We start from the raw sequence: 55,457 nt of genomic DNA on the forward strand, positions 1-55,457 counted from the left end.
GCCGACGCTGCTCGTCTCCTTCGCGCGCTCCGGCAACAGCCCGGAGAGCCTCGCCGCGACCGAGATCGCCGACCAACTGCTCGACCGCTGCGCCCATCTCGTCATCACCTGCAACGCGGACGGCACGCTGGCCACCCGGCACCAGGACCGTGCGAACTCCCACGTCCTGCTGACGCCGCCGGAGTCCGAGGACCAGGGCTTCGCGATGACGTCCAGCCTCACGTGCATGCTCCTCGCCGCACTGCTGTCCCTCGGCGGCGATCAGGTCCGGGGACTGGCCGGCTGCCCCGCCGCGGCCGCGTCCCTGCTGTCGGGCGACGTCACCGACCGCGTGACCGAGTTGACCGGCCGCGGGCCCGACCGGTTCGTCTACCTCGGCAGCGGCGCGCTGCAGGCCCTCGCCGGCGAGTCCGCGCTCAAGCTCCTGGAGCTGACCGGCGGCGCGGTCACGGCCCTCTCCGACTCGTCGCTGGGCTTCCGGCACGGGCCGAAGGCGTTCCTCACCCCGCGGACGGCAGTCGTCGTCTACGTGTCGAACGACCCCTACACGCGCCAGTACGACCTCGACATCTTCCGGGAATTGAGCGCCGCGCTGCCCGAGGGGCACGTGGTGGCGGTCGCCGCCCGGCCCGACGGCCTCCCGGCCGACCGCACCTGGCTCGTGGACGGCATGGCCGACGCGGACGACGCCGCGCTGGCGCTGCCCGCCGTGCTCTGCGCCCAACTCGTCGCGCTGAACGCCTCGTTGGCGTGCGGAGTGCGGCCCGACAATCCGTTCCCCGACGGCGAGGTCAACCGCGTCGTCCAGGGAGTCACGATCCACCCCCTGCAGACGCGCTGAACCGGCCGAAGCAACCGACGGAAAGGGACGCCAGCCCATGTATCTCGGAGTCGACGGCGGCGGCACGAAGACGGCCTTCACGGTCGTGGACGCCTCCGGGGCCGTGCTCGGCGCGGCCGACGGGCCGTCCACCTCGCCCGCGCTCGGGGAGCACGGCATGGACATCGCGCGGACCGTGCTGCGCGACGGCGTCGCCACCGTCTGCCGCCGGGCGGGCACCGACCCGACGCGGCTGACGTCCGCGTACTTCGGACTGCCCGCCCACGGTGAGTCCGCACGTCTCACCGAGGCACTGGACGCCCTGCCCGCGGAGATCCTCGGTCACGGCCGGTACGCCGTCGGCAACGACATGACGTGCGGCTGGGCCGGATCGCTCGGGCTCGCCGACGGCATCAACGTGATCAGTGGCACGGGCTCCATGGCGTACGGCGTCCTGCGCGGTCAGGAGGCACGCACCGGTGGCTGGGGCGAGCTCTTCGGCGACGAGGGGTCCGCGTACTGGATCGCCGTCCAGGGCCTGAATCTGTTCACGCGCATGAGCGACGGCCGCACGCCGCCCGGTCCGCTGCACGCGGTACTGCGACGCCGTCTCGCGCTCGACGCCGACCTGGACCTCGTCGACGTCATGCTCCTGGGCCGACCGGACCGCACGGCCGTCGCCGCGGTGAGCCGGTACGTGTCCGAGGCCGCGGCGGAGGGCGACGTGCAGTGCGCGCGCATCCTCGCCCGGGCCGGTGAGGAACTGGCCGCACTGGCCGGCGCCGCGCGGCACGCACTGGCGGCAGCGCCCGACGAGGTCGTCTCCGTCTCCTGGTCTGGCGGCGTGTTCACCGAGGCTCGGGTCCGCGCGGCGTTCACGGACGCCCTCGCCGCCCGCCCGGAGCCGTACGACACCCGCCCGCCGCGGACCTCGCCCGTGGTCGGCGCCGCGCTGCTCGCTGCCCGGCTCGCCGGTGAACCGCTGACGGGACACCCCGCGCACGTCGGCTGAGCCGCCGCCGCACTTCCTCACTTCACCCGCTCCGCCGCCCCTCCCCCGGGACGGGCCGCCGGACGCATCCGAAAGGACCAGCTCGTGTCAGCCCACACCACCGACCGACGCTCCCTCGTGCTCATCGGCGCCGGCAGCGCCGTCTTCACCCGCGGCCTGCTCGCCGATCTGATCGGCGCGGAGGACCTCGGCTCCTGGGAGATCCGGCTCGTCGACGTCAGCCCCGAGGCCCTCTCGGTCACCGCCCGGCTCGCCGAGCGCATGGTCGAGGCGCGCGGTGCCGAGAAGCGCATCACCGTACGCTCGTCCACCGACCGGCGCAGCGAACTGCCCGGCGCGGACTACGTCGTCACGTGCGTGGGCGTCGGCGGCCGGCCTGCCTGGCAGACGGACCACGAGATCTGCCAGCGGCACGGCGTCTTCCAGCCGGTCGGCGACTCGGTGCTGCCCGGCGGGATCTCCCGCCTGCTGCGCACCACGCCCGTCATGGTCGACATCGCGCGTGACGTCGTCGAACTCGCGCCGGACGCCTACTTCTTCAACTACAGCAATCCGATGACCGCCAACATCCAGGCGATGACCCGTTACGCGGGCGCCGAGGTCATCGGCCTGTGCCACGGCATGCACCACGTGCAGCGGGAGCTCGCCGCCTTCGCCGGGCTGCCGTTCGAGGAGACGTCGACGCTGTACGCGGGGATCAACCACCTCACGTTCATCTACGACTTCCGTCACCGCGGCCAGGACGCCTGGCCCGTCGTGCGGGAGCGGATGGAGCGGGAACTCGCCGAGCCCGCCCACCCGGACGACATCGGCGCGATCTGGGAGAACGGCAAGGCGTGGCACAACCCGTTCTCCTGGGAGTTCTTCCGCACCTACGGCGCGTACCCGGCGGCCAACGACCGGCACGTCGTGGAGTTCTTCCCCGAGCGCTGGGCGAGCGGCGACTACTACGGCAAGAAGCTGGGCGTCGACGCCTTCTCCGTACCGGAGATCCTCGCGTGGGGCGAGGAGCGGTACCAGTCGATGCGCACCCAGGCCGAAGGGGACGCGCCGCTCGACGAGTCCGCGTTCGACCGGTCCACCGGTGAGCAGGAGCAGCTCCTCGCGATCATCCGGTCGATCACCTTCGACCGGCGGGAGATGTTCTCCGTGAACGTGCCCAACCGGGGCAGTGTGCCGGGCCTGCCGGACGGCGCGGCCCTGGAGATTCCGGCCGTCGCCACGGCGAGGGGTCTGCGTCAGCTCCGGGTCCCGGACCTGTCGGCGCCGCTGACCGCGATCCTCGCCCGGCGCCTGGCCCCGGTCGACCTGGCGGTCGAGGCGGCGATGACGGGCGATCGCGACATGGTGGTCGAGGCCGTCATCGCCGACGGCGCGGTCACCGGCCGGGACGCGGCCGCCGCCCTGACCGACGAACTGCTGCGGGCCCAGAGCCGGTTCCTGCCCCGCTTCGCCTGACCCCGCCCGCACACCGACGACCCTGGAGAGACTGTGAAGATTGCCCGAGTGCGGTACGAGGGCCGGGTTCTGGCGGCCCGGGTGGACGGGGACACCGTCTTCCCCGTCGTCGCGGAGGAGCGGCGGCACATGTCCGACGCCGTGCGCGACCTGATCGCGGACGGCACGGCCGAGGAGACGCTGGGCGCCGACGTGCCGGGGGTGCCGCTCGCCGACGTGGAACTGCTCAGCCCGCTCGCCGCCCCCCAGAAGATCGTCTGCATCGGCCTGAACTACGCCGACCACATCCGGGAGACCGGCCTCGAGACGCCGAAGGTCCCGCTGGCGTTCGTCAAGACCGCGCACTGCCTGACCGGCCCCACCGCCACGGTCCGTGTGCCGCGCGGCAGCACCGCGCAGCTGGACTGGGAGGCCGAGCTCGCCGTCGTCATCGGCCGTACGGCGCGCGACGTGAGCGTCGAGGACGCGGCCTCGTACGTCTTCGGCTACACCGTGGCCAACGACGTGTCCGCGCGGGACGCGCAGTTCTCCGACGGGCAGTGGTTCCGCGGCAAGAACTTCGACGACTTCTGCCCGCTCGGCCCGTGGATCGTCACCGCGTCCGAAGTACCTGATCCGCAGGGTCTTTCCATCTCGGCCCGCGTCAACGACGAGACGGTGCAGGACAGTTCGACCAAGGAGATGATCTTCGATGTGGCCGAGACCATCGCCTATCTGTCGCGGTACATGACGCTGCACCCCGGCGACGTCATCGCCACGGGTACGCCGCACGGCGTCGGCATGGGCCGTGACCCGCAGCTGTGGCTGCGGGACGGGGACGTCGTGGAGGTCGAGGTCGAGGGCATCGGCCTGCTGCGCAACCCGATCCGCGTCACCGACTGACGGCGGCAGGATCTGCCGCCGTCCCCGTGCGGCCTCCTCCGCCCCACCCCCGGCCGGAGGAGGCCGCCACTCACCCACCGCCCCTCACTCACCGCACGTCGCACTCCGCATTCCGCACTCCGCGACGAAGGAGCCGCAATGAACATCGCCGACGACCCCGACCGCGCACCGGCCCGCTCGCACCTCTACGCGATGGGCCTGAGCGACGAGGAGATGCGGCGGCCCACCGTCGGCATCGCCTCGACCTGGACCGGGACGATGCCCTGCAACCTGACCCACCGCGACCTGGCCCGTCATGTCGCCACCGGGGTGCGCCGGGCGGGCGGTCAGCCCATGGAGTTCAACACCGTCGCCGTCTCGGACAACCTGACGATGGGCACCCCGGGCATGCGGGCGTCGCTGGTCAGCCGGGAGGTCATCGCCGACTCCATCGAACTCATGGGCCGGGCCCACCAATTCGACGCCATGGTCTGCATCGTGGGCTGCGACAAGACGGTCCCCGCCGCGATGATGGCGATGGCGCGCCTCGACATCCCGTCCGTGCTGCTCTACAGCGGCAGCATGATGCCGGGCCGGTGGCGCGGGCGCGAGGTGACCATCCAGGACATGTGGGAGGCCCTCGGCGAGCGGGCCGTCGGCCGGGTCAGCCAGGAGGACGTGGACGACCTCGCCCGGCACGCCTGCCCCGGCGCCGGGACGTGCGCGGCGCAGTACACGGCGAACACCATGGGCACGGTCGCGGACTTCCTCGGCCTCGCGCCGTTCGGCGTCGGCGACATCCCCGCCACCGCCCAGGAGAAGACGGCCGCGGCCGAACGCGTCGGCGAACTCGCACTGGACGTGCTCTCCCGCGACCTGCGCCCGTCCTCGATCCTCACGGAGGACGCCTTCCACAACGCGATCGTCTCTGTGGCCGCGATGGGCGGTTCCACGAACGCCGTACTGCACCTGCTCGCCATCGCCCGCGAGGCCGGGATCGACCTGCCCATCGACCGGATCGGTGAGGTGTGCCGCCAGGTTCCGATCATCACGGCGCTGAAGCCCGCCGGGCCGTACACGTCCGCGGACCTGTGGCGGGCCGGCGGCACCTCGCTGGTGGCGGCGCGTCTGCTGGAAGCGGGCGTGCTGCGCGACTCGGTGACGCTGGTCGACGGCCGTACACCGGCTGACGTTGCCTCCTCGGCCGGTGAAGAGGCGGGTCAGGAGGTGGTCACCTCGGTGAAGTCGCCGGTGAAGCCGGCGGGTGCCCTGGCCATCCTGCGCGGTTCGCTCGCCCCCGACGGATGCGTGCTGAAGCTGGGCGGGCGCCCCGACTTCGTCCGACAGGGCCCGGCACGGGTCTTCGACTCCGAGGAGGAGTGCTTCGAGGCCATCCAGGACGGCCGGATCGCCGAGGGCGACGTGGTGATCGTCCGCTACGAGGGCCCGGCCGGCGGCCCCGGCATGCGGGAGATGCTGTCGATCACCGGGGCCCTGGTCGGCCAGGGGCTCGGCGACTCCGTCACCCTGGTGACCGACGGTCGGTTCAGCGGCGTGTCACGCGGCCTGGTCATCGGCCATGTCGCTCCGGAGGCGTGGACGGGCGGTCCCATCGCGCTTGTGGAGGACGGCGACACGGTCGTCGTCGACTCCGCCCGCAACACACTCGACCTCGACGTGACCACCGAGGAACTGGCCGAGCGCCGGGCCCGCTGGACCCGCCCCGAACGCCCGCTGGAGCGCGGGGTCCTCAGCAAGTACGCGGCGACCGTCGGTTCGGCGTCGGACGGAGCGGTGACGTCATGACTCCCTGACGGAACCCTGCGACGTTCACGCTTCGGCGATCGGGCATTCCTGATCACCGCGACCCGGAATGCCCGATCGCCTGAGAGGTCGTCTCATGAAAGGGTGATCGATCGGCTGTTCCGATCGCGGCGACCGTCAGGCGACGCCCGCGCTCGACGGCCTGCACCACCCTTCGGCCGCACGACACCGATGAACGATGAAAGGCCCGTACGAGATGAAGCAGCACACACGCGCACTCCGGGATCTGGACGTCTCCTCGCTCGGTCTGGGCTGCATGGGCATGTCCGCCTTCTACGGCAGTGCCGACGAAACCGAGGGCATCAGGACCATCCAGCGCGCTCTCGAACTGGGGGTGAACTTCCTGGACACCGCCCAGATCTACGGACCGCTCACGAACGAGTCGCTGGTGGGCCGCGCGGTCAAGGGCCATCGTGACGAGTACGTGATCGCCACGAAGTTCAATCTCCGCATGGACGACGCGGTCCCCGGCGACCCGAGCACCGTCGGGCGTCAGGACGGTTCCGCCCAGCACGTCCGCAGCTCGATCGAGGGCTCCCTCACCCGGCTCGGCACCGACTACGTGGACCTCTACTACCAGCACCGCATCGACCCGAACGTCCCGATCGAGGAGACCGTCGGAGCCCTGGGCGAGCTGGTCGGCGAGGGCAAGGTCCGCCACATCGGCCTGAGCGAGGCGAGCGCGGAGACCATCCGGCGCGCCCACGCCGCACACCCCATCACGGCGGTGCAGACCGAGTACTCGCTGTGGAGCCGGGACCCGGAGGACGAGATCCTGCCGACCTGCCGTGAGCTGGGGATCGGGTTCGTGCCGTACTCGCCGCTGGGCCGTGGATTCCTCGCCGGCAGGTTCTCCTCCCCCGAAGAACTCGACAAGGACGACTCCCGGCGCCACGGTCCGCGCTTCACCGGCGACAACCTCCAGGCGAACCTGCGGCTCGCCGCGAAGGTGAAGGAGATCGCCGCGGAGAAGCAGGTCACGCCCGCCCAGCTCGCGATCGCGTGGGTACTGGCCCAGGGCGAGGACCTTGTCCCGATCCCCGGGACCAAGCGCCGGACCTATCTCGAGCAGAACGTCGGCGCACTGGACGTCGAGCTGACCGCGGACGATCTCGCCCGCATCGATGCCGAGGTCCCCGAGGCCGCCGGTGAGCGCTACGACGAGAAGGGCATGTCGGCCCTGAACAAGTAGAACCCCCGGGTCGCTCCGACAAGCCCAGCGCTCCGTCACCACGACTGCGGGCGAGCACGCCGGCACCGTACGCCGGCCGACGTGCCCGCCCGCGGGCCCCGCGGAGCCGGTCGGAAAGCGGCTCAGGAGGCCCCGTCGAGGACCTCCCGCAGCCGCCGCGCGAACTCGTCCGGCTTGCCCGGATATCCGAACGCTCCGTCGCAGAAGCCGCCGTGATGGATCGGGAACACGGCCCTGCAGACGGGCTGTTTGACGGCGGCCGTGGACGAGATGCTGCGCCAGATCCTGACCTTTCACAGCCGGATCGTGGAGGCCGAGGCGATGGCGGCCGGAGTGCCGGCCGTCGCCGGGCAGCTGCATGCCGACGATCCCGGGCGGTTCCCGGCACCGACGCGGGAGTGGGCGCAGTGGCTGTACGGGGAGCACTCGCCCGGCCACCGTCAGGGGGTGCTGCGCGAGTTCGCCTCTGACTGCCTGCCCCGCGAGCAGGGCCGTGGGGTGGAGGCGGCTGTGCGGGTATTGGCGTCGGTCAAGATATTGGGTGAAGGTGTCGATACCGCTCGCTGTGATGCGGTTGCTTTTACGGATACTCGTGGCTCGATGGTCGATATCGTGCAGCCGGAAATGCTGACCTCGGCGGCGTACAGCAGCCTGAGCAAGCTGCTGTCTGCCCTGCGGGCCCACGCCCCCGGCAACGTCGAAGCCCTCGCCGATCCCCGCGCCCGCAGCGGCAGTTGGATCTCTGACGACGGTCTCGACGAAGCAGCCTCGGTAACCGGCGGGGCATCGACGCTGCCGGGGGCGTGGAGGAGCGTGCGGTCGGCGTTGCTGGGGGCATGGAGGGGCTGGTGCTGAACCCCGGGGAGGAGAGCAACGGGCTCGAGGGTGAGGGCAATGGTGTCGAGGGCCAGGACGCCGGCCGCGGGGACAGGAGGCGGGTGGTGAGTGGGGCGGCGGTACGGTTGCTGCGGTTCTCCACGCCACGCGGTCCCGCACTACTCGCACAGTTCATCCAGCTCCGGGTCCTGGATCCGGAGAAGACGTACTGGCGGCGCGGCATCGCCGCCTGCCTGCAATACCTTAGGCAGACCGGGACTGCGGAGCTGAAAGCGCCGTACCGGTACGTCACCCCGGGGCGACTGGGTGCCGGCCGGAAGAACAGCGCCGCCATCGCCTTCACCGAAGTCCTTCTCCGGCTGGACCAAGACCTTCACAGGCCCCCGCCTCTGCGCAGCCATCGTCGACCGCCTCGCCTTCGGCGGCAACATCATCGAAAACCGGCACCGACCCCTACCGCCTCGCCACCACCCGCGCCCAAGCAGAACGAGCAGCCGTCTGAGCGCGGTGCGCCTGCTCTATCGAACTGGCCCGCACTCATCGACGATCACGGTCGGCTCCGACAGGAAGACATCCCGGTCGACGGGGCCATAAGCGATGTTGAACGTGTCGAGCCAGTACGACCAACCGCGGATTCCCAGAGCACTGGAGAACCGGTAGTTCAACTGCCAGCGGACCCACTGCCCGGGAAGCAGTCGAACTGCCGGCGGCCTGCGCGACCGAGGCGGCAACCCGAAAAGCGGCTCCACACGAGCGAGCACTCGGAGCCGATCACCTTCGTCCCGCAGGCTGACACCGATCTCGCGAAGGTCCTTCTGGCTCGAACGTAGCTCGAAGCCGTCACGCTCGGACATCTGGACGAAGTGGGCAAACCCAGAGGGCACCTGAGGCAACGAGAAGCCGACCGGCGCCGCGTTCCTACGGGCAGCGGCCTCCCCGCCCCGAGACTGCTTCGTCCAGGACGTCTTGATCCATTGCACCGTGATGTCCACTGCACCTGCCTTTCGCCGAGAGCCTACGGTCAACAGTTTCTTGACGTCACTCAGGTTCCGACGCAACTGCCTGCTGCCAGTTCTCAGCAACATTCCAGAGGGTTAGAGACCCAGACCGCTCTCCCAAACCGCCTACAAGCGCTCTCCGGTCTCACCTACGCAGCCAGCCTGTCGAAGTGTCAGTGCCGAGAGGCTCTCGATGGTGTCCGGGTCGCGACGGCGCCAGGCTTCGGCCAGGCCGCCCGGCGGCGTCGGGATCGTCGTCAGCGGGCGCTGTGGGCCGGTGAGTGCGCGCAGGGCCAGCAGGTCCGCGCCGCCGGGGTGCTGAGCAGGCGGCGGGTGGTGGCGGTGCGCCGCATCCAAAGGAGGCGAGGCACGAGCCACACGACCACGATGAGCGCGGTCGGGAGCAGGATCAGGGCGAGCGTGGTGAGCGTGGCGACATGTCCCACGGTGTCCTGCAGCGACTGTCCGGCGTCGGAGAGGGCGGTGCCGGAGTCGGCGGCGGACTTCAGCGGTGCCTTCAGGGAGTTCCCGACGAGGGGGACCTTCGGGGCGGCGTCCCCCGCGCGGTCCAGGCTGGAGGCGAGGCTGTCGCCTGCGCTCTGCGCTTTCCGCCCAGGTTCGGCCGGCGTCAGTATGGCCTGCCGGACGGTCGGGGCGGCGGTCACCGTGGCGGCGATCAGGTCGGCGACGAGTTGGCGGGTCCGGCGAGCAGGCGTTTGGGCGTAGAGACGCGTGGGCGCTGCTCCCGTTCCGGCGCTGGCGTCGATGGGCAGGCAGACTCCGACTCCTGCACCCGGCGGGGTGACGTCTTGCACCATCGCGCCCGGGGAGTACTCCTGCGGCGGGCACCAGCGGTCGAGTGAGTCGGGAGCCGGCCTATCTGCGGGCCACTGCCAGCGCGGCTGCCACGAACGCCGGGACCAGCGGGCGGTCGTCGCGCGGCGACCAGGCGATCACGATGCGGCTCTCGGGAGCGTCGAGCACCGGCACACAGACCACACCCTGCGGCGCCGGCGCCACCAGGGAGCGCGGCAGCACGGCGGCCGTGCGGCCGATGGCGACCAGCGAATACAGCTGGGCGATGTCGGTCACCTCGGGCCCGGTGCCGCTCTGGTGCGCGTGCCGGGTGCCTTGCGGCACGTCCCTCCAGCGGGGCATCGTCTCGCCCTCGAGATCGGCGAGACGCAGCGCGGACCGGGTGGCCAGTTGATGATCGGCGGGCAGCACCGCCACGCGCTCCTCGATACTGAGTGTTTCGTGATCCAGTCCCTCGAGATCGTCGAACGGCGCGTACAGCAGAGCCACGTCGGCCTGGCCCGCGCGCAGTCGGTCGACCCGGTCGGCCGGTCCGCTGAAGATGATCTCGACGCGCTCGGCGTCCGGCTCCTGGGCGTACCGGGCGAGGATCGCCGAGAGCAGACCGGCGTCACCACCCGGCTTGAGCACCAACCGCAGCCCGCCACCGAGCCCGGCGGCCCGGCGCGTGTGGTCGACCGCGGAGCTGACTGCGTCCAGGGCGTACCGGCCGTGTCGCAGCAGCGCTTCGCCTGCCGGTGTCAGGGCGACCTGCCGGCTGGAGCGCGCGAAGAGCTGCACGCCCAGCCGCCTCTCGATGCGCGCCACCGCCTTGGACAGGGCGGGCTGTGCGATCGCCAGACGCTCGGCGGCGCGGCCGAAGTGCAGCTCCTCGGCTACGGCGACGATGTACTCGATCTCTCGGGTCTCCAGCTCAGCCATGCCTCAAGGATATCGATCGAGAGCGAACAGGACTTGGACAGGCGACGGCCCGGATTGTTTCCATAGCTGCATGATTCAGCACACGATGCTCGTCTCCTTCGAGAACCCGATCCCCGACGCCGACCTTGACCGATTCCTTCAGGACATCGAAAAGGTGATGCTGGACTCCGGGCACGTCCGCACGGCGGCCGCCGCGCGCCACATTCCCGTACCCGGCGAGGAGGAGATCCCCGCCCGGATCGCGACGGCGGTGATCCAGTTCGGGGTCGCCGATCTGCCCACGCTCGGCGCAGCGTTCCAGGCGCCCGGAGTGGAAGAGATCATCGGCCGCTGGCAGACGCAGCACCCGTACCAGGTGGCGTTCGTGAACCACATGCCGCTCGGCTGACCTATCGGCACCGGTCCTGCCCCCGCACCGCACAGGGGCAGGGCCGGTGCGCACCCTGCCCCGTATGCTCCGGGCGCGGGTTGGAGGACGGGACGCTGCGTCGCGCTGGCGTCTCGGGCCACGGTTTCAGCAAGCTGATCAGTTAGCACCGCTTCGGGAGGGACGACGCCGAAGCAAAGCGCCCTGGAGCCTGCCGCTGGAGGACCGCGTCCGGCGAGGCATGATCGAGGTCACCGAGCGCTTTGTCAGCAACGTGCCGAACGTGTCGATCACTCCACCGGCGTCAGGATCGTCCAACGCGCTGGTGAGCCGTTCCTGCACGACCGTGCGTGAGGCCGGCCCGCAGCAGCTGTGGTCGCGGCTGGAGCGGATCCGGGACCGGCTGAACCGGGAGGGAGCGCTGCTGCTGCACGGCACCACGGTGCAGATCACCCCGGACGCAGTGACGGCCCTGTCCCGCGGGAGCTGGAAGCACACCCCGTGAGCTGGCGGTCTGATGCGCAGAGCCTGTGATGCGGAATGCGAAGCGCGGCAGAGGCAGCATCGGCCGCCTCCTGTTCATGCCGAACTGGGCACTGCACTCGACGCCAGCAGTCCGAACCGCCTGCTCCACCGCGAGGATCTCGCCGTGCACACTGAGCGCACCGTCTGGGCCGCCCGCCGTCTCCGATACGCGGCGCTGGAGCCAGCGCCGGTGCTGTGCCGTCACGGGCCACGACCTGCCGTTACGCCGCAGATGTCACAGCAGTCGTGGGCAGCTCAACGACGACCAGCTTCATTCTGTGATCGCAGTACGGCGACTCGCGCGCGCATGGCCAGCGCGTCCCGGTGCATCCGGCACGCGGCTTCCCTCATCCGCACCGCCTCGTCGATCACCGTCCGACACCGCGCTATGGTCGCTCGCACCTGCGCGTAGGGGTCATCAGAAGTCACTCTGAGCGCCGCCTTAACCGTTGGCCGAGAAGTGGCAGAAGGCACGCATTCAGTGCTCGTCGCGGAGGCGGCGTGCACCACGGAGTCGGTGCACCTGCTTTTCCACTGTCCCACCTCCAGTCCTTCGACCACGAACCGATAGGGCCCGCAACCCGCCGACAGCTGACGGGGAAACGCCGCTCGCCTGCCAGGCGAGCGGAACAGCCCGGCTCTGCGCATACGCAGCCTCCTGCCGTGCGGCTGCCGGGCCGCCCACGGCGTGCCATAGGCCGGCCCGGTGCGGGCTACTTGCCGCTGTAGACGGGGAAGGCGGCGTGCTCGCCGTAGTCGCGCTCGTCGAGGGTGCCCAGCGCGGTCATGTCTTCAGTGGAGATTTCGAAGTCGACGTCGGCGTTGGAGCGCATGTGCTCGGGGTTCGCGGTCTTCGGCAGCGGCTGGGTGCCCAGCTGCAAGGCGTAGCGGATGCACAGCTGCGGGACGCTCACCTCGTATTTCTCGGCGATCGCGGTGATCTGGCGGCTGTCGAGGAGTGTGCCGTGCGCGATCGGTGAGTACGCCTGCACGAGGATGTTCCGGTCCTGACAGAAGCCCAGCAGCTCGGCCGGGGTGTTTCCGGCATGGAGGAGCACCTGGTTGACGTGCGGTGCCACGGTGGCGTGGGTGAGGATGTTCTCCAGGTCGGACTGGACGAAGTTCGACACTCCGATCGCGCGGATCTTGCCCGCCGTGTGGGCGCCCTCCAGCGCGCGCCACGCCTGAAGGTTGCCTTCGGCGTAGTCGCTGCCGCGGAAGTCGTCCCACGGCTGCGGGGCGTGGATCAACATCAGGTCGATGTAACCGATGTCCAGCTTCGCCAGCGACTCGTCGATCGCGGCGACCGCTGTGTCGAAGTCCTTGATCTCCGCGGCCAGTTTGGTCGACACGAACAGGTCCTCACGCGCGACACCGCAGGTGCGGATGCCTTCCCCGACACCGCGCTCGTTGCCGTATGCCTGAGCGGTGTCGATGTTGCGGTAGCCGGTCTCGATCGCCGCGCGGACGGCATCGGCTGCCTTGTCGTCGTCGATGAACCACGTGCCCAGGCCGAGCTTCGGGATCTGGACGCCGCCGGCCAGGGTGTAGGTCTCGTTCAAGATGGTCATGCGCTTTCTCCGCTCTTCGGGAGCCGGCCGTACACCTCGTCGGTGACCGGCTCGAGCCATTCGTTGCTGACGCCCTCGCCGGGGGTGATGAAGGCGATGTGGGAGAACCAGGAGTCGGCCTTCGCGCCGTGCCAGTGCTTGGTGCCAGCCGGGACACGGATGACCGTGCCGGGGGTCATGCTGACCGGGTCCTGCCCGTCTGCCTGGTACCAGCCGCTGCCGGCCGCGCACAGCAGGACCTGGTCGCCGCCTCCATCCGTGCCGTGGTGGATGTGCCAGTTGTTGCGGCAGCCCGGCTCGAAAGACACGTTGCTGACCGGGACACTCCCGCCGGTCAAGGGGGCCAGGTAGCTCTGCCCGATGAAGTTCTCGGCGTAGGCATCGTTGGTCTCACCGAGCGCGAAAGGCTGCTCGAAGCCGTGATCGGCCATGTCGGATAACTCCTTGATCAATTACGGGTAGTGGTGTTCCGCAGACGCTGCCGGGACCGGCAGCCTGCGGTTACGGGGCGTCCGCGGGAATCGCCTTGAGCTGGGCGGCAGCGCCCATCGCGTTAGGCCATCCGGCGTAGAAGGCAAGGTGGGTGATGGCCTCGCCCAGCTCGTCCCGGCTCAGCCCGTTGTCCAGGGCGAGCTTGAGATGGAAGCCGAGCTGCTCAGAGCGGTAGAGGGCGATCAGCGCGGTGACCGTGACCAGGCTGCGGTCACGGGGCGACAGACCGCCGCGCTCCCACACGTCACCGAACAGCACCTCGTCGGTCAGATCGGCCAGCTTGGGTGTGACGTCGCCGATGGCTTGCTGTGCCGCGGACTGCTTCTCCGTCATGCTCTTCGCTTCCTTCTCCCTGACGTTCTGTGGTGCCGAATTCCACGCTGCCACGGGCGCCGGCGTCCGTGCAGAGGAGGAAGCTTTCCTGGGAAGAGAACATCCTGGGAAGAATTCCTCCCCCGCACGGGCGGAGTATTCGCTGCGACACTGGAGGCATGAGTCCATCACCGCATCTGAACGAGCTGGGAGAATTCCTCAAGGCACGCCGCTCCGAGCTCACGCCCCGCGCCGTGGGCCTGCCCGACAGCGCCGGAAGGCGCCGGGTGTCGGGCCTGCGCCGCGAAGAGGTAGCGCAGCTGGCGGCGATCTCCACCGACTACTACACCCGCCTCGAACAGGGCCGCCTGCCTGCCTCCGCCCCCGTACTCGAAGCCGTCGCGCAAGCCCTCGACCTGGACGAGGACGAGCGCCGGTACCTCTTCGGCCTCGCGGGCAAGGAGACAGCCAGGCCGCGCCGCCGGGCCCAGCAGAAGGTCCAGCCGCAGCTGCGCCGGGTTCTGGACGACCTCACGGCCACCCCGGCCATCGTCATGGGCCGACGCATGGACATCCTCGCCTGGAACCCGCTCGCCGCGGCCATGGTCACCGATTTCTCAGCCGTGCCGGAAAAGCACCGTAACTACGTCCGCATTCTTTTCACCGACCCTGCCATGCGGAATCTCTATGCCGACTGGAAAAGCGTGGCCCGCATGGCGGTCGCACAACTACGCATGGAAGCAGCCAAATACCCAGACGACCCACGGCTGACCACTCTGGTCGGTGAACTGTGCGTTCAGGACAAGGACTTCCGCACGTGGTGGGCTGCCCACCAAGTCGCCACCCTCAGCGTCGGGACCAAGACCCTTCTGCATCCCGTCGCCGGAGAGCTGTCGCTGGACTGGGACACCCTCACCGCCAGCACCGACCCCGACCAGCAACTTGTCGTGTGGACCGCCGAAGCCGGATCTCCCACCCACGACAGGCTGCGCATCCTTGCCTCGTGGGCCGCCAACCACGGCGCCACTTCCACCTCGTGAGCTGACCCCACCACTCCTGTAGCCCACCGTCCCGTAGTCCGCGCAAGGGCAGGCGCGCGGACGTCGCCCAGCCCGAACCTGAGACCGAGACTGTGACGCAGTTCAAGGGTGCCTTTCCCTTTACGGCCGCAAGCGGTTCTGTGCCCCCATCGGGGTCAGCAACGCGATTTCGCCATCCGGTTCCCCACGGTCAGCGAACGCCTTCCGCGCTCTCGCCGAGGGTGTCACCCGTGCGAGGCGTGCAGACCGGAGGCATCGCGCCCGGCATGCTGGAGTAGGCGTCGAGGGGTGTCTTGGCAGTGACAGCCGCGGGTGAGTCTCAGCTTGTTGCGTCAACAGCGTCCTGCACGGTTACGTGCTGCTCGAAGATCGATGCAGTGCCGGAGACTTGGAGCAGCCGCTGTGTCTGCGGCGTGATGCCGATGAGGAGCACCTGGCGTTGTCGGGACGAGCGCAGAAGCACGTTGAGCATCGAGGAGTCGCAGAATGCCAGCCGGCTCAGGTCGAACGCGATAGCGCCTTCGTGTGAGCGGAGCACTTCGGCGACTGTCAGTTCCAGCAGGTCTGTGCTGGTGAAGTCCACTTCCCCGGCCACCGAGATGACCCACAGGTTCCCGGCCCCCGATGACACGACCCCGCACGCGCCGCGCTGCTCGCGCCGCCGCACATTCATCCCCTTGCCCTCCTCGCGTCGCTCAGCTACTCGCAAACATCGTTGTCCTTAGGCAACTGTTCGAGAAGGGGACGATACGCGTGGAGAAGCGTTCCGTCATACCCGCGGGAATGGATCGAGGCGAAACGTTCACACGCGTCGCGACGTGTGGATTCAGATGCACCGGGCACGGTAGGCGGACGGATCGGCACGAGAGGGACGCATGCTGTTCACGACCGACTCCACCTGCGTGTCGATGACGCGAGCCCGCCAACTCGCGGGCACACACCTGGCGGAGTCTGGGCTGCGCGTGGACGTCGAGGCCATCCTGATCGTGGTGAGTGAACTGCTCACGAATGCCATCGAGCACACCATCGAGCAGTCGTGGAGACTGTCGGTCTTCACGACCGATGGCACCCTCGTCGTCGAGGTTACGGACTCGGGAAACACGCTGCCCGTCGAGCGCGACGGAAGCCGCCTGGACGGTAGCGGTGGCCTTGGGCTCGGCCTGATCCGATCGCTGTGCGATTACACGGAGGCCGCCGTCACCGCCACCGGAAAATGCGTGAGCGCGCGGTGGTGGATTGCCCGGGTTTGATGCACCGCGCTCAGCCGGAATTCAGGGCCGGGCGCGAGTCGCCGGGCCCGCTCCCGTTCCTGCGTCAATCCGACGAGCAGTCGAACGTGACGCTCTGCACGCACTGTCGTTTCAGTGGTCACGACGGTGGGTGCCGTCCACCACCGGCCGGTCCCAGTACTCGAACCCTGGGACCGGCCGAGTGCCTACAGCCTTCGGCGAGTCCCCCCACGCGGCAGAGGGACTCGCCCCGGGGCTCACTGCCGAACCCACAGCCCTGGTTGTACCGGATCAACGATCCGAAACGCTGTCGGTACGTGTCCGGAATCCGCGGCGACGCAGCCAGGGCAGATGATCAGAGGGGCAACTGGGCACCCTTGGCCTTCTTGGCCACAAACTGGCTGCCGTCGCTAACCGTCTCGCGCAACGTCTCCAGCGCGCCCCGAAAGGCCTGCCAGTGGACGGCCAGGCTTCGCCATGTCCAGGTACTCGCTCAGCGTCTCGCGGCAGCGGCGTGCGGAGTTGACGCAGTACTCGGCCTCGACGGGCTCCCGCGGCCCGTAGTCGCGGATCACCTGGCGGCCGCGCAAGAAGTTCATCACCAGCGCCGCAACCTCGCGGTCAGACCGGGTCCACTGCCCTGACACTCCGAAGAACGGCGTCGTCGCGCCTGTCAACTGGTATTTCATCGCGAACCCACTTCCCCAGGGCCTACAACCAGGGTGCGCCTCCCACTCCGAGAACACACGGGGAGTGGCTCCCAGCCACATTGCCCGCATGGCGATCACGATCCGTCTGTGTGCCACTGGTGGCTGCCACCACGCCCGCGACCACCTAGACGGACGCACACGCGCATCGAAGCCTCGGTGCTGCTCTCGGACACTTGGCTCGAACCGTCCTCTCCGGGACAGGCCGTGAACAGCCTGCAGGTCTAGCGACGGGAGATTGCCATCCGCGCCCATCAGCGTCGAGCAGAACTGTGGATCGTGAAACGCTCCTGCGGCGGGTGGGGGCGTGCGTTTACTTTCGTGGGTTGCGTGAGCGAAGCGTGGTCAGCGGAGCGGTTGCTTCCGGGCGCCGATGACTTCTGGGTAGGAGGTCTGTCAGCCTGGATGACATGATCGCTTTGGTTGCCCATGACGGGCGGAAGAAGGACTTAGTGGAGTGGGCCAGGTGTCACCGAGGAGGGTTGGCAAACGAGAACCTGGTCGGAACCCGCAGCACGGCGGAGCTGCTGCGCGAGGAACTCGATTTGCCGGTAAGGGGGTTGGCGTCCGGGCCGAGTGGGGGTGATCAGCAGATTGGCGCCGCGATCGTGGCAGGCGAAGTCTCCGTTCTGGTGTTCTTCTGGGACCCGCTGTGGGCGGCTCCACACGGTGACGATGTTCGCGCGTTGCTGCGGATCGCCACGCTGCACAACGTCACTGTTGCAGTGAATCCGGCGAGTGCGGATGCAATGTTGTCCATTGACTTAGCTGCTCGTGCGGCCTGACAGGGGCTGAAGGGGCTGGACCCTCGCGTTGGCACAGCCTGACGACGGCCGACGACCGACAGGTGTGGGCACTCCTCGACCTCTCGCCCGCTGAGGCGTAGCCGTGCTGCTCAAGGGTCGACGGCCCGGATCCGCGAGTGGCTCTGCCCCGCCGAGTCCGGCCGCTGCACCAGACTGCCGCCATGAACCAGCATGAGGCCCGCGCGGCATTGGCCAATTCCTATAGGTCAGGCCGCCTTGGCGAGCTGGAGTTCAAAGAAGGTACCGTCTCGGAGCATCACGAAGAGGACGTCGGCCCGGCGTCTGGCGAGGCAGAGCAGGGCCTGGGTGTGGTGCTTGCCCCGGGCGATCTTCCTGTCGTAGTGGGCCCTGGATGCCGGGTCGCCCAAGGCCGCGAAAGCGGAGAGGAAGAACGCCCGTTTGAGCTGTTTGTTTCCCCTTCGGGGGGCTGTTCGCCGCGGATTGAGGAGCCCGAGCTCCTGGTTGCCTGTGCGACTCCCGGGGAAGCGGCGAGGTGGCCGACAGTCGGGAAGGTGCTGCTGTCGCCGACCTCGATCAGGACGCGGGCTCCGGTCCTGACGCCGACTCCCGGCATCGACCTCCGGACCTTCGAAAGAGGGAGAGCCTCCTGGAGTTCCTCGATCCGCCCGGCCAGCAGTTTGCGCTGGTCAAGGACCGCGGCCAGGGATCCAGCCAGGCTCGGGACAATGAGCGCTGCCGCATCGGTGCCCGGAACGGCCTCGCCCGACTACGACAAGCACCGTCCCGTGCTTGGCCTGGAGCTTTGCGAACAGCTTGCAGAGCTTGGGTTTGGTGTTGGGCGGACGTTCGTCGAAGGCTTTCTTCCTGGCCCGGTGCCCCCCTCCCGGATCATCAACAACAGCTGAGCAGGCCGGCGATGCTGTCGCAGTACGCGCTCGCACCGAGCGACCACGTCTTGCTCTTGGTCTGGCCGCACCCGACGAGCACGGCCCACGGTCACGGACGATGCCTCCGGCGGGAGGTCGGCCGGCACCGGGTGGGAGGGGGCGCCGTTCCCGGCCGCGGGGCACATCGTGGGGAGCGTGGAGGGCTCCCATCCAGTTGCTCGATCTCGACGTAGGTGACCTCGCCGAGCGGGTACACCGCTGTCACCCGGAAACTGAAGTCGCGTTCGGGCTCGCCCGGGGGACGTTGGGTCCAGACAGAACCGACGTGTGGCTGTGCGGTCATGAGCCGTGATTCCAATCTCTGACGGCCAAGGCCACCGCCAGCACAGACCAGTACCCGATGATGACCACCACCCTGGCCCGAGGCTTCTGGTAAGCGTCGTCCCACCATCGCAGCACAAAGGCGCCTCACGGAACGACGACGACGATCACCGCAACGCCCAGATAGACGCCCATCCAGCCCCCTTGTAATCGAGCGCTGATGATAGGTCCCGCACGTCGAGAGCGGCAGCGCCCGCCGGCGAGCGACACCCTGTCGAGGAGGCCAAGGTCATCTGACACCAGCGGCTGACACCAACAAGGGCGTGCGGAGCCGATCAACGCCCTACCCCAGCGACAGCCGGACCAAGTCTTAGAGGACGTTCATCACCGTCGAGAGACCCCGTCGTGCAGAGGAGCGGGAAGCGGAATGCGCGCCCGCCCCGGTCCGAGACGCCTGGTGGGCGCGGGATCAGAGAGGTCCCTGTGGGGGATCACACGAGATCTTCTGGGTCCGTCGGGCCAGTTCAGGGTGGGCGGGCGGGCAGGGGAACGCCACCCGCTCCGGCTCTGTCCGTGAGGCCAGGTTCTTCGTCATTCTGGGGGCCGTCGCATCGCCGCAGTGGATCCGTGGTCCAAAAAATGTCAGGGATTCGTCGAGATCACGGTGCGTCGTGCACGTCGGCTCCGCCCTCATCGAGACCGAGACGCAGGAGGACTCATGACCACCGCACCGAAACCGCAGCAGAGCCAGCAGATACCACCGCAGCGCAACCCGGCCGCCGTGCTGCCCAACGGGACCGCGGTCAACGTCACTTCCCTGAGCACCCCGCAGCGGATCGCCGAGTCGCGGGTTACCTCCGCCGGGTACGTCGAGTACAGCGTCGAGGGGGTCAAGGACTCCACGGGGGCGCTGCGTTGGTTCCGGGCCTGGAACGTCACCGCCCTCAAGAGCGTGAGCACCGGCGGCGCGGCGGAGGCGGCCCGGCCCAGCGCGGTAAAGGAACACGTCATCACCACCGACGCCGAGGTCTCCGCCACGGAACGCGCGGCGAAGAAGACGCCCGGCGGGCTGCTCCAGGAGTTCGAGGAGCAGCGCGGGCGCGTCTGGAAGGACAACCCGCCGCGGATATCGGATCTCGCCTACGAGGAGCAGGCCGGCTACAAGAAGTTCGCTCAGATCCTCACCGATCCGCCCGCCCTCGACGACGAGGGAATCAAGATCCGCTGCAAGATCGTCTGCAACCAGGAGTACATGGCGAAGCCGCACGATCTCGTGCCCGTGACTCTGGAGGTCCGCGACGACAAGGTGCTCGACCGGATCGCGGTCCTCGAACCGGGCAAGGGCACCAACGGCAATGTGTGCGTCTTCGAAGTCGCCTACACCTACCAGCAGTTGACCAAGCTCCTCGGCCTGCAGCCGCCGACCGGCACCACCGGCGCCGCGTTGCGCTCCTGGGTCGTCGAGAGAGTCCCGCAGCTCGGCGTGAAAGCGGAGTGGCTCACGGCCCAGACTCCGAAGGGGACGAACGCTCCCAACCACTACAGCGGCGGCATCAAGGGCAAGGGCGGCTCCGGCAAGGTCAAGCTGCGCCCGCTCACCGAGCAGGAACTGCTCGCGGCCGAGAGCGCGCGGCTCAGCGACTGGAACGCCGGGGAGCGACTCCGTGATGACCGCGCTGTCTTCCGCACCTTCCACGACGTCCTCCAGCCGGGCGAGGAGATGGCGACGGGCATCGAGGCGGAAGCCGAGTACGACGTCGGCAAGGAGGCCCACGACCGGGCGGTGAAGGCGATGGAGGCGTTGCTCGGGGACGCCTCCACCCGCAGCCAGCTGAACATCCTCGCGTTGAAGGCCCAACCCACGAAGATCACCACCGATACCTACTACGACACCCGGTCCCGGGCCCTGCTCAGCCGCGGCATCGGCCTGCGCCGGCGGCACTGCGAGGGCGATGCCGAGGGGACGTTCCTGTTCTCGGTGAAGGGCCGCTCGGTCGCGTTCGGCGCCGAGCGCTTCCGCCTCTCGGCACAGACCCAGCTGAAGGTTGACCCGGTGCACAGCACGCGGGTCGCGGCGCTGTGCGCCGACACCTCCACCGACAACGCGTTCGGTCGCATCGTGCACGACGCGCTGACTACGTCCTCGGCCTCCACCCGGTGGGGAACCGGTGAGGACTGGCTCCTGGAGGTGGCGCTGACCGTCCAGTCGACGCGCATCAAGTACTCCATCGAGCTGGCCAACGGCACCACCGTCGAGTTCAGCGCGGATACCGCCACCGCCACCGCGGGCAGTGCCTCCCACACGCTGTACTGCGTCGAGATCGGTGTGGGCCACCCCGGTCTGGTCGTGGGCGATTCGGCGTCCGGTACCAGCGGCTCGGGCTCCTCGCTGCCGTACACCCGGCCGTACCACGTCCCTGCCGACCTGGACAACAGTGCCCTGCTGCATAAATCGGACTTCCAGCAGTTCAAGGCATTGCGCGCCACGCTGGTCCCCTACCTGTTCGGCCGCAAGGAGGATGAGCTGACGCTGGGCGGCAACAAGGCCGTACAACTCGCCCGCGCGCTGGGCCTGCTGCACTGACCGACTCGGAGCGGCTCACCGCGGCTGAGCGCGGGACGGGAGGGACCCGCGGGTACCGGCGGCCGGGCGGGATACCACCACGCCGGGCCGCCCCGCCATGCGCCTTCTTGGGATGCCACGGGTGCATCTCGCTAGGGTGCGGTTCTTCTGAAGAGAAGCGGCCAGTAGGTCGGTGCTGATCGGGATGTTGTCGGCGGGGTCCCCCTCCACCGCCCAACCGAGCACACCCCGATCTACTGGCTACTTCCCTTCCGAGGATTCACGCCCCTATGGTCACACCCGTATGAGGCAGCGGAGAGGTGACAGCGTGGGCGCGAAGCGCCCGTCGGGTATTCGACCGTTCGACGAGACGTCCCTCTTCTGGATTCCGGTCGGCGTCATCGTCATGCTGGCCTTGAGCTGGGGAATCGCCGGGCTGATTGAGGGCGGCTGTGAGCGAGGCGCCAGGCGCGGCTGCACAGCGGCGGACGGCTACGAGTGGCATGGGTGGGTGCTGTTTCTCGCAGTGGTGCCTACGTACGTGGTGGTCATCACGGGACTGACCACCGACCGATGGCCACCCGCACTGGGCACTGTCCTGGGCGGCACCACTGGTGGGACGTACCTGATTGCCCAAGGACAGGCGACGCCGAACATGATCGTTGCAGGCGTCATGCTCGCGTTTTCCCTCACGTCCCCCGTACTGACATGGCATCGCCGCCGACATGGGACCCACGCCCGAACCTAGGTGGGTGCGACCGCGTAGCTGTCCACCAGTCCACCAGCTGCCGCTTCTCCTCAGAACCAGCTTCTGAGGCCGACATGCCACGTCGTTCGGGTAGCCCAGCGTCGACTTCGGTACCCCGACTGGGCTGGTTGCCTAAAGGGTGTTGCACAAGGCCGTGTTCGGGCAGGTCGGGGCCTGTGAGGGCGGTTTTCTGGTCATGATGTGCGGGCGAGGTTGTGCATCTGGGCGACGGCCTGGACGGCGTGGTGGAGGCCGTCGCCGTGTTGCCGGCAGTCGAGGAGGATCTTGTAGTTCTTCATCCGGCCGATCACGTGCTCCACCCGAGCGCGGACCCTGCGGTGGGCGGCGTTGTCGGCCTCTTCGCCCGGCAGCAGGGACCGCCGGGGGCGTTTGACCATCCCGCAGTTGAGGTAGGCACCGTCACCAAGCAGGGTCACGCCTTCGCAGTGCTCGGCCAGGCCGGAGGCGCGCCAGGCGTGCGCGTCCGCGGTGGTGCCCGGTACCGGCCGGGCCGCGGCGATCACCAGGCGGGTGTCGGCGTCCACGACGACCTGCACGTTCGCCGAGAACCGGTAATTGCGGCGGGAGGAGCCGACGCGCCGGTCGCGGACCGGGACCAGGGTGCCGTCCACGATCCACAGCCGGTCCGCCGCATCGGCCGGGCGGGCCACCGGCTCCAGCGCCAGCAGCGGCCCCAGCCGCTGGACCACCCGGCACACCGTCGAGGGGGCGATCCCGAACAGCGGTCCGAGCTGTCGCATGGTCAGGTTCGTGCGGTAGTACACGGCCACCACCAGGACCCGCTCGGCCAGCGGCAGGCCCCCCGGCCGGCCCCGCAGAGTCCCGTTGCCGCCCCGGTGTCGGACCGTCTTCAGCAGCCGCCCGAACCGCTCCACCGACAGCCCCGTGAATGTCTCCACCCACACCCGTTCAGCCCTCAACACCCCAGCCATACACCGGAGATGCCCAGGCCGCGGCCTTGTGCAACACCCTTTAGGGCCTGTCCGATCGGTCGTGGCCAGGCGGCGATGGAACGTCTGCGTCGCCCCCTGGGCTGTGCGGCCAGCGGTCACTGTTAGCCTCGGGCTCCCGTTCGCGGCTGCCGCGTGCGGTCACAAGGGAGCATGGGCAGGATGGGTGGATCTCCAGGTCAGTCAGTGGCGAGCGCGGAAGAGAAGCCGTTCCTGATGCCCGTCGAAGACGTCCTTCGCCTGCAACAAGGCAGGGTGCTCATGGTGACGGGTCGGGTCGAACGCGGCCGGGTGCGCAAGGGCGACACAGTGGAGATCATCGGCTTGGGTGGCAGCGCGACCGCCCTCATCGCGGACATCGAGCAGCACCAGTGCATCGGGGAGGCGAGTACGGATATGAACGTGGGGTTGCTGCTGCGTGGCGTTGCCTCGGACGCCGTCGAGCGGGGCCAGGTGCTCGCGACGCCGAGCTCGGTCAGTGCCCATGTCGGCTTCACTGCCGACATCACCCTGCTGTCCGAGGAGCAGGGCAACGTGGACGTTGTCTCCGGCGATCGCCTCCGTTTTCACACCCGCACCGCCGCAGTGTGGGGCACCGTCACGCTGCCCGAGGGCGCCGACACGGTCCGACCGCATCACGGAGCCGAGGTGACCGTGGCACTCGAAGAGCCTGTTGCACTGGAGGCAGGCCAGTCTTTCGCGTTCCGTCACCACGGTCGTGCCGCGGGCTCCGGCACCGTGACTCAACTCCTCCCGCGCGGAGCTTCACTGGCGGAGCCAGAGCCGGATTGCCGCGACAGTGACCGTGCCTTCAAAGACGAAAGCCCTTTTGTCGAAGCGCATCGCGACAGCCCCGAGAGTCTTGAGGTTGCCGATAAACCGCTCGACTTCGTTCCGGTGGGCCTGCCTCCCGTACTCCCGCGGCGGCGTCGGTTGGCCCGCTGGTTCTCCGGCTCCGGAATCGCATGAGCGATCTGGCGTCGGCGCAGGTAGCGGCGGTTGCGGCGCGAGGAATACGCTTTGTCCCCGCCTAGACGATCCGGACCTTCTGGCTCGGGTAGCGCCTCCCTGCGGCAACGGCTCGGCTTCGGGCACCTGGCAGGTATCGCGGAGTTCAAAGAAAATTGCCGGGCGTAATCCTGGCCGGCAAATTCTCCGATGCCGAAGCTAGCACCAAGTCCCGTCTATTCTCTGGACCACGATGTTCCCTCCGGAAACCCAGCCCTTCTTGCCGGAATCTCGATCGATCACGTAATACCACATGGCGCTGGTGGAACTGGCCCTCCACTCACAGCCGATGCTGAAGTCTGTCCATTTCGGAACGGTCTGGCCGGTCGTAGCACAACTACTGGCGGGGCCCTTGTAGAAGTTGTAGCCGTTGTACTTGTCGGTGAAGTACCCGTAACCGCTCTGCAAACCACCGTTACCGGGCGTCCAGTTGCAGTTGACAGCCGCCTGAGCGGGGCTCCCGGAAAGACCGGTGAGTGTTGCTGCTCCCACGAGTACCACGGATGCAGTGAATGCGGTGAGTTTCATCCGGTTCTCTTTCTCTGTCGGTGAGGTCCGTCAGCTGGCGAGAGAATTGCTGACGGGTCGCAGCTGCGAGCATGCCTTGGCTTCCGCTTGCAGGCATTAGCAATCCGTGCCACCCCGTTGGCACCGCGTGCCAGAAAGAGCAGCCCCGGCCGCAGAAAGGCACTGCCGCTGCGACAGTCCCCCGGACCTCACCCCTCACAAGGGCGAGCGCAGAAGGTCAGAGCAACCAGGGCGCCGCCGCGCTCACCACGCGCTCCCGCAGAAGGCACCACCTGCGCGCCGCGTGACGTGCAGATCCCCCTCGGCCGACGCATTCGTCGACACCCTCCCGACCAGCCCGGGGGCTCGCCTGGGAACCAAAAGTGCGCCGGTCACTGAACGACGATCGAGCGCGTTGAGGGTGAGCCGTCACTCCCACCGCTCCTACTAGGCCAAGAAGATCGCCCAGGGAAAGCACCACACCTAAGCCATGCTCTGCCTCACCCGACGCCGAGCCGACGTCATCTTCGCCGTGCTCCGCGACAACACCCTCTACCAGCCCCAGCCGACTTCGGTCACATGCCCCAGCAAGCTATCCGCGCAACGAAACCTAACCGGGCGCGCCCTCTCGCGCCTTGAGTCGGTACTCCCCCGGCGGCATTCCGTACACCGACCGGAAGGCGCGGGAAAAGTCAGACGCTCGCGGGAACCCCCAGCGTGCACCCACCGCATGAACCGGCACCTCGGCCTGCCCCGGATCGACCAGCGCCTGCGCGGCACGCTGCAAACGCAGCAAGCGAATGAGCGCGGCAGCCGTCGTGCCCTCAGCGCGGCAGAGGCGCTGCAGAGTTCGCACAGAAATCTGGTGTGCCGCTGCGATGGCGGCGGGCGAGAGGTCCGCGTGCATCAGATTGCGCCGCACATATGCGTGGATACGCAGCGACAGGAGCCGTTCCCGTGAGTCCGCCCGCAGTGCCGCATCCTGCTCAAGCTGGTGGGAAAGTACTGCGCCCACCAGGTCGAGCGTGATGACACCGAGCCGCCCGCAGTTCTGCACGCTCATGGACTCGGATCCGCCATCAATCAGTCCGCGTAGGAACTGCGCCAGCAGCAGGCCGGGGCCTTGGTCGGTCTGCATCGGTGAGGCAATCACGGCAGCGGCCTGTCGTGAAGGTATCGGCAGCAGCCGTCGGGGCAGATGTACCAAGACCGAGGCGGCGCGACCTCCACCTGGCCCGTAGGGCACCGAGCGAGCCTCCAGTGTCTGGGAGCTGTCGCACAGGACAAGCTGCCCGGGTATGAGTTCACAGCTCTGCCCTGCGTGCGCAAGAGACTTACGCCCAGAGGCGATCAACTCCAACTGGTAGGTCTCCGGATCGTTCTGCCTGATCAAGGCCGCGGTCCGTGAAACTGTCTCAGCAGCGCGGGAGACGGTGTTCACACGCACTTCGCCCAGTCCGAGAGCCCTGACGCGCACAGGAAAGGACTCGGTCGCTTTCGGTCGGACGCGAGTCGGCAGTTGGGAGGTAGACGTAAGGTCCATCCACCGCTCGGCCTGCTCCCGTGGGGGAACCACACAACTATCGTAGACGAGCTCCAATTCCGCCTCCTCGCAGTGGCGACAGTCACGTGCATGTTCCAGGTCAGCCGAGGCCGGCAATGATCGCCCCGGGGAACGGGACAAGCTTCGCCACAGACATGATTCACGGCTCCTGGCGTCTCTGACGCCCATTGGGCATGATGCACCGAAAGGGCTGGAATGTAGCTCTCCTCCAGTGAGTTCCTTCGGCATCGATCTCTGCTGATCACAATGGTTCTCCGGGTCAGGACGTCGTCTGACCGATCCAGCCGCCATCCCTCATTCAGCGGCTTGGAAAGGCACCGCGAGACTGTACTTTCGCCGCCCCACACGCGGACTGCGGCTCGTTCTCCACGGCCAGTTCTTTGACGGCGACTGCAGGCCGATGGCCATCCCCATTCGGTGTGACGGTGAAGGTGAAGCACCCCGTCACGAGTGTCTCGCCGGTGAGGAAGACCCCCCGCCCGACGCCCAATAGCTCTGCCGTCACCAGGACGTCAGGACCGTGCCGCTCGATTCCGACCAGGCCATGAGCTGGCTTCTCGTGGGAGAAAAGCCGAGCGATCTCGCTGTCGTCCAACACGCCGTCGGCCGACGCCCCGACGAACTCTTCTTGCCGAGCCTCGGCACCACACCGCATGTCAGCGCGGGCCTTTCCCTCGGCGCGGTCATCCGCCGTGGCCGCCCAGATCCACGCCCCGATGACGCACACGAGAAACAGCACGAGCACAGCCAGGCAGCCGTCGAACAGGCACCCTCTGGCAGTTCCGCCCCGCGTCCCGTCGCGTCTCCCCATGACCTGATCATGCCGGTGCCCGGACCGGATAGGTCGCACGATTCCAAGCCGTCGCTCACTCTGCCCCTGCTCGAAACCTCCGCAGTGGATTTCCCCGTTCGGGCAGTTGGTTTGCAGTTGGCCTGGGCGGCGCCGAAATGGAGGCGTCGCTGTTCGGCTTGAACATGGAAGGTCCAGTACGCCGGGAAGTCGTTGTTGCTGATGACGGCGCGGAGGATGAGGAAGGCCTCGGCGCCCAGGTCGCTCCATCTGCTGACCCCGCGGCTGCTGTCTGTCGAACGCATGGAGGGGTGAACGTCATGCCGTGCGGTATGACCCCAGGGCAGCATCCAGCCGTACGCTGAGCAGCTGCTCAGCGGCCCGCTGTTCTGCAAGATCGGCGGCCTGGTCCGCATCGCTCGGCGGTGCTTGGGGGAACCGGGCTCGGTGAGCGGCGTGGGCGGCGTCACCGGCCTCCACCGCGACCGGCAGCGCGCGCAGTCGGTTGAGGGCGGCCTGCCTGCGCTCGATGCGGATCCGCCGGGCCACAAGCTCTCCAACTTCGGCGCGCTCGGCGGGGCACGTAGCCAACGTGGTCCTCCGCTCGCAGGCGCGCGCCAGCAGAGCCCGGGTGTCCGCACCGCACCGCACCGCGCAGATCAGCCAGGTCGGTGTCGCCGAGGCCTTCGGCCCGCACTGCGACGGCCAGGTCAACTGCGTCGCGCAGCAGCCGCTCGGTGCTCTCCCGGCTCGCGCACATCGGGCAGTGTCCGGCCGCGTCGGCGGCGCCGCAGTTGCAATACGGCATCGCCTGCTGGCGTGCTGCGGCTGCGGCTGCGGCCGCCGTCTGCTCGGCATGCTCGTGCACCCGGCGCTCCTCGATGGCATCCGCCCGTTCTTGCCGCTGGCGGGCATGCTGCGCGCGGCGGCGGACCAAGGCCTCGGGGCCGCCGGCGGTCTGCTCGCACAGGTGCTCCTCGAGGATGCGGCTCCGCTCGACGTCGGTCAGGTGCGGCAACTGGCGGGCGATTCGCTCGGCCGTGGCGTGGCGGCGGGCGCGGCGCAGGTCGATGACGTTTTGACAGTTGTCGCAGTCATCGCTCCAGGCGAACCTGCGGCTCGCCGCGAAGGTGAGGGAGATCGCCTCGGAGAGCCCGCATCGATGCCGAGGTCCCCGAGGCCGCCGGTGATCGCTACGACGAGAAGGGCATGTCGGCCCTGAACAAGTAGAACCCCCGGGTCGCTCCGACAAGCCCAGCGCTCCGTCACCACGACTGCGGGCGAGCACGCCGGCCGGCACCGTACGCCGGCTGACGTGCCCGCCCGCGGGTCCCGCGGAGCCGGTCGGAGAGCGGCTCAGGAGGCCCCGTCGAGGACCTCCCGCAGCCGCCGCGCGAACTCGTCCGGCTTGCCCGGATATCCGAACTCTCCGTCGCAGAAGCCGCCGTGATGGCTCGGGAACACGGTCACCCGCTGCCCGAGCAGTTCGGCGGTGGCGACGGACGTGCGTCCGGTCAGCACGTCCTTGGACTCCTCGCCCACCGCGATCACCACGCGGGTCGGCGCCGCGTCGATCGCTTCGACGTCCGGCCGGTAGTCGCTGACCGCCCACGACCGGTCGGACAGCAGTGGATCGTCACGCGTGCCGTCGTCGTCCGCCGGCATCCCGAAGGCGGCGGGGTCCGCCTCCGGCTGCGCGAAGTACGCGTCGGTGAACTCTCCCTGCCACGACGTCATCACCACGAACGCGGCCATCCCCGCCCCCCACCCCCGCTTCTCGTACGCCTCCCGGACACCGGCCCGCGCCCGCACGGCCGCCGGGCCGTCCGGCGGGAGCGTGATGAGGGGCGGCTCGTGCGCGACGAGGGTGGTCACGTCCCCCGGGTGCTTCGCGACCACCGCGAGTGCGGTCACCGCGCCGCCGCTGCTGGCGAACATCTCGACCGGCCCTGCCCCGAGCGCCTCGATGACGGCGTGCACGTCGTCGGCCTGGGTCTGCGGCGTGTGGTCGACCCGTCCGTCCTTGCGGGTGCTGCGCCCGATCCCCCGCGGGTCGTACGTGACGACCGTCCGCTCGGGAAAGCGCGCCGCGAGCGCGGCGAAGCCGGTGGCGTCCATCGGCTGCCCGATCATGAACAACGGCGGGCGCCCCTCCGCGGTCGGCAACGTCCCGCGAACGTCAAGGACGAGGTCCACACCGGCTGTCTCAAGTACTCGAGTCTCCATGCCCTGGCAGACCGGCGGCACCCTGGAAACTCATCGGCGCGGCGCGCGTCACGTTCCCTGATGAAGCGCCTTGGTCAAGGTGCTGTTGGGGCAGCGCCGAGCTCGTCAGGCGCGGCGACGCCGAAAGGCCCCTCTCGGTGCCGGTGGATCGTGACGGGGCACCACTGCCCTCGGCGCCGTCTGACCTGGGCGTCACCGGGTACAGGAGGGTTGGCGATCAGCCGGGCCGACGGGCCGTCCGGGAGCCTCGTAGGATGATGGCGACGTGACGAATCAACCGCGGACCGACCTGCCACAGCCGCCCGAATGGTGGCAGTCGCTGCACCACATGTGGTTGCAGGCGATGCGCGTCACCGACGTGACCATGATCGCGGACTCGGTCTACGCGTCGCTGGCCGCGCACCCCGCCGTCGTCGTGGTGATCGGCAGCCGCTGGACGTCACGCGGCGGCTCCTACATACGCTCGTTCCGGCCGGGCGACGCACAGGCGATCACCCGACGGCCCGGAGATCCGGACTGGCCGGACAGTGCGGAGTGGCCCCCGGCTCTCGCCGACGGCCGGGAACCGGCGGTGGGTCCCGCGACGGCAGGGGAAGGCTCCCGGCTGGCTCGCGCCGGTGGCGGCACGCACGTGATGGAGTGCGTGTTCCCCCTCGGGCCCGACGACAGCGCCGGGCTCTGGCTGGGACTCTCGGAGTCCGCGACCGAAGCGGACACCCGCATGGTCTGCGCACAGCTCGCCCAGGTGGCCGACGTCCTCATCGCCAGCAACCGGCACCTCCTCATGGAGCGGCTCCACGAGCGCCGACGCGCACGCGACGCGTTCCTGGCGGAGGCGTCGCTCCAGATGGACGCGAGTCTGGACGCGGAGGAGACGCTGCGACGGGTGGCCCGCCTGGCGGTTCCCGCGGTCGCCGAGGGATGCGTGGTGCACCTCGCGTCGGCGAACGGCGGCCTCGCGCCGGTGGCCGTCGCCCATGTGGCGGCCACGGTTCAGCGCTGGCTCAAGCAGTCACCGGACGGCAGCTCCTGGCTCACGGACGTCGTGCACCGCCACGCCTCGCCCCACAGGACCGTCCTGCTGAGCGGCGCCGAGATCGCCCGGGACTCCCTCGAAGAACCCTGGCCGTTCGGGGACGTCGGGGCCATGAGCGTGAGCCCGCTCCAGGCGCGGGGGCGCACACTGGGCACGCTCACCTTTCTGTACGGCCGCGACGACGTCGAGGACGACCATGTGCGGATGGTCGACGACGTGGCCCGCCGGGCCGCGCTGGCCATCGACACCACCACGTTGTACGAGCAGCGGCGCCGGCACGTCGAGGCGCTGCAGCAGTCCCTTCTGCCGCCTCGGCTGCCCCAGGTGGAAGGACTTGAGCTGAGCGCGGCGTACGCCGTCGCCGACGACACGCTCGACGTGGGCGGTGACTTCTACGACGTGGTCGTGTCCGAGGACCGGGTCTGCCTGTTCATCGGCGATGTCTGCGGACGTGGGGCGGAAGCCGCTGCCCTCACCGGCCTGGCGCGGCACACCCTGCGCACGGTGCTGGAGGACGGCGTCGGACCGGGGCCCGCGCTCAGCCGCCTCAACCAGGCGCTCGTACGCGAGAAGACGTCCCGGTTCGTCACCGCCCTCGTGGTCGCCCTGGAGCGCACCGACCGGGGCTGGTCGGCCGAGGTCGCGAACGCCGGGCATCCCTGGCCGCTGTGGCGGCGTGCGGACGGTCGCGTGCAGGCGGTCGAGTCCCGCGGGCTGCTGCTGGGTGTCGTGCCGGACGCCCACTACTCGCCCGAGCGCCTGCACCTGACGGGCTCGGACGCACTCGTGCTCTTCACGGACGGGCTCATCGAGGCCCGGTCCGCCGACGGCACCCAATTCGAAGAACAACTCCCCGAGATCGTGAGCAAGTTCGCCGGGTCGGCAGCCGGTTCGGCGGCAGCCGACCTCATCGCCGCTTCGACGGCGTTCCGGCAGCTCGGCGACGATGACACTGCGGTGCTGATCGCGAAGGTGAAGTCATGAGGACGGACAACGGCGGCGGGCGCACCGCCCGGCAGCTCGACATGGACAGGATCCTCGTCGTGGAGGACTCCCAGGAGGACGCCGAGGCCATCGAGCGCGCACTGGCCCGCAGCCATCCGATGCTGCGCCTGGAGTTCATGGACCGCGGCGAGGAGGTGGCCGGTCGGCTGCTCGCCGACAGCACCCCGCCCGGCGTCGTGCTGCTGGATCTGAACATGCCAGGCATGAGCGGGCACGACGTCCTGGCGGCGGTCCGCGCGCAGCCCGACCTGGCCGCGGTCCGGATCGTCGTGTTCACGACGTCCACAGCCCCGGCGGAGGAGGACGCCTGTCATGCCGCGGGTGCCGACAGCTACGTCTACAAGCCGCTGAACTTCGACCTGTTCCGCACGGTCCTGACCGGAGCGATCGACTACTGGCTCCGCTCCCCCGGCTGACAGATCCAGCCCGGCCCGCCCGGCGCGGGATCCTCACCCAGGGTGAAGCAGAAGGCCGTGCCCCTGCCGGGCTCGCTGTCCAGCCAGACGCGGCCGCCGTGGCGCTCCACGATCCGTCGGACCACGGCGAGTCCCACACCGGTGCCGCCCCCGTGGTCCTGTGGACCGTGCAGACGCCGGAAGAGGTCGAAGACATCCGCCTGGCGCTCCGCCGGGATGCCGATGCCGTTGTCCCGGACCACCACCGCCGGTGCGGCGGCGGTCCCGTCCGGGGCGACCACGTCCTCGACGGTGACCTGCACCGTCCGGTCGTCGCGGTCGGCGGCGTACTTGGCGGCGTTCACCAACAGGTTCAGGAACACTTCGTACAGCCGATCGGGATCCGCGAGGACCGTCGGCAGGCGGTCGGGGCGCAGCAGGCGGACGTGCTCCTCCGCCAGGCGCGCCCCCGCGATCTCGACGGCGGCGTCCAGCGCGTCGTCCAGCGCCACCTCTCGGCGGCTCAGGCCGGCACGACCCGTCCGGGCGTACAGCAGCAGCGAGTTGAGCAGGTCGTCCATGCGGGTGGCCAGGCGGCGCACGGTGCCCAGGCGGCGCACGCTGACGGGATCGAGCCGGTCGGCGGCGTCCTCCAGGGTGAACGTCGCCGCGTTGGAGATCCCGCGCAGCGGTTCCTTGAGGTCGTGCGCGGCGACGTGGGCGAACGAGTCGAGGTCGTCGTTCGTCATGCGCAGCTCGGTGTTGAGGCCGGCCAGCTCGTCCGCGTGCCGCAGCACGAGGCCCGTGAGCAGGCGCCACATCTCCTGCGCGGCCGCCTGATCGCCCGCCGTCCACGGCAGGCTGCGGCCACGGATCACCGAACGGAACACCGCCCCGGAGCCGCGCGGGGTGAGACGCTCGCCCCGCGGTCCGACGAGCACCGGCCGCGCGGGGTCCGCCGCCCACTGCCGGGGCACGGGACGCTCGACGCGCAGCCAGGCGAGGAAGTCGCCGCTGTCGCCGAGCGGGAGAACGAGCACTCCGGCGGGCAGCGAGCCCGTCGTCCGCGGCAGCGCGTCGGCGGCCAGCAGCTCGGGCAGCCGGTCGCTCGTCCACAGCTGTCCGGGCCCCGACAGGGCCGCGTGACGCCGCAGGATCTCCGGCAGTTCGTCGGGCACGTCCTGCCCGATCGCGGTGACCCGGTCCTCGCGCACCACCAGCAGTCCGTCGCCGCGCACCAGCCGGAGCACCGCGTCGGCGTGTTCGAGGAGTGACGTCTCGATGTCCGAGGTGAAGTGCCGGACCACGGTGGCGGCGCGCTCGGCGGACGAGGTGAGCACGTCCGCGCGTTCACGTTCCTCGATGGCGGCGAGTTGCATGGAGAACGCAACACCGAACAGTTCGCAGGCGGACCTGACCTCGGGCGTCAGGTGCGCGGGGGAACCGCCGTGACACGCGATCAGTCCCCACAGCCCGCCTTCGCGCAGCAGCGAGACGGACATGGAGGAACGCACGCCGATGTTGCGCAGGTATTCGAGGTGGAACTCGGACACGGTGCGCAGCGCCGCTCCCGACAGGTCGAGCGGACGGCCGGTGCTCTGGCGCAGCGGCGGATGCAGACGAGCGGTGGCGTCGTCGACGTCCGCGATGACGCGGATCCAGTTCTCCTCGTACAGGCGGCGCGCCTGCGGCGGGATGTCCGTGGCCGGGAACCACAGGCCGAGCCAGGGCTCCCAGCCGTCCTGCACGCTCTCGGCCAGCACCTCGCCCGGGCCGTTCACCTCGTCGAAGCGGTAGGCGACCACCCGGTCGAAACCGGTGAGGGCCCGCACCTCCCGCACGGCGGCCTCGCAGCATTCCTCCACGGTGGTGGCGCCGCGCAGCCTGCGCAGGGCGCGTCGCACCCCGTCGTAGAAGCCCACGGAACCACGGCTGTCGGTACGCGCGACGGGGCGCGGCTCGATCTCGAGGACCACGAGGCCGTCCCGGCGGTGGGCCGACAGGTCGAACCCGTCCCCGGCCCCTGCGGGTCCGGGCGGGATGCGCAGTACGGCCGAGGCGTCGTCGTCCGCGGTGGCCTCCAGCACCTCCTGCCAGTCCTCGTCGGCGAGCACTCTCGTGACGTGCTCCCCGACCAGCTCCTCGGCACGGATCCCGAAGAACGCGTCGAGGTTCTCCGCGGCCACCTCGACCACGCCGTCCTGCGGGCGGGCCGCCACGACCGTTCCGTACGACTGGACACCGCCCAGCAGATGGATCTCCTCGCGGACACACTGGGACAGGTCGAACTGCGCCGGCACGGACGCCTCGGCCTCACGGGTTCGGGCCGACAGCCACTCCTCGTACATGCACGCATCATGCACTGCGCCGCGGCGAGCGGCGCGGTCACGGTGCCGATCCGCCACCGGTCGCCGTCCGCGCCGCTGCCGCCCGGTCGGGTGTCATGCCTGGGACCGCTCGGGGTGTGCGGCGGTCCGTTCGGTGCGCAGCTCGGGTTCCAGGCCCTGCGCCAGGGGCGTCGGCCGCAGACCGGCGTCCGTCCGCCACGCCTCGAAGGCCCAGGTGGTCAGGGTGACGACGGCGGCCCCCAGGAGCCAGCCGCCCACGATGTCGCTGAACCAGTGCACGCCCAGGGCGACGCGGGTGAATCCGACACCGAGGACCGAGAGCACGGCGAGCGCCCAGCACACGGGCCGCCAACGGCGCGGGACGAGGGACAGGGCGACCAGCAGCAGGACGGCGCACGACGTGGTCGCCGTCATCGCGTGGCCCGAGGGGAACGAGTAGCCGGGGGCGTGCGCCACCGGGTCCGCCAGGGACGGCCGGGCCCGTTCGACCAGGAGCTTGGCCCCCAGCCCGATCAGACCGCCGGCCACCGCGGTCGTCGCCGACCAGGCGGCCAGGCGCCACGCACGCCGGTACAGGAGCCACAGCGTGACCACCAGGACCGCGCCGCGCAGTGTCAGCGGGTCCCAGACCCAGTTGGACAGGACGCGCAGCGCCTGGGTCCACGCCGGATGGTCCGTCGCGACGGCGTGCAGGCGTCGGGCCGCGCTCTCGTCGACCCGGTGCAGCGGCGTCCACCGGCTCTCGACGAGGACGACCAGCAGGGCGAAGGGGGCTGCCGCGAGCGCGGCGATGGTCGCCGCGCCGGTCAGACGCATGACGAAACGCCGGTCGGCCACTTGGCGACGGTGTTGTTGGAGACGACGGGCGCCGGCGCGCACCACCATGGTTCAGACTCCCGGGTCGGGTTGGATCGGTTCGGGCCGCTGGCCCCGGACGGCCTCCAGCTGTGCGGCGAAGGAGAGTCCGAGGAACAGGGCGATGGAGGTGAGGTACGCCCAGAGCAGCAGGGACATGAAGGCGCTCAGCGGGCCGTAGACGGTGTCGAAGGAGCCGCTGAGGTTCAAGTACATGCTCAGGGCCCAGGTCAGCAGGGACCACAGCACGAGGTAGACGGCCGCGCCGAAGGCCAGCCAGGTGTATCCGGGCTGGACCCGTCGTGGTGAGCGCCGGAAGATGACGCTGGCCGAGAGCAGGGCCAGGAGCAGGCCGAGGGGCCAGCGGAGCAGGTTCCAGGCGGTCGATGCGGTGCCGCCCAGGTGGTACACGGTGGCAGCGGCCTCGAAGAGGTCGTCGCCGGCGACCGCCATGATGAATCCCAGTCCGAGCGGCACACCGGCGGTCAGCGCCATCAGCAGGCCGCGGGTGTACTTCTGCGCGAAGGGGCGGTCGCGTTCGCAGCCGTAGATGCGGTTGGCTCCTCGCTCGATCTGGCACATCGCCGTGGTGACGTTGACCAGCGAGAAGATCAGGCCGAACCAGAGGGCGAGCTGGTTGCCGTCTCCGGCGTGCTGCCGGCTGCGGTCCAGCGCGTCCTCGACGACCGAGGCGCTGGGGCCCTGCGAGATGCGGTGGATGGTGAGTTCGGCCATCTGTCCGACGCTCTCGGTGTGCACGGCGGTGGAGAGTCCGACGAAGGCGATCGAGAGAGGCACCACCGACAGCACGGTCTGCAGGGCGAGGGCGCGGGAGTGGCTGAAGCCGTCGGCGTAGCGGAAGCGCATGAACGCGTCGCGCAGCAGTGGCCAGCGGCCGTACCTGCGCAGCGTGGCGAGGGCCTCGTCGCCGGAGAGTTCGTCGCCGGCCATGTCTCGCGTCGTCGGCACCCGGGTCGCGGTTCCCACGTCAGTTGCCTCCGGAGGGCAGCATCACGGTGAGCGCCCCGGGTCGCACCTCGGCGCGCAGCACGCGTCCCGGAGCGACCGGGTCACCGTCGATCTCCCGGGGCTGTGCCGTGTCGAACTGCACCTCGGCCTGCCGGAAGGTGAAGTATTCGACCGGTCCGGCCGGGGCCCGCGTGCCGTCGGGCTCGCGCTCGGCCGGCCGGGAGGACGCGGTCGTGCGGAGCAGGGTGTTCAGGGTGCGCAGCCAGCCCCACGGGCCGTGCGGGTCGAGGATCAGCAGGTCGAGCATCCCGTCGTCGGGCCGGGCGGCCGGGACGAGGCAGATGCCGCCCTGGAGCGTTCCGACGTTGGCGATCAGGACCATGCGGGCGGTGCGGTGCAGGGGCTGCTCCCCGTCGAGACGCAGCGTCAGTTCCATGCGCGGGGAGCGCACTTTCCTGAGGACGGCCAGGGCGTAGGCGAGCCAGCCGATGACGGCCTTGGCACGGCTCCCGGTGGTCTTCATCACCGCCGCGTCGAGGCCGGCTCCGGACATCGCGGCGAAGTGGGTGGCGGGGAGACCGTCGCCCTCGACGCGGCCCAGGTCCAGGCGGTGGGCGGTGCCCCCGAGCGCGCTGTCCAGGGCCTTCTTCGGGGTCAGGGGAAGGTGGAGGTTGCGGGCCAGCAGGTTGCCGGTGCCGCAGGGCACGACGGCGAGTCGTACGTCGCTGTCCGCGAGGGCGTCGGCGGCCGCCTGTACGGTGCCGTCGCCGCCGCAGACCACGATCAGGGAAGCCCCCGCGTCGCGGGCCTCGACGCACTGGCCGCGGCCCGGGTCGTCCGCGGTGGTCTCGACGAGACGGGCGTCGGCGTATCCGTGGCGGGACAGGCTCTGCCGCACGGTGTCGAGGACGGCCGCGTCGGCGGAGAGCGGGTTGTAGACGACCACGGCCGGGCCGCGCCGCTGCCCGTCGGGCGCGGGGGCGGCCGCCTGCGCGGGGACGCCTCCGGCCGCGTCGTCCTTCGTGTCGCGGGTGAGGACGGCGCGGCCGACGATCAGCAGCGACAGGGAGCCGTTGAGCATGCCGCCCATGACGTCGGTCGGGTGGTGCATGCCGCGGTACAGCCGCGCCGCGGCCACCAGCAACGGGAGCAGCAGCAGGGCGTATCCGACGGCCCTGCGCCAGGGGCCCCGTGTCCGGGAGAGCACCAGGACGGCGAGGCCGGCGTACAGCGCGGTGGCCGCCCCGGTGTGACCCGAGGTGTAACTGGAGGTGGGCGGGGAGGCGTCGAGCCGGTCGACCTCGGGCCGGTTCCGGTCCACGGCGAGGGTGATGAACAGGAACACCAGCGACTGGAGCGCCACGCCGACGGACAGGAAGACGGTCTCGCGCCATCGTGCCCGACGGGGGATCAGTACGAGCCCCAGGCACACCAGCACCGTGATGATGATGATCGTGAGCGTGTTGCCCGCTTCGGAGGCGACGAAGGAGACGTCGGTGAGTGCGCCGGTCCGTATCCTTTCGAGCCCTTCGTCCACGGCGTCCTCGTGCGCGAGGGGCCACAGTCCGCGGGCGGGACCCGTGATCAGCAGGCCCAGGCCGATCATCAGCCCTGTCTGCACCGCCGTCAGCAGGGCGATGCGCACGGCGGACCGGCCGACGGCGCCGGCGACAGCCGCCCGGGGAGAGCGCCCGGTGCCGGGGCGTACGCGGTCTTCCGCTCCGCTGGCCGGTCTGTCCGGTATGACGGCTGGCATCGAGTCCCCCTGGGTCGTTCTGGACGCATCGTCGTGGTGGAGCGGCGGATCGTCCGATCGCTGCTCCGGAGATGCCCGTATGCCCGCTCGACGCGTGCGCAGACCTCGTGCGGATCCGGTGTTTACGAAGTGCTCCTCGGGCCACCTGGACGGAGGCGGACGGGCAGTCCGCCGGAAGACGATCCGCACGGAGGTCTGACGATGACTGAGAACATCTGGAACTACCCGACCACCGCGGGCCACACGGTGGACGCGGATGTGACGGGCTACAAGGTCGAGGCCACGGACGGGCACATCGGGAAGGTCGACAAGCACTCCGACGACGTCGACTCCCAGTACATCGTCGTGGACACGGGTGTCTGGATCTTCGGCAAGGAGGTGCTGCTGCCTGCGGGCACCATCACGTCCGTCGACGCGGAGGCGCGCACGATCCACGTCTCCCGCACCAAGGACGAGATCAAGAGCGCCCCGGAGTTCGACAAGGAGAAGCACCTCGGCAACGCCGAGTACCACCAGGAGATCGGCACCCACTACGGCTCGCACCGTGCCCCCGGCACCGGTTCGACCGGCCCCACCGGGCCTGGCCGCATCTGACGTCAGGCATGGTTCGCCGCATGAGCCGCACACGGACACGGCCGAGGGGCCGGCATCACAGGTGATGCCGGCCCCTCGGCAGGTGGTGCCACCGGGCCGGTCTAGCCGTCCGCCGGTGCCAGTCGGGCCGGCGACGAGGGGACGGCTTCCCGGGGTTCGCGTCCCAGGCGCCGGACGGCGGGGACGAGCAGCATGACCGTGAGGAGGACGACCGCGACCGCGGAGGAGAACTCCAGGACGTGCGCCGCGCCGAACGCCTCGGCGGCGGGTCCCGAAAGGGCGCGGCCGAGGGGGATGACCATGATGGAGCCGGCGACGTCGTACGCGGAGACCCGGCTGAGGACGGCGAGCGGGATGTGCGTCTGGATGCTCGTCGCCCACATCACCCCCCAGAACGCGAATCCGCAGCCGCCCAGCACGTGGGCGGCGGCCGTGGCGGCGAAGGGCCAGCCGAGCGCGGGGGCCAGGGGATTGAGCGCGAACATCAGCATGGCGAGCGCCCCGGCGACGACCGGCTTGCGGGGGCGGGCGCGCAGCCCGAGGAGGCCGCCGATGATCGTGCCCGCGCCGTCCGCGGAGGCGATCCATCCGTATCCGTTCGCGCCGTGCTGCTCGGTGATGAGCGCGGCGCCCAGCGGCAGCGCGGGACCGAAGACGAAGAGCCCGAAGACCGACCAGATGAGGATGACGCTCCACAGCCAGTCGCGGGAGCGGAACTCCCGCCAGCCGACGGCCAGTCGGTGCCAGATGGGCGCGGTCTCCTCGTCGCGGTGGGTGGCGAGGCGGCGCAGCGGAAGCAGCCCGAGGGCGCTGACGGCGTAGGCGGCGGCGATCACCGTGTAGGAGCCGGCGACGTCCCAGTAGGCGACGAGCAGACCGGCGAGGCCGGGGCCGAGCAGGGCGCTCATGGCCTCGGAGACGCGCAGCAGGGCGTTGGCCCGCTGGATGTCCTTCGCCACCTGCGGCACGAGACCGGCCAGGCCCGGTTGGAACAGGGCGGTCGCGGCGCCGCTGAGCGCCATGAGCGTCATGATCTGCCACAGCATCGGATCGCCGAAGGCGAGGAGCGCGGCCATGAGCAACATGGCGATCATGCGCAGCAGGTCGGCGGCGACCATCGTCGTCTGCGGGGAGAAGCGGTCGGCCAGCACTCCCCCGACGAGAACGAGCAGCACGATGGGGGCCATCCACGCGGCGAGCGCGTAGCCGACGCCCGAGGGGCCGAAGCCGGTGGCGAGCACGGCGGTGGTCAGCGACACCATCAGCATGCCGTCGGCCAGCAGCGAGGCGCTGCGAGCGGTGAAGAACAGCCGGAAGGGGGCCGAACGCCAGGGGCTGGGCGGCGGCGCGTCGGGGTCGTCGTCGATGGTCATGTCACATCGGCCGGTGGCGGCCGTTCCCTTCGGTGAGGACGGGCAGCCGGTGCCACGCCGCGGTGTCGGTGGTGTCGTGCGGTGCGTTCGGGACGATCACGTAGTGGTGGGGTGCGAGGAGTTCGGATCGCCGGGCGACCTGCGCCATCAGCGCGGTGTGGACGGCGTGCGGGGTCGGTGTGCGGTCGTCGGGCGCCGCCGCGACGAACGCGACCAGCCGGCTGCCGCTTCCGTCCGGCGCGGCACCGGCGGGGCCGTCCGTGACGGCGACATGGGCGGGGAGCCTGCCCGCCGCGTCGCTCACGGCCCGCTCGACCGCGGTACGGGAGATCCAGCAGTCGTCGACCTGGTGCCAGTCCGCGTCGCGGGAGGCGGGACGCACTCCGGTGAGGTCGGTGAGTGCTTCGAGCGGCACGTCCGCGTGCGCGGCGGCCTCCAACAGGCGGACGAGTCCGGTGAGTTGTTCCTCGGCCTCCTCGCGGGTGAAGAGGGCGGGGTCGGCCCACATCGACAGGCGCAGGTCGGGCTCGACCGCGTGGACGAAGGTGAGCAGGCGGGTGGGCAGCTCCTGCTCGGGCCCCCAGGTCAGGGAGAGTTCGTCGGAGGCGTCGTCGCGGGCCGATTCCGCCGTGCCGACGGAGGTCGCGGGCACGCTGCTCACGTCGTTGAACACGACGTCGCGGGCGAAGCGGCTGCCGCGTTCGCGGGTGACCGAGTCGATCGTCTCCCACAGCTGTACGGAGTCGAACCTGCTGTGCCGGTAGGCGTCGAGGGCCGCGCCCCACGTCCTGCGCAGCACGGCGTCGAAGGTCGGGCCGCTCATGTCGAGGCTGAGCAGGGCGTCCTGGGACAGGGTGGTCACGCTGCGGGCGAGTCCGGACCGGTTCCGGTTCGAGGTCGGCGCCGCGGCGACGCAGGTGCGCTGGCCCGCCCGGTGTGCGGCCAGGGTGCACCAGGCCGCGAGCACAACGGTCGGGGCGGGGCTTCCGGTGCGCAGGGCGACGGCGCGCACGGCCCTTCCGGCCCGCGCCGATCGCAGGGAGAGCTGCGCGGTACGGGAGTCGCCGGCCCGCAGTCGTGGTTCGGCGAACATCGCCTGGGGCGCGGTGCGCAGTACGCGTTCCCAGTAGCGCAGCGATGCCTCGCTCTTGCGGCGTCCTGCCGACGAGGTCTCCTCGGCGGCGAGGTCGAGCGGGGTGAGGGCGGTCGGGGCGGGCAGGGCAGTGCCCGTGACGAGGGTGTGCCATTCGTCGTGCAGGATCGCGAGCGCGGTGCCGTCGACCGCGGCGTGGCTGGCGGCCAGGGCCACGTGGGTGACGACCCCGTCGCGGGTGAGCAGGGTGAGGCGCAGCGGGAAGTCGCGGTCGAGCCGGAAGCGGCCGTGGCGGGCGTTCCGGGCCACGGACTCGGCGTACCGGTGCGGTTCCCCGGGGCCGGCGGGGTGCGGGCGCTCGGTGACCTCGAAGGTGCCCTCGGCCGCGACGTGTTGTTCGTCGGGCAGCTCGCCGGGGCGGTGCGGGAAGGTCGTGCGCAGGGCCTCGTGCCGTTCCACGAGGGCGCGCAGGGCGTCGATGGCGGCTTCCGCGGAGGTGCCGTCCGGTGCGGGCCACACGTCATGGATGTTGATCTGCACGGGGTCGTCGCGCAGGATGCACCGGATCATGTTGGTCTGCCCGGCCGCGAGGGGGCCGCTGCGGGGGGCTCCCGCGGTGAAGGGGACGGTGTGTGCGCGTTCCCTGTCGGCGGTCTCCGGCGCACGCTCGGCGTGGACGTACATGCGGGAAGTGCCTTCCGTCATCGTGCGCTCACCGTCGCCCGGGCGCGGGCGGCGCGGATCAGCGCGGGCCACGCGTCCAGCAGGAACGCGAAGTCCGCCATGTCGGTGCGCGCCTCGGCGAGCAGCAGGTCCCGGCGGGCCGCCAGCAGGTCGGCAGCGTCCGCCCAGCGTCCGCCGAGTTCCCGGAGGACGGCGTCGAGGGTGTCCAGCCGGTGGGCGTCCCCGGGGCGCGGGTCGGCGGCGCTGAGGCGCACCTGGTCGGCGACGGCGGCGGTCCGGACCCGCCCGTCCCCGTCGAGCAGGTCCGGGCCCGCGGCCGCGAGGGCGGTGTGGATTGCGTGGAGTCGGGGCACGGCCAGGAAGTACTTGGCGAGCCTGACCTGATAGGCGAGGAACGCCTCGTCGGTGCGCCGGTCCGACGTGTGGTGGTTGACGATGTGCCGGTTGTGCAGCACACCGGGCAGGGCGGCGTCGTGCACCACGTGCAGCAGGAAGTAGTCGCTGCCGACGGTGTCCCTGGCCGGGGGCAGGGGGACGCGCGTGTACACCGCGCGGGACAGGGCGATGTTGCACATGTCGACGCGGGTGGGCGGAACGCTGGTGAGGGTGGTGCGGTCCCCGGTGAACGGCGTGGTGCCGCCGCCGCGGAAGGACTCGGTCGCGAGCGTGGCACGCCACAGCGCCGGATAGTCGTCGGGCACGGTGAGGGTGAGGATCCGCTCGTAGGCGGCGGGGTCGCGCTGCCGTATCCCGTCGAGGTCGACGGACATCTCGCCGATGAACGATCCGCCCACCAGGGCGACTTGGCGGTCTCGTGTGTCGGGGCGGAGTCTGCGGGCCGACACCCGCTCCGCGGCCTCGGACGCCGCGGCGTCGAGGAAGGCCAGCTCCTGCCGGATCGGGAAGACGGTCTCGCCGGCGTGTTCCTGGTAGCCGCTGTCGGAGTCCCTGCGGTGCACCGAGGCGCAGCCGAGTGTCTCCGCGACGAGGAACGCGCGGTCGGTACAGGCGCCGTACGAGACTCCGGCGGGCAGCAGCAGTTCCAGCAGCCGGTCGGCGTCGGTGGGCGCGGCGGTGGCGGCGAGGTCCCGCAGCAGGACGCGTTGTGCCTGTTCGTCGAGGTGGTGGACGACGACGCCCGGTGCCGGTGCCAGGTTCTCGACGACCGCGCGGTGTTCGGCGCGCGCGGCGGCGGAGGCGGAGTCCAGGACGAGGACGTGCACCTCGACGCCGAAGGCGCGGGCCCCGTGGGCCGCTTCCCGGGCGATGCCGTCGATGGCCGGGGCGCAGGGCCGGTCGGTGGGGAGGGTCAGGCAGATGCGGCGCACGCGCTCTCCTCGGCGTGGGCGGCCGGAGCCGGCTCGTGCCAGGACGTGAGCCCGAGCAGGCGGCGTCCGAGGTCGTCGAGTTCGGCGGTCGGATAGCGCTGGGACTCGTGCCGTACGGGGTCGCCGACGAGGGTGCGGTTCCAGCGCGGGGTGCGCAGGTGACGCCAGGACTCGACGCGGGAGGTGCGCAGCCGGTCGTGTTCCTCCAGCGCGGGCATCATCGAGAGGTACTGCACCGCCCGCACGCCGTTCTCGGAGGTGTTGCGGGCCACGCCGTGCGCGAGGAGCCCGTTCCAGATGAGCAGGTCCCCCGGGTGCAGTTCGGGCCGCACGACGGGGAACGCGTCGCGGTCGGCGTCCGGGCGGAGCGGGTCGCGGTCCGCGGGCTGGAGCGGTGCCCACCGGTCGAAGTGGTTGAAGAGTTCGGGGTTGCACTGGAAGCCGCCGGTCTCGGGGCCGGTGTCATTGAGGGCGATGATGCCCTGCACCCGCTGCGGAGGGACCCCGAGGGTGGTGTCGATGTCCCAGTGCAGTTCGATGTCGAATCCGCGGTCGGTGGGATCGATCAGGGCGCGGTCGCGATTGCCGCGGTTGGGCGGGTTGAGGTTCAGCCGGTCGAGGGTGACCCAGAGCTCCTCGCTGTCCCACACGTCGACGAAGGCGTCGTACACCCGGCTGTTCTGGCGGCTGTCCCAGAGCAGTTGGTGGTGGTAGGCCTCCACGAAGCCGTAGATGTGCAGCTGCCGGTCGAGCTGGGAGCGCCAGGGCCGGTCCTCGAACCAGGTGTGCGGGCGGTCGGGGTCGAGCCCCTGGAACTCCCAGGTGAAGTCGAGCAGTCGGCGGGCGGAGGCGGCCGGGATCGCTTCGCGGACGATGACGTAGCCGTAGCTCTGCCAGTGGGCGAACTGCTCGGCGGAGAGCACCCGCAGCGGACGGGTCTTGTCGAGTTCGCGCAGGGTGGTCTGGGCGAGGTAGGACTCGCCGTCGGCGCTGAAGTAGGGCCGGTCGGTGGCGGCGCGGTACAGGCGGGGTCGGCGGGAGCGGGCGGGCGCTGTGGTGGGCATCGTGGTCCTTCGGCGACGTCCGACGGTTCGACTGGGCGCGCACACGGCACGGCCGTGACGGCGCTCCGCTCCGCCGTCAGCCCGGTGGGAGAAGCGGGACGAAGGAGCGCTCGAACACTGGTCTAGACCGCGTGCGCTGTCAAGTCCCTGCATTTAAAAGCCTTTTGAGCCGCAGAAAGCGGCATTCAAGCCACCGGGGGGCACGATGGCCCTATGGTCTAGACAAATTCCGCGGGAGCGCTCTACTGTCCACAACTCGACGCCGTGACCGCGCTCTTGACGGCACACCACCGTCGGTTCGCCCCCGCATGTCCCGGCTTCTCCGCGCCCCGCCCATTTCCCAGGAAGCGGTTTGCATGAACACCTCCACCCGGCCGTTGCCACAGCTGCGCGGCCCCGGCGCCGGACTGCTCGCGCTCGACCCCGTGCACACGGCTCTCCTGCGCGGCCTGGACGCTCTTCTGCTGGGCCTCGCCGAGCGGATGGCGGCCCCGGAGTGCCTCGGCCCTCCGCTGCTGCCGGCCGCGGGCCTCGCGCGCCTGGACTACTTCCGCAACTTCCCGCATCTGGGCGTTCCCGCGGGCCGGTTCGACCCGGAGGGGCTCGACGCGCTGGCCGACGGCGGACCGCCGGTGGACGCCGCGCTGCGGGCGACCGGACACCTGCTGCCCTCCGCCACCTGTTACGGCCTGCTGCTGTCGCTGGAGGGGCAGGACGTCGGCGAGGAGGGGCTGCGCCTGTCCGCCACGGGCCGTTGCTTCCGCAACGAGACCCACTACGACGGACTGCGCAGACTCCACGGCTTCCACATGCGCGAGGTGCTGTACCTGGGCACCAAGGACGGCTGCGTCGAACATCTCGACCGGGGCGCGGAGTTCGTCACGGACCTGGCCGAGCGGCTCGGTCTCGGGCTGACCCGCGCGGCGGCGGACGATCCGTTCTACGACCGGCAGGGCTCCCGGGCCCGGCTGATGGCCCTGGATCCCGTCAAGCACGAGTACAGCGTCTCCGACGGCACGGCCATCGCCTCGGTGAACCGGCACCGCAACTTCTTCGGTGAGCGCCTCGGCATCAGCGCCGGTACGCACGGCAGCGCGTTCAGCGCCTGCGTCGCCTTCGGCGTCGAGCGCTGGGTCCACGCGATGATCCTCACGCACGGGTCCGCCGAGAACGCCCTCGACGTGCTCGACCGCGTCCGGCGCGACGCCGGCGCCTCCGACTCCCCCACCCGTTCCGCACAGTAAGGACCGCGCACCGCCATGGAATCCGTGATCGAGTGGATCCACGAGAAGAACCCCGGGCTCGAAGGGGGCATCGCTCCCGACGAGGACCTCATCGAGGCCCGGCTGATCGACTCGATGGACTTCCTCGAGTTCATCGACCTGCTCGAATCGATCAGCGGCGAGACGATCGACCTCCAGACGTCGACCATCGACGACTTCCGCACGCTCGACAGAATCCGCGAGCGGTTCCTCAGCACGTCGGGCACCGCCCCGGCGTGAGCACGCGTACGGGCGGGCCCGCGTCCCGGCGGGCCGGCGCGCCGGCGCTCGTGGTGCTCGCCCGCACCGCCGAGGTGCTGGCCTCCCCCGCCGCGGACGAGCGCACGCTCGCCGACTGGGAGCGGAGCCGGCTCGCACGCGCACGGGTCCCGGCCCGCCGCGACGACGTGCTGGCGGCCCGCCTGCTGCTGCGCTGGTGCGCCGCCCGGGTCACCGGAAGCCCGGCGGCCGAGGTGGAGCTGCGCCAGCACTGCCCCGACTGCGACCGCGCCGGCCACGGCAGGCCCTTCCTCCGGGCCCACCCGTGGCTGGGGGTCAGCGCGAGTCACGCGGAGGGGCTGGTCGCGGCCGCCGTGGGGCACGGCCGGGTGGGCGTCGACGTCGAGCCGTACGACCGCGTCCCGCCCGATCCCGAGCTGATGCGACGGCGCTTCCCCGCGCTCTCCCCGGGGCACCACCCGCCCGCGTCCGACGACCTGACCCTCTGGGTGCGGGCGGAGGCCCGTTTCAAGGCGGGCGACGCCGCTCAGCCGGTGCACTCCTGGCACGACACGTCCCGCGCGGCCCGCGCCGCGGTGTCCTGCGCCGGTCCGTGGCGCCTGGCCGAAGCCTCCGATCTGGCGCCCTTACGGCGTTTGAACTGCGCGGTCGAGGTCACGAGTGGCTGAGGACCGTCCGTCCGCCGGAGTGCGGATACGGAGACTGAGGAGAAGGCATGACACCCCTGCCCGTCGATCATCCGCTCACCGGGCGCCCGGCTGACGCCGCGCAAGCGAAGGAAGCACTGGGCCGCCTGCTCGACAGCATGCCGTCCTGCTCCCCGTCGGCCCGCTCCGATGCCCTGCTCACGGTCTCGGAACTCATCCTCGCGGCTCAGCGGCACGGCATCGACGTGGCCGCCGTGACGGCCCGCGCCGGTGACGACTGGGTCGACCTGGACATCGCCTACGAGCCGCAACCCCAGGGCGAGGTCGAGGCGGCGCTCACGGACGGCTGGGCCTGGACGATCGCCGCCTCGGTCGCGGACAAGCTGGACGTGTCCTCCTCCTCGTCCGAGGGTCTACGGGTGCGCCTGCTGCTCCGCGTGTGACGCTCTTCGGTCCCCGGTCCACAGCGGATCGGCCACTCCCCCATGCCGGTCCACGCCCTCGGCGGCCGGACCGCGCCCTCGGCGCGAAGCTCTGAGTTTGCTCAATCTTCGAAGCCGTCGGGCGCCGGGAGACGATCTCTGTGCTTCGATCCGGGCATCACGTGGATCCAGGGGGGACTCCGCGGCCAGAAGCGGAACCGAAGCTCGGTGACGGCTCCGCCGGAAAGGTGCGTTCATGCTCCGACGAAACGCCATCACTGTTCTGTTCCTGTTGTCCGCCACAGCCTGCACCTCGGTCGAAGCGGGAAGCAGCGGCACGGAGACACCGGACGCGTCCACGACGCCGACCGCGACGGCCCGGCCGGCCGACAAGGGCATCAGGACATCGGCCTGGGTCCGGAACCAGGTCCACGGCAAGGAGAAGAAGCTGCTGCTGCCGGTCGTCTCCGGCAGTCAGGAGACGACTCTGGGACCCTTCTCTCCGTCCTCGGGCGCCTACACGGTGATCGCGGAATGCAAGGGCGACGGCTCGGTGAGCATCGACACCGACCCCGCCGAGAAGCCGGAGAAGGTCCGGTGCGGAGTGTCCACAGTGGGCCTGGTTTTCGTCGAGACCGGCAAGCCCCAGACCATGACCGTCACACCGTCCGAAGGCGTCGGCACGTGGACGATCGCCGTCCTGGACGGCAGACACAGCGCCTGAACCCGCTCGCCTGCGTTGCGCCCTGCGGCTACCGGTCGCCCGTCGGCAGCCGTGGGGGATGCATCCGGGCGAGCGAGTCCGCCCGGCCGCTGGTTCACGGGCGCGCGCCCGCGGAATACGACCCAGGTGAATCGACGCACCGAACCCGAACACACCCCGGACGGCCACTTCGTCGTGATCCGCGGACGCAGGTGGCGGGCCACCGATCCGTCCGTACCCGACGACGCCGCGGCCCGGCTGCGATCCCACCTCATGGCCGCTCGCCGGGCGGTGGGGGTCGCCCTCCGCCAGAAGGACGCCGCAGCGGAACGCGTCTCGCGCGAGCGCGTCAACACCGCGAAGGTCGCCCTCGGCGAGCGGGGCGCCCCACCGTGGTGGGAGCAGGACGAGGCGGCCCGTCGACGACGCTGGGAGGACGGACTGCGTCAGCTCGATTCGTGACTCCTCGCCAGGCCCCCCTTCCGCCGCCCCCGACAGCTTCGGACAGCGTTCACGGGTGATGCAGCAGGGCCCGGATGTCAGCGCCGTACCGCGCCGTGTCCGTCAGGCCGAAGGCGACGCGCTGGAGCAGGAATCCGTGGAGCAGGCCCATCACCACACGGGCCGCGTGATCGGGCCGGACGGCCGGTGGAACGGCGCCGGCGGCCCGGCCCCGCTCGATGGCTCCCGCGATGCTGCGGCGCACGGAGTCAAAACCCTCGACGGCCGGCGACCGCACCGCCTCGTTGCGCAGCATCTCCGACCAGGTCTGCACGGCACAGCGCAGCAGTTCGTCGACCGGCACCTCGTGGCCGGCGGCGTCACGCACGGTTTCCACGGCCAGCGCATCGAGTGCGGCGACCGTCAGATCGGCGACGGAAGCGGGACCCGCCTCGGCGGCCAGCCTCTCGACCGGGCCGAAGATCAGCCGGAAGGCGTCACCGGCGATGGCGAGGACGATCTGGTCCTTGCTCTCGAAGTACCGGTACGGCGCGCCCTGGGACACACCGGCCTCCGCCGCGATGTCGGGCATCGACGTCTGGTGGAAGCCGTCGCGCGAGAAGCAGCGGCGCGCCGCTGCCACGATCTCCGCACGCTTGGCCTCGCGACGCTCGGGTGTCAGGCGTGGCACGAGTGAACCCCTCTCAACGCGAATGGTCTTTCACCTTGACGGGCATCACCCGCAGTTCTACCTTAAAAGTGAAAGCTCATTCACGGAAGTGAGGGATTCCCTGATGAGTACGGACCTTCGTGTCGCCGCCTACACCTACGAGCACACCGAGGCGCTGCTCGACGGCCGTGTGCCGATCGACGGGGCGAACGCCACCTTCGAGACGGCGTCACTCGTGTCGGACATCTTCCGGCGCACTGCCGAGGGGCACTACGACGTCGCCGAGTACGGCCTCACCTACTTCCTGCGCACCTTCGACCTCGAGGAGTCGCCCTTCCTCGCGCTGCCGATCTTCCCCAACCGCAATTTCCGGCACTCGGCCGTCTTCGTGAACACGGGGGCGGGCATCGAGAAGCCGCAGGACCTCGCCGGGAAGACGATCGGCGAGTTCGCGATGTTCGGGCACGACCCCGGTGTGTGGATGAAGGGCATCTTCTCCGACGAGTACGGCCTGCGGCCCGATCGGTCCCGCTGGGTCATCGGGGGAACGAACCATCCCGTCCCCGCCTTCGACTGGATACCGCAGCCCGTGCCGGAGGGAGTGGACGTACGGCACGCGGCCGAGGGCGAGACCCTGGGTGCAATGCTCGAGTCCGGTGAGATCGACGCGCTGATCTCGGTCGACGTCCCCCGGTCCCTGATCGACGGCTCACCGAAGATCGCCCGGTTGTTCCCCGCGTACGAGACCGTGGAGCGCGACTACTACCGGCGCACCGGCATCTTTCCCGCCATGCACGTCGTCGCCGTCCCCCGGGAGCTTGCGCAGCAGGCCGATCTGATGGCCTCGGTCTACCGCGCCTTCTGCGAGGCCAAGGAGATCGCCCAGCAGAAGTACCGCCACGGAGCAATCAAGCAGCACATGGAGGTCGTCACTCCCTGGTTCAGCAGCCTCTTCGAGCAGAACCGTGCGCTTCTGGGCGAGGACTGGTGGCCCTACGGTCTCGGGGCGAACCGCAAGGTCCTCGACACGTTTCTCCGCTACCACCATGAACAGGGGCTGTCGAAGAGCCTGTTGACGAGCGAGGACATCATCGTCCCGTCGCTGCTGGACACCTGAGTGACAAGGCGCATGCCCGAGCGTGCGGCAGACGACGGGCGCCGCCGTTTCAGGCCGTGGCGCGAAGATCGGCGGCGCTGAGGCCCGCTGTCAGTGGCTGGAGGCATGAGCGGGGCGTCAGTCCGTCCACGGGGAGTTCAACCTCCTGGAGACCGAGTTCGATGCGGCGGGGAGCGAGATCGAGACGGTCGCACGCGAGGAGATCGCCGAGGACTTCTGGTTCCTCGCGTCGGCCTACGGGTTCACGGAGGCAGACGTGGAGGAGATGATCGCCACCAGGGACTGGTGAGCGTCCGAGCGCATGCTGCCGCCCGGATCCCGCGCCGAACGGTGCCGAGGGTTCACCCGTCGGTCTTCTCCGGCCGGAAGCAGGCCGTGACGTCCTTGCCGCGGGGGCACTCGTGGGCGTGCCAGGTGTCCGCGAGCGCGTCGATGAGCAGCAGCCCGCGCCCGCCGGTCGACTCCTCGTCGCTCTCACGCGGTCTGGGCATCCGCGGACTGTTGTCGTGCACGGTGACGTGCAGGCACTCGCCGTCCCAGGCCAGGACCAGCTGAGCGGTGCTGCGCGCATGGACGTGCGTGTTCGTGACGAGTTCCGAGACCGTCAGCAGCACGGCGTCGACCGTCTCCGGCGCACTGCGGGACCACTCCAGGTCCTCCACGTGCGAGCGCGTCCAGTCACGCGCCGCCTTGACACCGCTGCTGATCGGCAACGAGCGCGCCCACCCCACAGCCCTGAGCGAAGAGTCCGCCACGACAACCACCTTTCCCTGTCCCCTGTCTCGTGCCCCGGATCGGCCCGAGCACCACGGCAAGGGGGCAACTGATTGACGTCGGGGCCACCGGCCGGGCGAGCAGGCCCGGCGGAGCCCGCACTCACCCGCAGGCGCTGCCGGCTCTCAGCGACAGGACCGCGCCTCACATCCGGGATCTCAGCACGTCGACCTCGCAGCCCGGTGCGAAGGGGTCGAAGCCGTGGTCGATCAGCCAGCGAACCGCCAGCAGGCTGCGCAACGACCACCACGCACGGATCACCTCGAGGTCGATGCCGGTGCCGTAGCCGGCGATGACGTCGTCGAGGCGCTCCTCGTGTCCGAGTGTGAACGTGGCGAGGTCGTACAGGGCGTCGCCCCTGCCCGCCTCGGACCAGTCGATGATGCCCGTGACCTCGTCGCCGTCGACGAAGACGTGCGCGATCTGCAGGTCGCCATGGGTGAACGCCGGAGTCCACGGCCGGAGTGCGGCCTCGGCGACCTGGCGGTTGCGGCCGACCAGGTCCGCGGGCAGGACTCCGTTCGTCACGAGCAGCTCGCACTCGTCGTCGAGTTCCGCCGCCAGGGCGCCGCTGCTCCGGCCTGCCCGGCCCGGCCAGGGCGGCGGCGGTGCGTCGTGCAGCTTTCTGATGGCGGCACCCGCCGCGGCCCATGCCGCCGGCGACCCGGTCGACGGCCCGCCGAGCCGTCCGAGCGTCGTCCCCGGAAGCGCGGCGATCGCGAGCACGGGCGGCTTGCGCCACAGGACCTCCGGAGTCGGGACCGGCGCCAGGGACATCGCCTCGACCTCGACGTCGATGCGCGCCTGATCGGCGTCCACCTTCAGGAACACATCGCCGACGCGCAGGGTCGCGCGCTCGGAATGGGCGACGACGACGTTGACTTCATCCATGGGCGACCAGTATCCCGGGGAAGATCGCCGGCGTCGCCGGGTTTTCGCAGGCTCGGCACGTCCGCCGACCGCGTCTCCGGGTGCTCTTCCTGGCTCTCGCGTCACACGTCGAACGGCGCGACGTCCGGCGTGTGTTCGTGGAAGTGGCGCCGCAGGTGCCGGTCGATGAAGCGTTCCCCGCGGCGCTGCAAATGTGCGCGGCCCGCCTCGGTGCGGCCGAGTATCCGGTAGCGCAGGAGATTGGCCACCATGAGCGGCGGGACCGCCCAGGGCAGCGCGGGCGGCAGGCCGAGGTCGCGCAGACCTCGACGGCCCAGGAAGTAGCGCAGCATGCTCAGCAGCCGGGCCCGGGCGTAGGCCCGGCGCACACGGGCGAAGTGGGTGAAGTGCAGCTGGCGTTGGGCCTCGACCAGGGCACCCGCCAGCGGCGGCCCTGCTGTTCCCCCGTAGCTCTGGGTGAGCAGCAGGTGGTAGTTCAGGCGGTGTTGCTGCCACTCGTGGTCGAAGAGCCAGTCCTCGTCCACGCCCAGCAGATGGCCCACGTACTTCCACAGGTGCATGACCGCGCGTGATTCGGCGCGGGTCACGCGCACGCCGAGGAGGCGGACGCCGAGCAGTTGGACGGCGTTGAACAGGCCCAGGGTGGCGGCGAGGTCGGATCTGTTGACCGGCAGGCCGAAGCGTCCGGTGTCCCATCCCCCACTGTGCTCGAACCGGTGGTTGACCAGGGCGTGCATGAGGCGGACGTGCACCGTGAGACGGAAGCCCTCCCCGTCGCGGCGCAGGGCGCCCGGCGCGGTGACGGCGGTCGCCCAGTGCTGTGTCTCGGCGATCCGGCGCAGCGCGGAGCCGCCGACCAGCCCGCCGGTCCCGACCAGCAGGCGCGGCGGTCCGTCGAACCGGTAGGAGCCGATCAGCGCGAGTTGCAGCATCACGTCGGCGGTGTTGCGACCGAACCGGCGGGACACCCGGGCGCCCTCCTCGACCAGGTCGAAGTCCACCCAGTCGGGGACCGTTTCGACCGCGGCGAAGAAGTCCCGCAGGGCGCGAGGGGCCTCGGGCACCGCGTCGACGCCCTCCCGGAGCGCGCGCCGGACCTGCTTCATCGTCGCCGTGCCGGGCCGCCCGGTGTCGCGCAGCGACGCCGCCAGGGCCGCGCCGAGTTCGTCGCGCGCGGTGAGCCGTTCGCCGATGGTGGCGAGGAGCCGCTCGTCGACGCGGCCGCGGCTCACCCGCAGCAGACGCAGAGGCCTTCCCAGGCGGCGGTTGAGGCGTTCCGTCTCGCGGAAGCGCCGGGGGTACGGGGACGGAGGCGTCCTCGTTCGATGTGGCTCGACCGAGGCATCTCGTACTGAAGGCTCGTGTGCGACCATGAGTCGATGCTGACGGTCACTCATATTCGTGTTCAACTCGCCTTCTGATGCCCAGGTCATCGCCGGGAAGCGACGACCGGCACGCGCCGGTCACTCGCGTCTCGGCACGCAGGGTTCCGCGTCAGGAGCGGTCGCGGGCGATGGTGGAACGCATCCTGGAAGCGGGCGAGCAGGTCCTGGCCGAGCACGGCTACGAGGGTGCGTCGACCAGCCGCATCGCGACAGCCGCCGGGATCAGCCCCGGCTCGCTGTACCAGTACTTCCCGCACAAGGACGCGATCGTCCTGGCCGTGCTGGAGCGCTACAGCGATCAGCTGGTGGCGGGGATCACCGCCCAGATGACGGGCCAGTTCGAGCAGCCCGCGCCGGTCATCGTCCGGGCCACCCTCGCCACGCTGCTCGACGGCCTGGACGTCGAGCAGCCGTTCCTGCGGGCGGCCGTCGTGCACGGCCCCCAGCTGGACGACGGTCGCGCCCTGCGGATGTTCGAGGACCGCGTCGGCGAGCTGGTCCTCGCCTATCTCACCACCCGGCGCGACGAACTGCGCCCCGACCTCTCCCTGCCCGCGGCGGCGTGGATGCTGGTCCGCACGGTCGAGCACCTCACGGTCCGCTACCTGCTGGACCGTCCCCCCATCCAGCGGGACCGCTTCCTTCACGAACTGACCGAGCTGACGCTCAACTACCTGCGACCGGCCGCGGCTTGACCTCGCGGCCCCCGAGGCCGTCGCCACGGGTTCCGTGCGGGGTCCGGGTGTCCGGCAGGATGTCCTGACAGATCAGTACGCGAGGGGACGTCAGCAGTGAGCAGCAACCATCCGGGCCCGTACGCCGGCCCACCCCAGCAGCCCGGCCCCTACGGCGTGCAGCAGCCGGGGCCGTACGGACCGCCGCCGGGACAGCCAGGTCCGTACGGTCCCCCCGGACAACCTGGCCCGTACGGGCAGCCCGGACACCCCGCACCGTACGCGCCGCCCGGACAGCCGGGGCCGTTCGGACCACCGCAGCAGGGCGGCTGGGGGTGGCCACCGCAGCAGGGCGGGCAGCCTCCGCAGCGCAGCGGTGCGGGGAAGAAGGCCGGGATCGTCGTCGGCGTGGCCGTGGCGCTGGCCGCGATCGGGGGCACCCTGTTCTGGTACATCGGCTCGAAGGGCGTCAAGGACGACGGCCCGCACAAGCTGACCGCGCCGTCGACGACGTCGTTCGGCACGTACTTCCGGTACGGCGACAAGTCCGACCCCACCCTCACGGGCGCGGACACCCAGGAGCTGGAGGAGATCGGCATCGAGAACCCCGAGCCGGTCGTCGCGAGCTACTACGAGGAGTATCTCGGCAACCTCGACGGCTCCGACCCGGACGAGGTCCAGGACCGGCTGCGGAGCGCGCGGAACCACGCACGGTTCACGGTCTCGGGCGCCTACGGAAAGATCGCCGACCCCAAGCTGGCACTGATCCAGTACTTCGCGAAGACGCGGGACCACCTCACCACCGCGTCGCAGAAGGGCAGCGCCCGCATCTTCACCATGCTGGGGGTCGCCGAGGAGACAGAGGCGGACTCGCTCGACGGCGCGGTGATGATGTGCGCCGACCTCGACATCGACAACTACGAGACGAGCGAGGACAGCAGGACGACCGTGTGCGGGTGGGCCGACTACTCGACCATCGGGCTGGTCACTCCGTACAACGGCATTCTCGGCCTGACCACGCCGGAGGCGGCGGAGCTAACGGGCAAGGTCCGCGGCGATCTGCGGGTCGCGGGCTGACGTCTGCCCGGTGGCGCCCGAGGGCCCTGGAGGTCTCGACCGTCATCGTCAACAAAAATGTCTGCACGATCGCTGGGCAGATTGTTGACAGTCTCGTAGCGTGTGCGACGCCTCGGTCCTGAGGCGTCGCACACGACTCGGCACGCGATGAGGAGACTCCATGCAGCGACTCTCGGCTCCCGTGGGACACACCGCCGTTCGCCCCACGGGACGTCCGGCCCCCGGACGCCTGCTGCGAGGTCTGGCGCTCGTCGGCTCGCTCGCCCTGACGGCGGTCGCGACGCCGGTGTCCTTCGCGGCCGCGCCCGCCGCCTCGTTCGAGCGGGACCGGACCAGGGATCCGCAGGACGCCTCGCTGGCGTTCGACCGGAGCGCCTACACGACGATCACCGTCACGGTCGACGGCCGGCCCGTGAACGTACGCCGGTACAAGGAGATCTGCTACGTCGCCGACCCGGTCGCCGCCGCGCCGCAGCAGCCGGGGATGGGTGGGAGCACCACCATCGACAACACCCGTTGCGGCTACGAGAGCATGAACGTGTTCGTGCCCGAGAGCGCCTTCGGCGATCAGCGCGCGCCGATCTACTTCGCGGTGCACAACGCGGGCTGGATGGCCAGTTACGTCAAGGCGAGCGTCACCGCCGGGGCCGCCTACGACAGTGCGACGAGCAATGTGGGCGCCGCGCTGAAGGCCGGTTACGTCTTCGTGGACGTAGCGAACCGCAGCCGCGGGCTGGTCGGTGCGGACGGTTCGTCACCGGGCAAGGCACCGGCCGCCGCGGTCGACGCGAAGGGGGCAGTGCGCTACCTGCGGCTCAACGACGCCTCGATGCCGGGCAGCGCCGAGCGGATCGTCGTCAACGGCACCAGCGGCGGCGGCGCGCTCTCCTCCGTCCTGGGCGCGTCCGGCAACGACAGCGCGTACGACCCCTATCTCTCGGCGATCGGTGCCGCCGGGATCGACTCCAAGGGGCGCAGCACCCTGCGCGACGACGTGTTCGCGGTGAACGCGTACTGCCCGATCACCGATCTCGGCAACGCGGACGCCGCCTACGAGTGGCTCTACAACGTCCTGGGCACCCGGGCCGCGACCGGCTCCTCCGCGCACGTGGCGGACGCGGCGGCGATCGCGGCCGCGTTCCCGGCGTACGAGAAGAGTCTGGGCCTGCGCGATCCGGACGGCTCGAAACTGACGGCCGCCACCATGCTCGCCACCCTCAAGAAGGAGGTCGTCCGATCGGCGCAGACGTACCTCGACGCCGACCCGGCCCACTCGATCCCGGCCCTCGGCGAGAACTTCGTCATCGTCTCCGGCGGCCC

At 70.2% G+C, this 55,457-nt stretch carries 54 protein-coding genes and 6 pseudogenes (2 of these 60 only partly in view); 32 read left to right on the top strand and 28 right to left on the bottom strand.

Features of this window, described 5'->3' with window-relative positions:
* The 6 genes from ABT127_RS30485 to ABT127_RS30510 all read left to right on the top strand — a co-directional run.
* Positions 1-841: the 3' portion of an SIS domain-containing protein gene (locus tag ABT127_RS30485; protein ID WP_351456907.1), read on the top strand. 344 nt of this gene lie to the left of the window's left edge; only the last 841 of its 1,185 coding nucleotides appear in the window; its start codon lies off the left edge, out of view; its stop codon occupies positions 839-841.
* Between the two features lie 37 nt (positions 842-878).
* Positions 879-1,832 carry a BadF/BadG/BcrA/BcrD ATPase family protein gene (locus ABT127_RS30490; protein WP_351456910.1) on the top strand — a complete coding sequence of 318 codons (954 nt, stop codon included), beginning with the start codon at positions 879-881 and terminating at the stop codon, positions 1,830-1,832.
* An 84-nt stretch (positions 1,833-1,916) separates the two neighbouring features.
* Entirely contained in the window at positions 1,917-3,290 is a 1,374-nt protein-coding gene (locus ABT127_RS30495; protein WP_351456913.1) for a family 4 glycosyl hydrolase, read from the top strand.
* A 33-nt stretch (positions 3,291-3,323) separates the two neighbouring features.
* Complete coding sequence (locus tag ABT127_RS30500; protein WP_351456916.1) at positions 3,324-4,172, top strand: fumarylacetoacetate hydrolase family protein; 849 nt, start codon at positions 3,324-3,326, stop codon at positions 4,170-4,172.
* Between the two features lie 138 nt (positions 4,173-4,310).
* Complete coding sequence (gene ilvD / locus ABT127_RS30505) at positions 4,311-5,957, top strand: dihydroxy-acid dehydratase (protein ID WP_351456919.1); 1,647 nt, start codon at positions 4,311-4,313, stop codon at positions 5,955-5,957.
* 214 nt (positions 5,958-6,171) lie between these two features.
* Complete coding sequence (locus tag ABT127_RS30510; protein ID WP_351456921.1) at positions 6,172-7,167, top strand: aldo/keto reductase; 996 nt, start codon at positions 6,172-6,174, stop codon at positions 7,165-7,167.
* Between the two features lie 122 nt (positions 7,168-7,289).
* Here ABT127_RS30510 and ABT127_RS30515 read toward each other — a convergent pair.
* A pseudogene (locus ABT127_RS30515) lies at positions 7,290-7,397 on the bottom strand (alpha/beta fold hydrolase); the annotation flags it as partial.
* Positions 7,398-7,428: 31 nt separating this feature from the next.
* On the opposite strand from ABT127_RS30515, the gene ABT127_RS30520 reads away from it, so the two are divergent.
* Positions 7,429-8,022 (top strand): hypothetical protein, encoded by a 594-nt coding sequence (locus tag ABT127_RS30520; protein WP_351456924.1) that lies wholly within the window; start codon positions 7,429-7,431, stop codon positions 8,020-8,022.
* A gap of 299 nt (positions 8,023-8,321) precedes the next feature.
* Positions 8,322-8,506, top strand: a pseudogene (locus ABT127_RS30525) (ATP-binding protein); the annotation flags it as partial.
* A gap of 16 nt (positions 8,507-8,522) precedes the next feature.
* Here ABT127_RS30525 and ABT127_RS30530 read toward each other — a convergent pair.
* From ABT127_RS30530 to ABT127_RS30540, 3 genes are all read right to left on the bottom strand, one after another.
* Positions 8,523-8,996: a hypothetical protein gene (locus ABT127_RS30530; RefSeq protein ID WP_351456927.1), complete on the bottom strand. Its 474-nt coding sequence runs from the start codon at positions 8,994-8,996 to the stop codon at positions 8,523-8,525.
* A 263-nt stretch (positions 8,997-9,259) separates the two neighbouring features.
* Positions 9,260-9,820 (bottom strand): hypothetical protein, encoded by a 561-nt coding sequence (locus ABT127_RS30535; protein WP_351456930.1) that lies wholly within the window; start codon positions 9,818-9,820, stop codon positions 9,260-9,262.
* Positions 9,821-9,878: 58 nt separating this feature from the next.
* Positions 9,879-10,739: a LysR family transcriptional regulator gene (locus ABT127_RS30540; RefSeq protein WP_351456933.1), complete on the bottom strand. Its 861-nt coding sequence runs from the start codon at positions 10,737-10,739 to the stop codon at positions 9,879-9,881.
* Positions 10,740-10,809: 70 nt separating this feature from the next.
* Between ABT127_RS30540 and ABT127_RS30545 the strand changes: the two genes are divergently transcribed.
* Positions 10,810-11,127, top strand: coding sequence for a hypothetical protein (locus ABT127_RS30545; RefSeq protein ID WP_351456936.1), 318 nt, complete (start codon positions 10,810-10,812; stop codon positions 11,125-11,127).
* 220 nt (positions 11,128-11,347) lie between these two features.
* On the top strand, positions 11,348-11,611 hold the full coding sequence (locus tag ABT127_RS30550; RefSeq protein WP_351456938.1) for a hypothetical protein: 264 nt from the start codon (positions 11,348-11,350) through the stop codon (positions 11,609-11,611).
* 733 nt (positions 11,612-12,344) lie between these two features.
* Here the strand turns inward: ABT127_RS30550 and ABT127_RS30555 are convergent.
* The 3 genes from ABT127_RS30555 to ABT127_RS30565 form a co-directional block, all read right to left on the bottom strand.
* Positions 12,345-13,202 carry an aldo/keto reductase gene (locus ABT127_RS30555; RefSeq protein ID WP_351456941.1) on the bottom strand — a complete coding sequence of 286 codons (858 nt, stop codon included), beginning with the start codon at positions 13,200-13,202 and terminating at the stop codon, positions 12,345-12,347.
* On the bottom strand, positions 13,199-13,633 hold the full coding sequence (locus ABT127_RS30560) for a cupin domain-containing protein (protein WP_351456943.1): 435 nt from the start codon (positions 13,631-13,633) through the stop codon (positions 13,199-13,201). Before ABT127_RS30560 ends, ABT127_RS30555 begins: the two co-directional genes overlap by 4 nt.
* Before the next feature lie 70 nt (positions 13,634-13,703).
* The gene (locus tag ABT127_RS30565) at positions 13,704-14,027 is read right to left on the bottom strand and encodes a carboxymuconolactone decarboxylase family protein (protein WP_351456945.1); all 324 of its coding nucleotides are present in this window, start codon (positions 14,025-14,027) and stop codon (positions 13,704-13,706) included.
* A gap of 158 nt (positions 14,028-14,185) precedes the next feature.
* Between ABT127_RS30565 and ABT127_RS30570 the strand changes: the two genes are divergently transcribed.
* Positions 14,186-15,046 carry a helix-turn-helix domain-containing protein gene (locus tag ABT127_RS30570; RefSeq protein ID WP_351456948.1) on the top strand — a complete coding sequence of 287 codons (861 nt, stop codon included), beginning with the start codon at positions 14,186-14,188 and terminating at the stop codon, positions 15,044-15,046.
* Between the two features lie 319 nt (positions 15,047-15,365).
* On the opposite strand, the gene ABT127_RS30575 is transcribed toward ABT127_RS30570, so the two are convergent.
* Positions 15,366-15,719: an STAS domain-containing protein gene (locus ABT127_RS30575; protein ID WP_351456951.1), complete on the bottom strand. Its 354-nt coding sequence runs from the start codon at positions 15,717-15,719 to the stop codon at positions 15,366-15,368.
* Between the two features lie 202 nt (positions 15,720-15,921).
* Between ABT127_RS30575 and ABT127_RS30580 the strand changes: the two genes are divergently transcribed.
* On the top strand, positions 15,922-16,296 hold the full coding sequence (locus ABT127_RS30580; protein WP_351456954.1) for an ATP-binding protein: 375 nt from the start codon (positions 15,922-15,924) through the stop codon (positions 16,294-16,296).
* A 389-nt stretch (positions 16,297-16,685) separates the two neighbouring features.
* On the opposite strand, the gene ABT127_RS30585 is transcribed toward ABT127_RS30580, so the two are convergent.
* Positions 16,686-16,964 (bottom strand): DUF6650 family protein, encoded by a 279-nt coding sequence (locus ABT127_RS30585; protein ID WP_351456956.1) that lies wholly within the window; start codon positions 16,962-16,964, stop codon positions 16,686-16,688.
* Between the two features lie 428 nt (positions 16,965-17,392).
* Here ABT127_RS30585 and ABT127_RS30590 point away from each other — a divergent pair, with 428 nt between their 5' ends.
* Entirely contained in the window at positions 17,393-17,767 is a 375-nt protein-coding gene (locus tag ABT127_RS30590; protein WP_351456958.1) for a methylglyoxal synthase, read from the top strand.
* A 227-nt stretch (positions 17,768-17,994) separates the two neighbouring features.
* Here ABT127_RS30590 and ABT127_RS30595 read toward each other — a convergent pair.
* Positions 17,995-18,503: pseudogene (locus ABT127_RS30595) on the bottom strand (transposase); the annotation flags it as partial.
* Here ABT127_RS30595 and ABT127_RS30600 point away from each other — a divergent pair.
* The 3 genes from ABT127_RS30600 to ABT127_RS30610 all read left to right on the top strand — a co-directional run bounded on the left by ABT127_RS30600 (position 18,475) and on the right by ABT127_RS30610 (position 22,268).
* The gene (locus tag ABT127_RS30600; RefSeq protein WP_351456961.1) at positions 18,475-18,654 is read left to right on the top strand and encodes a hypothetical protein; all 180 of its coding nucleotides are present in this window, start codon (positions 18,475-18,477) and stop codon (positions 18,652-18,654) included. The pseudogene ABT127_RS30595 and the gene ABT127_RS30600 overlap by 29 nt on opposite strands.
* A gap of 1,021 nt (positions 18,655-19,675) precedes the next feature.
* The gene (locus ABT127_RS30605; protein ID WP_351456963.1) at positions 19,676-21,541 is read left to right on the top strand and encodes a CYTH domain-containing protein; all 1,866 of its coding nucleotides are present in this window, start codon (positions 19,676-19,678) and stop codon (positions 21,539-21,541) included.
* Between the two features lie 307 nt (positions 21,542-21,848).
* Entirely contained in the window at positions 21,849-22,268 is a 420-nt protein-coding gene (locus tag ABT127_RS30610; protein WP_351456966.1) for a hypothetical protein, read from the top strand.
* 194 nt (positions 22,269-22,462) lie between these two features.
* On the opposite strand, the gene ABT127_RS30615 is transcribed toward ABT127_RS30610, so the two are convergent.
* Positions 22,463-23,221, bottom strand: a complete 759-nt coding sequence (locus tag ABT127_RS30615) for a transposase family protein (protein ID WP_351456969.1) — start codon at positions 23,219-23,221, stop codon at positions 22,463-22,465.
* A gap of 279 nt (positions 23,222-23,500) precedes the next feature.
* Between ABT127_RS30615 and ABT127_RS30620 the strand changes: the two are divergent.
* Positions 23,501-23,977, top strand: a pseudogene (locus tag ABT127_RS30620) (EF-Tu/IF-2/RF-3 family GTPase); the annotation flags it as partial.
* Positions 23,978-24,004: 27 nt separating this feature from the next.
* Here the strand turns inward: ABT127_RS30620 and ABT127_RS30625 are convergent.
* The 4 genes and pseudogenes from ABT127_RS30625 to ABT127_RS30640 all read right to left on the bottom strand — a co-directional run.
* Positions 24,005-24,309: pseudogene (locus ABT127_RS30625) on the bottom strand (transposase); the annotation flags it as partial.
* Positions 24,310-24,406: 97 nt separating this feature from the next.
* Positions 24,407-24,775, bottom strand: a complete 369-nt coding sequence (locus tag ABT127_RS30630; RefSeq protein WP_351456972.1) for a hypothetical protein — start codon at positions 24,773-24,775, stop codon at positions 24,407-24,409.
* Positions 24,776-25,364: 589 nt separating this feature from the next.
* Positions 25,365-26,609: a helix-turn-helix domain-containing protein gene (locus tag ABT127_RS30635; RefSeq protein WP_351456975.1), complete on the bottom strand. Its 1,245-nt coding sequence runs from the start codon at positions 26,607-26,609 to the stop codon at positions 25,365-25,367.
* 7 nt (positions 26,610-26,616) lie between these two features.
* Complete coding sequence (locus ABT127_RS30640; protein WP_351456977.1) at positions 26,617-27,129, bottom strand: hypothetical protein; 513 nt, start codon at positions 27,127-27,129, stop codon at positions 26,617-26,619.
* A gap of 610 nt (positions 27,130-27,739) precedes the next feature.
* Between ABT127_RS30640 and ABT127_RS30645 the strand changes: the two genes are divergently transcribed.
* Positions 27,740-28,330, top strand: coding sequence for a hypothetical protein (locus tag ABT127_RS30645; RefSeq protein ID WP_351456980.1), 591 nt, complete (start codon positions 27,740-27,742; stop codon positions 28,328-28,330).
* Between the two features lie 134 nt (positions 28,331-28,464).
* Here ABT127_RS30645 and ABT127_RS30650 read toward each other — a convergent pair whose 3' ends face one another.
* The gene (locus ABT127_RS30650; RefSeq protein WP_351456983.1) at positions 28,465-29,334 is read right to left on the bottom strand and encodes an alpha/beta fold hydrolase; all 870 of its coding nucleotides are present in this window, start codon (positions 29,332-29,334) and stop codon (positions 28,465-28,467) included.
* A gap of 265 nt (positions 29,335-29,599) precedes the next feature.
* Here ABT127_RS30650 and ABT127_RS30655 point away from each other — a divergent pair, with 265 nt between their 5' ends.
* Together ABT127_RS30655 and ABT127_RS30660 are read left to right on the top strand one after the other, a co-directional pair.
* A complete protein-coding gene (locus tag ABT127_RS30655; RefSeq protein ID WP_351456985.1) occupies positions 29,600-31,354 on the top strand; it encodes a PP2C family protein-serine/threonine phosphatase in 1,755 nt (584 codons plus the stop codon).
* Entirely contained in the window at positions 31,351-31,791 is a 441-nt protein-coding gene (locus ABT127_RS30660) for a response regulator (RefSeq protein ID WP_351456988.1), read from the top strand. Before ABT127_RS30655 ends, ABT127_RS30660 begins: the two co-directional genes overlap by 4 nt.
* On the opposite strand, the gene ABT127_RS30665 is transcribed toward ABT127_RS30660, so the two are convergent.
* The 4 genes from ABT127_RS30665 to ABT127_RS30680 all read right to left on the bottom strand — a co-directional run bounded on the left by ABT127_RS30665 (position 31,767) and on the right by ABT127_RS30680 (position 37,698).
* Positions 31,767-34,118 carry an ATP-binding protein gene (locus ABT127_RS30665; protein WP_351456991.1) on the bottom strand — a complete coding sequence of 784 codons (2,352 nt, stop codon included), beginning with the start codon at positions 34,116-34,118 and terminating at the stop codon, positions 31,767-31,769. The genes ABT127_RS30660 and ABT127_RS30665 overlap by 25 nt on opposite strands.
* A gap of 93 nt (positions 34,119-34,211) precedes the next feature.
* Positions 34,212-35,003: a phosphatase PAP2 family protein gene (locus tag ABT127_RS30670; protein WP_351456994.1), complete on the bottom strand. Its 792-nt coding sequence runs from the start codon at positions 35,001-35,003 to the stop codon at positions 34,212-34,214.
* A 3-nt stretch (positions 35,004-35,006) separates the two neighbouring features.
* Positions 35,007-35,960 carry a YihY/virulence factor BrkB family protein gene (locus tag ABT127_RS30675; RefSeq protein WP_351456997.1) on the bottom strand — a complete coding sequence of 318 codons (954 nt, stop codon included), beginning with the start codon at positions 35,958-35,960 and terminating at the stop codon, positions 35,007-35,009.
* Between the two features lies 1 nt (position 35,961).
* Complete coding sequence (locus ABT127_RS30680) at positions 35,962-37,698, bottom strand: bifunctional phosphatase PAP2/diacylglycerol kinase family protein (RefSeq protein ID WP_351457000.1); 1,737 nt, start codon at positions 37,696-37,698, stop codon at positions 35,962-35,964.
* Between the two features lie 201 nt (positions 37,699-37,899).
* Here ABT127_RS30680 and ABT127_RS30685 point away from each other — a divergent pair, with 201 nt between their 5' ends.
* Positions 37,900-38,292, top strand: coding sequence for a PRC-barrel domain-containing protein (locus ABT127_RS30685; protein WP_351457003.1), 393 nt, complete (start codon positions 37,900-37,902; stop codon positions 38,290-38,292).
* 101 nt (positions 38,293-38,393) lie between these two features.
* On the opposite strand, the gene ABT127_RS30690 is transcribed toward ABT127_RS30685, so the two are convergent.
* From ABT127_RS30690 to ABT127_RS30705, 4 genes are read right to left on the bottom strand one after another with little or no spacing between them, the layout of a single operon-like run.
* Positions 38,394-39,665, bottom strand: a complete 1,272-nt coding sequence (locus tag ABT127_RS30690) for an MFS transporter (RefSeq protein WP_351457006.1) — start codon at positions 39,663-39,665, stop codon at positions 38,394-38,396.
* Position 39,666: 1 nt separating this feature from the next.
* Positions 39,667-41,442 (bottom strand): condensation domain-containing protein, encoded by a 1,776-nt coding sequence (locus tag ABT127_RS30695; RefSeq protein ID WP_502971810.1) that lies wholly within the window; start codon positions 41,440-41,442, stop codon positions 39,667-39,669.
* A gap of 17 nt (positions 41,443-41,459) precedes the next feature.
* Positions 41,460-42,770: a DUF6271 family protein gene (locus ABT127_RS30700; protein WP_351457011.1), complete on the bottom strand. Its 1,311-nt coding sequence runs from the start codon at positions 42,768-42,770 to the stop codon at positions 41,460-41,462.
* The gene (locus ABT127_RS30705) at positions 42,752-43,834 is read right to left on the bottom strand and encodes a phytanoyl-CoA dioxygenase family protein (RefSeq protein WP_351457014.1); all 1,083 of its coding nucleotides are present in this window, start codon (positions 43,832-43,834) and stop codon (positions 42,752-42,754) included. Before ABT127_RS30705 ends, ABT127_RS30700 begins: the two co-directional genes overlap by 19 nt.
* 356 nt (positions 43,835-44,190) lie before the next feature.
* On the opposite strand from ABT127_RS30705, the gene ABT127_RS30710 reads away from it, so the two are divergent.
* The 6 genes from ABT127_RS30710 (at position 44,191) to ABT127_RS30735 (ending at position 47,570) form a co-directional block, all read left to right on the top strand.
* Complete coding sequence (locus tag ABT127_RS30710) at positions 44,191-45,078, top strand: aminoacyl--tRNA ligase-related protein (RefSeq protein ID WP_351457017.1); 888 nt, start codon at positions 44,191-44,193, stop codon at positions 45,076-45,078.
* Positions 45,079-45,093: 15 nt separating this feature from the next.
* Positions 45,094-45,336: an acyl carrier protein gene (locus ABT127_RS30715; RefSeq protein ID WP_351457020.1), complete on the top strand. Its 243-nt coding sequence runs from the start codon at positions 45,094-45,096 to the stop codon at positions 45,334-45,336.
* Complete coding sequence (locus ABT127_RS30720; RefSeq protein WP_351457023.1) at positions 45,333-46,004, top strand: 4'-phosphopantetheinyl transferase family protein; 672 nt, start codon at positions 45,333-45,335, stop codon at positions 46,002-46,004. The genes ABT127_RS30715 and ABT127_RS30720 overlap by 4 nt, the downstream gene beginning before the upstream one ends.
* Before the next feature lie 47 nt (positions 46,005-46,051).
* Positions 46,052-46,426 (top strand): hypothetical protein, encoded by a 375-nt coding sequence (locus tag ABT127_RS30725; RefSeq protein ID WP_351457025.1) that lies wholly within the window; start codon positions 46,052-46,054, stop codon positions 46,424-46,426.
* A 235-nt stretch (positions 46,427-46,661) separates the two neighbouring features.
* Positions 46,662-47,129, top strand: coding sequence for a hypothetical protein (locus ABT127_RS30730; RefSeq protein ID WP_351457028.1), 468 nt, complete (start codon positions 46,662-46,664; stop codon positions 47,127-47,129).
* A gap of 126 nt (positions 47,130-47,255) precedes the next feature.
* A complete protein-coding gene (locus tag ABT127_RS30735; protein WP_351457031.1) occupies positions 47,256-47,570 on the top strand; it encodes a hypothetical protein in 315 nt (104 codons plus the stop codon).
* Between the two features lie 49 nt (positions 47,571-47,619).
* Here ABT127_RS30735 and ABT127_RS30740 read toward each other — a convergent pair whose 3' ends face one another.
* Positions 47,620-48,240, bottom strand: a complete 621-nt coding sequence (locus tag ABT127_RS30740) for a TetR/AcrR family transcriptional regulator (RefSeq protein ID WP_351457034.1) — start codon at positions 48,238-48,240, stop codon at positions 47,620-47,622.
* A 103-nt stretch (positions 48,241-48,343) separates the two neighbouring features.
* On the opposite strand from ABT127_RS30740, the gene ABT127_RS30745 reads away from it, so the two are divergent.
* Positions 48,344-49,336, top strand: a complete 993-nt coding sequence (locus ABT127_RS30745) for a 4,5-dihydroxyphthalate decarboxylase (RefSeq protein WP_351457037.1) — start codon at positions 48,344-48,346, stop codon at positions 49,334-49,336.
* A gap of 133 nt (positions 49,337-49,469) precedes the next feature.
* A pseudogene (locus tag ABT127_RS30750) lies at positions 49,470-49,625 on the top strand (DUF5713 family protein); the annotation flags it as partial.
* A 52-nt stretch (positions 49,626-49,677) separates the two neighbouring features.
* On the opposite strand, the gene ABT127_RS30755 reads toward ABT127_RS30750, so the two are convergent.
* From ABT127_RS30755 to ABT127_RS30765, 3 genes are all read right to left on the bottom strand, one after another.
* A complete protein-coding gene (locus ABT127_RS30755) occupies positions 49,678-50,091 on the bottom strand; it encodes an ATP-binding protein (protein ID WP_351457040.1) in 414 nt (137 codons plus the stop codon).
* A gap of 163 nt (positions 50,092-50,254) precedes the next feature.
* A complete protein-coding gene (locus ABT127_RS30760) occupies positions 50,255-51,001 on the bottom strand; it encodes a phosphotransferase family protein (RefSeq protein WP_351457043.1) in 747 nt (248 codons plus the stop codon).
* Between the two features lie 101 nt (positions 51,002-51,102).
* Positions 51,103-52,233, bottom strand: coding sequence for an oxygenase MpaB family protein (locus tag ABT127_RS30765; protein ID WP_351457046.1), 1,131 nt, complete (start codon positions 52,231-52,233; stop codon positions 51,103-51,105).
* 281 nt (positions 52,234-52,514) lie between these two features.
* Between ABT127_RS30765 and ABT127_RS30770 the strand changes: the two genes are divergently transcribed.
* The 3 genes from ABT127_RS30770 to ABT127_RS30780 all read left to right on the top strand — a co-directional run.
* A complete protein-coding gene (locus ABT127_RS30770; RefSeq protein ID WP_351457049.1) occupies positions 52,515-53,081 on the top strand; it encodes a TetR/AcrR family transcriptional regulator in 567 nt (188 codons plus the stop codon).
* Between the two features lie 96 nt (positions 53,082-53,177).
* Complete coding sequence (locus tag ABT127_RS30775) at positions 53,178-54,137, top strand: hypothetical protein (protein ID WP_351457052.1); 960 nt, start codon at positions 53,178-53,180, stop codon at positions 54,135-54,137.
* A gap of 160 nt (positions 54,138-54,297) precedes the next feature.
* Positions 54,298-55,457, top strand: partial view of a subtype B tannase gene (locus ABT127_RS30780; RefSeq protein ID WP_351457055.1) — the 5' portion only. Its footprint extends 616 nt past the window's final position; 1,160 of the gene's 1,776 nt are visible here — the first part of the coding sequence; it begins with the start codon at positions 54,298-54,300; its stop codon lies beyond the right edge, outside the window.

The organism is Streptomyces sp. NPDC001904, from assembly GCF_040297005.1.
Classification (GTDB): Bacteria; Actinomycetota; Actinomycetes; order Streptomycetales; family Streptomycetaceae; genus Streptomyces.

What these genes read in the sequence shown, in the direction of transcription:
- ABT127_RS30490 (WP_351456910.1), top strand. Translation starts at nt 879, where the DNA reads ATGTATCTCGGAGTCGACGGCGGCGGCACGAAGACGGCCTTCACGGTC.
- ilvD (WP_351456919.1), top strand. Translation starts at nt 4,311, where the DNA reads ATGAACATCGCCGACGACCCCGACCGCGCACCGGCCCGCTCGCACCTC.
- ABT127_RS30510 (WP_351456921.1), top strand. Translation starts at nt 6,172, where the DNA reads ATGAAGCAGCACACACGCGCACTCCGGGATCTGGACGTCTCCTCGCTC.
- ABT127_RS30535 (WP_351456930.1), bottom strand. Translation starts at nt 9,820, where the DNA reads ATGGTGCAAGACGTCACCCCGCCGGGTGCAGGAGTCGGAGTCTGCCTG.
- ABT127_RS30540 (WP_351456933.1), bottom strand. Translation starts at nt 10,739, where the DNA reads ATGGCTGAGCTGGAGACCCGAGAGATCGAGTACATCGTCGCCGTAGCC.
- ABT127_RS30545 (WP_351456936.1), top strand. Translation starts at nt 10,810, where the DNA reads ATGATTCAGCACACGATGCTCGTCTCCTTCGAGAACCCGATCCCCGAC.
- ABT127_RS30550 (WP_351456938.1), top strand. Translation starts at nt 11,348, where the DNA reads ATGATCGAGGTCACCGAGCGCTTTGTCAGCAACGTGCCGAACGTGTCG.
- ABT127_RS30555 (WP_351456941.1), bottom strand. Translation starts at nt 13,202, where the DNA reads ATGACCATCTTGAACGAGACCTACACCCTGGCCGGCGGCGTCCAGATC.
- ABT127_RS30560 (WP_351456943.1), bottom strand. Translation starts at nt 13,633, where the DNA reads ATGGCCGATCACGGCTTCGAGCAGCCTTTCGCGCTCGGTGAGACCAAC.
- ABT127_RS30565 (WP_351456945.1), bottom strand. Translation starts at nt 14,027, where the DNA reads ATGACGGAGAAGCAGTCCGCGGCACAGCAAGCCATCGGCGACGTCACA.
- ABT127_RS30570 (WP_351456948.1), top strand. Translation starts at nt 14,186, where the DNA reads ATGAGTCCATCACCGCATCTGAACGAGCTGGGAGAATTCCTCAAGGCA.
- ABT127_RS30575 (WP_351456951.1), bottom strand. Translation starts at nt 15,719, where the DNA reads ATGAATGTGCGGCGGCGCGAGCAGCGCGGCGCGTGCGGGGTCGTGTCA.
- ABT127_RS30580 (WP_351456954.1), top strand. Translation starts at nt 15,922, where the DNA reads ATGCTGTTCACGACCGACTCCACCTGCGTGTCGATGACGCGAGCCCGC.
- ABT127_RS30585 (WP_351456956.1), bottom strand. Translation starts at nt 16,964, where the DNA reads ATGAAATACCAGTTGACAGGCGCGACGACGCCGTTCTTCGGAGTGTCA.
- ABT127_RS30590 (WP_351456958.1), top strand. Translation starts at nt 17,393, where the DNA reads ATGATCGCTTTGGTTGCCCATGACGGGCGGAAGAAGGACTTAGTGGAG.
- ABT127_RS30600 (WP_351456961.1), top strand. Translation starts at nt 18,475, where the DNA reads ATGAGCGCTGCCGCATCGGTGCCCGGAACGGCCTCGCCCGACTACGAC.
- ABT127_RS30605 (WP_351456963.1), top strand. Translation starts at nt 19,676, where the DNA reads ATGACCACCGCACCGAAACCGCAGCAGAGCCAGCAGATACCACCGCAG.
- ABT127_RS30615 (WP_351456969.1), bottom strand. Translation starts at nt 23,221, where the DNA reads ATGGCTGGGGTGTTGAGGGCTGAACGGGTGTGGGTGGAGACATTCACG.
- ABT127_RS30630 (WP_351456972.1), bottom strand. Translation starts at nt 24,775, where the DNA reads ATGAAACTCACCGCATTCACTGCATCCGTGGTACTCGTGGGAGCAGCA.
- ABT127_RS30635 (WP_351456975.1), bottom strand. Translation starts at nt 26,609, where the DNA reads ATGGCGGCTGGATCGGTCAGACGACGTCCTGACCCGGAGAACCATTGT.
- ABT127_RS30640 (WP_351456977.1), bottom strand. Translation starts at nt 27,129, where the DNA reads ATGGGGAGACGCGACGGGACGCGGGGCGGAACTGCCAGAGGGTGCCTG.
- ABT127_RS30650 (WP_351456983.1), bottom strand. Translation starts at nt 29,334, where the DNA reads ATGGAGACTCGAGTACTTGAGACAGCCGGTGTGGACCTCGTCCTTGAC.
- ABT127_RS30660 (WP_351456988.1), top strand. Translation starts at nt 31,351, where the DNA reads ATGAGGACGGACAACGGCGGCGGGCGCACCGCCCGGCAGCTCGACATG.
- ABT127_RS30665 (WP_351456991.1), bottom strand. Translation starts at nt 34,118, where the DNA reads ATGTACGAGGAGTGGCTGTCGGCCCGAACCCGTGAGGCCGAGGCGTCC.
- ABT127_RS30670 (WP_351456994.1), bottom strand. Translation starts at nt 35,003, where the DNA reads ATGGTGGTGCGCGCCGGCGCCCGTCGTCTCCAACAACACCGTCGCCAA.
- ABT127_RS30680 (WP_351457000.1), bottom strand. Translation starts at nt 37,698, where the DNA reads ATGCCAGCCGTCATACCGGACAGACCGGCCAGCGGAGCGGAAGACCGC.
- ABT127_RS30685 (WP_351457003.1), top strand. Translation starts at nt 37,900, where the DNA reads ATGACTGAGAACATCTGGAACTACCCGACCACCGCGGGCCACACGGTG.
- ABT127_RS30690 (WP_351457006.1), bottom strand. Translation starts at nt 39,665, where the DNA reads ATGACCATCGACGACGACCCCGACGCGCCGCCGCCCAGCCCCTGGCGT.
- ABT127_RS30695 (WP_502971810.1), bottom strand. Translation starts at nt 41,442, where the DNA reads ATGTACGTCCACGCCGAGCGTGCGCCGGAGACCGCCGACAGGGAACGC.
- ABT127_RS30705 (WP_351457014.1), bottom strand. Translation starts at nt 43,834, where the DNA reads ATGCCCACCACAGCGCCCGCCCGCTCCCGCCGACCCCGCCTGTACCGC.
- ABT127_RS30710 (WP_351457017.1), top strand. Translation starts at nt 44,191, where the DNA reads ATGAACACCTCCACCCGGCCGTTGCCACAGCTGCGCGGCCCCGGCGCC.
- ABT127_RS30715 (WP_351457020.1), top strand. Translation starts at nt 45,094, where the DNA reads ATGGAATCCGTGATCGAGTGGATCCACGAGAAGAACCCCGGGCTCGAA.
- ABT127_RS30725 (WP_351457025.1), top strand. Translation starts at nt 46,052, where the DNA reads ATGACACCCCTGCCCGTCGATCATCCGCTCACCGGGCGCCCGGCTGAC.
- ABT127_RS30730 (WP_351457028.1), top strand. Translation starts at nt 46,662, where the DNA reads ATGCTCCGACGAAACGCCATCACTGTTCTGTTCCTGTTGTCCGCCACA.
- ABT127_RS30745 (WP_351457037.1), top strand. Translation starts at nt 48,344, where the DNA reads ATGAGTACGGACCTTCGTGTCGCCGCCTACACCTACGAGCACACCGAG.
- ABT127_RS30760 (WP_351457043.1), bottom strand. Translation starts at nt 51,001, where the DNA reads ATGGATGAAGTCAACGTCGTCGTCGCCCATTCCGAGCGCGCGACCCTG.
- ABT127_RS30770 (WP_351457049.1), top strand. Translation starts at nt 52,515, where the DNA reads ATGGTGGAACGCATCCTGGAAGCGGGCGAGCAGGTCCTGGCCGAGCAC.